Below are 56,533 nucleotides of genomic sequence, written 5' to 3'. Positions count from 1 at the left end.
GAAGAAATGGGTGAGAAGTGGTTCAGGCGTAAGCTGGAAAGCGAGTTTTTTATTGAGAGTGCTGTTTCAGCCCTTAAAAAACATCAGAACCAGAACATGTATACCGTATTTATATCGGGCTCTATGCTTCCGATTCTTTCACCCATTGCAAAATATCTTGGAGTAACGGAAGTACTCTGTGCGCCGGTGATAATAAATGACGCAGGTGAGTTGACGGGTGAAATCGGCCTGCCTCAAACAATTGGAACAGGTAAAAAAGACGCGCTTATCGCCTTTTGCGATGATAAAGAGATTAACCCCGTGGATTGTTATGCCTACGGCGACGATCTTTCGGATATTCCAATGCTGGAAGCCACTGGCCATCCCGTCTGTGTGGGAGAGCATTCCGCGCTTACCAGATATGCAACTGAAAAAAATTGGCACATTATTTAAATCCTTATTGAGGTAAGTAGTATGACTTCAGAACTCACTCCGCAGAATATGACGTTAAGGTCATGGCTAGCTTTATTCATTCTGGCTATTTCAACCTTTACTATTGTCACCACCGAACTGGCGCCAGTCGGATTATTAACGCCAATCGCAGAAGGGCTACAGTCTTCGGAATCTGCGGTGGGCATGACCGTGTCGCTTTATGCCTGGGTGGGGGCGTTGAGTGCGCTGTTTGCCTCCGTCTTTTTAGGGAATGTGTCCAGGAAGCGGCTTTTACTTGTGCTTACCGTGGTACTTCTGGTCTCTAACGTTATGGCTGCGACGGTAAACGTCTATAGCATGCTGCTTAGCGCCCGCGTACTGGGAGCGCTCGCTCACGGCGCATTCTGGGCGATGATCGGCGCAACGGCGGTGGCTATGGTCCCTGCCAGATATATAGGGGCGGCGACGTCAATCGTATTTGGTGGTGTTTCCGCAGCAAGCGTTTTTGGCGTACCGGTATCCAACTATATTGGTATTCACTTCGGCTGGCGGCAGGCATTTTGGCTGATGGCCGCGCTGAGCGTAATTGCCTTTGTGGGTATTAGCGTTCTTGTTCCCAGGATTACCAGCAAAAGCGCGCTCGGGCTGGATGCGCTTAAAGGCGTGCTGAAATCGTCAACATTATGGAAAATTTACTCAGCAACCTTGCTGGCTGTGACGGCTCACTTTGCTGCCTTTACGTACATTGAACCCTGGCTACACACGCAGAGTTTACTGTCCACCACCATTATTCCTGCTGTGCTTTTTGTTTACGGCATCGCGGGTCTGGCAGGTAATTTCCTGACCGGCGTGTTGATTGATAAGTATCTCAAGCTGACGGTCTCTTTGTCTGTACTGCTGATCTGTGCAGTGCTGCTGTTCCTGGGCCTGTCTGGTTCCTCGCTCTCTGCTGCGTTGATATTTACCAGTATGGTTGTCTGGGGTGTCGCCGTATCAGGAATATTTGTCGGTTTCCAGACGTGGGTTTTACGTATGGCAGAGGATAAAGCCTTCCCGGCCTCCGCAATCTACGTTTCATTTTTCAATACCGCCATTGGTATCGGTGCGTCAGTCGGTGCCTGGATGGTTTCATCATTTTCAATGCCGCTCCTGTATATCGTCGCCGGTACGGCCATCGGTCTGTCCGTTCTGCTTGTCGCGGTTATTCCGGCAACGTTGACCGCAAAACAATCCCGTATGGAGAAATCTTATGAGTCAAATTAATGACCGCACGCGCTATGGCAGAGAGATTATGGACCGTCTTGAAGCGGGGCTCGCGGATAAAGTCACCCGCCGCCTGAGCGAGCTGGACCCGGGGCTGCCCGCCCTGATTACCGACTATGCGTTCGGGGATGTGGTGGGTCGTCCGGGACTGGATCTCAAAACGCGTGAAATGTTGACCGTCGCCTCGCTTGTGACGCTGGGTAATGCCATGCCGCAGCTAGAACTGCATATGCGAGGCGCGCTCAATACCGGCGTGACGCCGGAAGAGCTGCTTGAAATTGTGATACAGATGGCGGTATATGCTGGCGTTCCCGCCTGCATGAATGGTCTTACTGCATACCGCGCGGCAATGGCCGCGACGGGCCATACTTTGCCAGGACTGAAGGGAAGTGACGCATGAGCGAGATTGTTATTATTGCAGCCCGCCGCACGGCGACGGGCGCATTTCAGGGCGCGCTTGCGGAGCATTCAGCCTCTGATCTGGGAAGCCGCGTCATTCAGGCGCTCCTGAAAGAATCTGGCGTAGAAGCCAGAGATATCTCTCAGGTCATTATGGGACAGGTTCTTACTGCGGGGTGCGGCCAGAACCCGGCCCGACAGTCGGCACTGAATGCTGGATTGCCCGTAGATACGCAATGTCTGACGGTAAACAAAGTGTGCGGGTCCGGGCTTAAGGCGGTCCATCTTGGCATGCAGGCGCTGCAGACGGGTGAGGCTGAGTTTGTTATCGCCGGTGGTCAGGAGAGTATGTCCAACGCGCCGCATATCGCCACGACGTCGCGTAGCGGAACGCGGCTGGGTGATATTACTCTCAAAGATAGCCTGGTTTCTGACGGGCTCTGGGATGCCTTCAACGATTATCACATGGGTATCACGGCAGAGAATGTTGCGACGGAGTTTGGTATCAGCCGCGAAATGCAGGATGAATATGCCCTTGTCTCTCACCACAATGCGCTTGAAGCGCAGGCGCGTGGCATTTTTGAGCGTGAAATTGTCCCGGTTGAGTGGCAGACGCGAAAAGGTGAAACGATCAGCGTGGAGAGGGATGAAGGACCCCGTGCAACCAGTATCGAAAAATTGACGAAACTGAAGCCTGTTTTCCGAAAAGAGGGTACGGTGACGGCGGGAAATGCTTCATCGTTGAATGACGGTGCCGCGGCGGTCCTGCTTTGTACGCGTGAGACTGCCGAAGCACGTGGCTTGCCGGTTCTGGCATCGCTGGGCGTATTTTCCAATTCCGGTATCCAGCCGGCATTAATGGGTGCAGCCCCGATTCAGGCCATTGCCGACTGTCTTTCCCGCTCGGGATGGAAGCCTGAGGATGTCGATCATCTCGAATCCAACGAAGCGTTTGCCGCCCAGGCGCTGGCCGTGATTCAGCGGGCCGGAATTTCCCCGGATCGTATCAATCCATACGGCGGGGCAATCGCGCTTGGGCATGCGATAGGTGCATCCGGCTGCCGAATTTTGGTGACGCTGGTTCATTCCCTGATCCGTAATGATGCCAGGCGTGGCGTTGCCGCACTGTGCGTTGGCGGCGGGGAAGGCGTCGCGTTGAGCGTTTATCGCTAACGGCGTATCTGTGGATATAAAAAAACCGGGGAAACCCGGTTTTTTATTTTCAAGATGCTGTATCAGGCATTCACGCCCTTCATACCCTCGGCAGAATAACGATCGCCTTTAATCGCTACCCGGCGATGAAGGTTGTTCAACGATTCGATATCGCTCTTCTCAAGCACAATATCGGCAGCGCGCGCGTTCTCGGCCAGATAGCTGACGTGCTTAGTACCCGGAATGGGAACCAGCCGATCGTATTGTGCTAACAGCCAGGCAAGCGCAATCTGACCTGCGGTACAGCCGTATTTTGTCGCCAGCGGGGTAATGATATCGAGCAACTGGCGATTATGATCGAGGCTGGACTGAACAAATCGTTCGTTATTCTTGCGGAAATCACCTTCTGCAAAATCGTTGTTGTTCAGGTATTTTCCCGTCAGGAAGCCTCTGCCAAGAGGTGAGTAGGGCACCAGGCCGATACCTAGCGCTTTCACGACCGGCAAAATGTTTTCCTCAATGTCTCGTGTCCACAGAGAATATTCTGTTTGCAATGCGGTGACCGGATGCACCGCATGAGCCCGTTGTAGCGTTGAAGCCGACACTTCGCAAAGGCCGATGTGGTTGATCTTGCCCTCTTTAACAAGGGTGCGCAGACAATCCATACTCTCTTCGATCGGGGTTGCGTTACTCACTCTGTGAAGATAAAAGAGGTCGATTCGCTCCACGCCAAGCCGCTTAAGGGATTCGTTACAGCAGCGGATGATATAGTCCGGCGTATTGTTGATGGTGCGGGCGTAGGACTCGTCAGGAGAACGATCGATGCCGCACTTCGTGGCGATTTTGAACTGGTCGCGAGTGTTTTTATCCAGCCCGGCAAGAAAGTGACCGATTAGCCTTTCATTATGGCCACGGCCATATAAATTTGCGGTATCAATAAACGTCACGTTCAGATCGATGAGGTTATGCAATACCTGCAGTGAACCTTTGTCATCAGTCTGGCCATAAAATTCACTCAGACCCATGGCACCGTAGCCGACGGCACTGACGGTAAGATTTTGAGATAAAGTACGTGTTTTCATAGTTTCTCCTTTTCAGACGCTATGATTGTTTCACCTCAATTGTGGTTACTGAATTTTCATTTTCGTTATGCTGAAAAGGTATCAGTCACCGCCGCTCTGCCTTCCGAATCATTAAAAACGACAAAAGTTGTCTAAACGTTAAATTCGTCACACTTTTGATGATAAACTGCGCGACTTTTCCGCACGTTTTTATCTTCAGGTGATGCCATGACAGAACATATCCAGCCCACAACCAGACCGCAGACCAGCGAGGTTTCACGCCCCAACTGGTCGGCGGTTTTCTCCGTGGCGTTCTGCGTCGCCTGCCTGATTACCGTTGAGTTTCTGCCGGTGAGCCTGCTGACGCCGATGGCGCAGGATCTGGGCATTTCCGAAGGCGTGGCGGGGCAGTCCGTTACCGTCACCGCCTTTGTGGCGATGTTCGCCAGCCTGTTTATCACTCAGGTGATTGGCGCGATTGATCGCCGCAAAGTGGTCATTCTGTTCAGCGTGCTGCTGACGCTCTCCTGCCTGCTGGTCTCTTTCGCGGAAAGCTTCACTCTGCTGCTGCTCGGTCGCGCCTGTTTGGGGCTGGGATTAGGCGGCTTCTGGGCGATGTCGGCCTCGCTGACCATGCGCCTGGTGCCCGCGCGCACCGTGCCAAAAGCGCTGTCCGTTATCTTCGGCGCGGTCTCTATTGCGCTGGTGATTGCCGCGCCGCTGGGCAGCTTCCTTGGTGGGATTATCGGCTGGCGTAACGTCTTTAACGCGGCGGCAGTGATGGGTGTGCTCTGCATTATCTGGGTGTGGAAGGCGCTGCCGTCCCTGCCGGGCGAAGCGGCGCACCACAAACAGAACATGTTCGCGCTGCTCAAGCGTCCGGGCGTGCTGGCGGGGATGACCGCCATCTTTATGGCCTTTGCCGGGCAGTTTGCCTTTTTCACCTACATCCGCCCGGTGTTTATGACCATGGCGGGCTTTGACGTGGACGGCCTGACGCTGGTGCTGCTGAGCTTCGGTATCGCCAGCTTTATCGGCACGTCGCTGTCGTCCCAGTTCCTGAAGCGCTCCCTGAAGGTGGCGCTGGCGGGGGCGCCGTTGCTGCTGGCGGTGAGTGCCACGGTGCTGATTCTGTGGGGTAGCGACAAATGGGTTGCCTCGGCGATTGCGATTATCTGGGGCTTTGCCTTTGCGCTGGTACCGGTGGGCTGGTCGACGTGGATCACCCGAACGCTTGCCGATCAGGCGGAAAAAGCCGGGTCGATTCAGGTGGCGGTGATCCAGCTGGCGAACACCTGCGGTGCGGCCATTGGCGGCGTGGCGCTCGACCATCTGGGGCTGACGTCACCGCTGGTGATTTCCGGCACGCTGATGCTGCTGACCGCGCTGCTGGTGGCGGGAAAGGTTAAGGCGAAGTAGTGTTTTTCTCCCTCTCCCGTGGGAGAGGGTTGGGGTGAGGGCATCAGGCTACGCCGATGCCTTAACCCTTCTACGCGAATCCATCGAAATCAGCACCACCGACGACACGATCAGCAGCGTCCCCAGCCAGTCCGGCAGCGTAAACGCCACGCCAAGCAACACCACCGACAGCAGCGCGCTGCTCAGCGGCTCGGCGCAGCTCAGAATGCTCGCCTTCGGCCCGCCAATCATCTGCGCGCCCTTCAGGTACAGGCTGAACGTCAGCGCCGTGCCGATCACCACCAGGTAGAAAAATGCCAGCAGCAGGCCGCCGTCAATCACGAAAGTGGTGCCGCGCCCGGCGTAGAACGGCGTCAGCATTAACCCGGCAATCAACATGCTCCAGCCGACAATCGGCAGCGTGCCGTAGCGGGCAATCAGCGCTGACGGATAGGTGGTGTAAAACGCGGCGGCAAACGCCGAGGCGATGCCGAAGAACAGCGCGGCAGGGGAGATGGAGAGCGAGGTTGGGTCGCCGTGGGTCACCAGCAGGAAGGTGCCGATCAACGACGTAAAAATCGCTGACAGGACAAACACGCCGGGGCGCGTTTTCCGCGCCAGGGCGAACCACGCCACAATGATGGTCGGCGACAGGAACTGGAGCACGGTCGCCGTAGCGGCGTTGGATTTTTCAATCGTCAGCAGGAAGGTGAGCTGCACGGTGAGCGCTCCGACCAGCGAGAAAAACAGCAGACTGAGGGCGTCTTTACGATGCTTGATGATCGAGAAAATCTTGTCGCCGTGAACGAAGGAGAGCGTCAGCAGGATCACGCCGGTAAACAGCAGGCGAACCATGGTCAGGTAAGGCGAAGAAATGTGGCTTTTCTCCATGATGTACTGCGCGCAAACTCCGGAACTGCCCCATAAAACGGCGGCGATCAGGACGTTCAGCATCCCTTTACGTGTGGAACCCATTTTCTCCCCTGCTATGTTGTCGTTAATTGGCCAACAGCATAGCATGGTTGTGTGCGGCCTGATGCCCTCACCCCGGCCCTCTCCCACGGGGAGAGGGGGAAAACCATAGGCCGGGTAAGCGTAGCGCCGCCCGGCATGTTGTTGACCTTAGAACCACGCCTCCCACATCGCGCCGACGTTGAAGTCGTCGAGCGTCTCGTCTTTGGTATTGTTCACGCGCGCGGTGCGTTCATTATCCACTTTGCCGCCGGTGACGTAGAAGCGCAGCATCGGACGGAACTCCGGCCCCATGGCGATAGACATGTTCTGCGACAGGGTCAGCTTCCAGCCCTTGTTGTCGCCGCCGTTGTCGTAGTCAACGTGCTGCCAGCCTGCTTCCAGCCAGGTAGAGTGAACGTCGGTCCACCAGTGCATCGGGCGCACGATGGCGTTGTAGTTCTTGCGGTTGTCGGTCTTATCGCGGCTGTTGTCGTAGTCGTGGAAGGCGAGGATGTACTCCACCTGCGTGGCCTGGGTGAATTTATACAGCCCTTCGAAGCTGGCGTAGACCGTGGTCAGATCTTCGGTTTTGTTGAACACGCTGTTGTCCGCGTTATCGGAGTAGCGGGCGATCACCTTGTTCACGCCGCTGTCGTTGGTGTGGCTTAGCACCACGCCGCCCTGCCAGGCGTTCAGGCGTTCGTCGCTTTCAACCGCTTTCGAATCAAAGCCGTAGTTGGCGTACAGCTCCATGTCGATCGGGCCGAGCTTCATGCCGTGGATTTTGGAGGTCGCGGCGTAGTTGCCCTTGTCGCCCGTGCCGGAACCGCCGGTACAGGTGATGCGCGACGGGTTCGCTTCATCTTCCATCACTTCCGGACTACAGGATTCGACTGCCGCCACGGCAGCCACGTCAAACTGCACGCCGCCGATGTCAAAGTTCTTCACCCCGGCGCCCTGGCCGTCGTGGTTCATCCAGAAGTAATCGTTGATGCCCTGCTGCGGACGCTGGTGGAAGTCACGACCGGCCCAGAAGTAGGCATTTGGGTTGGAGGCCATAATGTTGGTCACCCCCGCGTAGGCTTTTTTCAGGTTAACCTCGTCGCCCCAGTGGTCGATCATCACGTTGATGTCCCAGATGGCGCCGTTGTCCCCTTTGAAGGCCTTGGAAAGCTGGAATTCCCCGCCGTTACCTTCGTTACCCAGACGACCAATCGCGGACGCGCCGTTGTAGGAGCCGTCCACCGCCACGTATTTCTGATCGGCGGCCTGGAAGTGCGCGCCGTAGCGGGCGTAGCCGGTAAATTTAATGCCGAACGGTATCGCCATATCCGGGGATTGCGCCGCGCTTTGCGGCTCGGTCACCACGTCCGCTTTTTTCGCAACCGCCGCATCCATCTTGGCCTGACGCTCGGCCAGAGCTTTATCTACCGCTTTCGCCACAATGGCGTCGATTTGCTCCTGGGTAAATTCTTGTGCGAGTACGGAAATTGGGCAAAGCGCGGCGATAACCGCCATGGTTAATGGAAGTTTTTTAATCGTATTCATGGTTATCTCAATATAGTTTAATTTTATTCAGACAATAACCATCCCGCTCCGATCTGACAGAGTATGTCGCTATCATCAGAACAAGTGGATCTCTATTTAGGGTACAGAGGTATTACATTAACTTTATTTCGCCATAGACTATCTCTGATATAAATGAATAATTTCTTCAGACAGTTCACGCGCTAATAAGGAATTCATTAAATGATCCTGCGCGTGCACCATGATTAACGTCATCGGCTGGCGGCCTTCGCCCGCATCCTGCTCGATCAGTTTGGTCTGCATCTTGTGCGCCTGGCGCGCGTAGCCGTCGGCTTCGTGCAGCAGGCTTTTGGCCTCGTCAAAGTTGCCCTGACGCGCCGCGTGCAGCGCTTCAAAGCACAGGCTGCGGGACTGTCCGGCGTTGACGATAATTTCCATTACGGCTTCTTCTAGTGCGATCATCATTATTACTCTTTTTCAAAACTATTATTTAAGGCGGTGGCGGCAAACCACTCTCCGCTTTTCTTAATGGTGCGCATCTGCGTCTCTAAATCGAGCTGAATAAATCCGTAGCGATTTTTATAGGCATTGCACCACGACCAGTTATCAATAAATGTCCACATATGGTAGCCAAGGCAATTGCACCCTTCGCTAATCCCTTTATGCAGCCACGTTAAATGCTCAAAAATAAACTCGATGCGGTAGTGATCGTTAATCTGGCCATTTTCAATAAAGCGCTGTTCATTTTCGACGCCCATGCCGTTTTCAGAAATAAAGCAGCGAGGGTTGCCGTAATTGTCGCGCAGGTTAACCAGAATATCGTAAATACCCGGCTCGTAGATTTCCCAGCCGCGGTACGGATTCATCTTGCGGCCCGGCATCTCGTAGTTATCAAAGAACCACTCCGGCATAAACGGCGCCTGCGGGTTCACCGCGCTGTCGCGACACTTCACGCGACGCGGCTGATAGTAGTTCACGCCGAGCAGGTCGATTTTCCCTTCCGCAATCAGGAAGCCGTCTTCCGGCTTGCAGGCGGGCAACTGATCGTAGGATTTCAGCAACGCCACCAGGTCGGCCGGATACTCCCCGCGCAGTACCGGGTCAAGGAAGCTGCGGTTAAACATCAGGTCCGCGATGTGCGCCGCCTTCACGTCCGCCGGGTTCTGCGAGCGCGGGTAGGACGGCGTCAGGTTCAGCACGATGCCGATCTCACCCGCGTAATGTCCGGCGCGGTAAGCCTGAACGGCCTTCGCGTGGGCCAGCACGGTGTGATACGCCACGGTGGCCGCCCGGCGGAAATCCACCACGTTGGGATAGTGGAAGTCGTACAGATAACCGCCCTCCACCGGGACGATGGGCTCGTTGAAGGTAAACCAGTGCAGCACGCGGTCGCCAAACAGCTCGAAGCAGATCTGCGCATAGCGGGCGTAAGCGTCCACCACGTCACGGTTTTCCCAGCCGCCGAGCTCCTGCATCGCCATCGGCATGTCGAAGTGGAACAGGGTGATAAACGGCGTGATGCCCTGTTCATTCAGCTCATCAATGACCTGATTGTAAAAATCGACCGCTTCCGGGTTCACTTCACCGATACCGTCGGGGATCAGGCGCGCCCAGCTAATCGAGGTACGAAAGCTGTTGTGGTTCAGCTGCTTTAACAGCTGAATGTCCGTTTTCCAGTTTTGATAAAACGTGGAGGTATGCTGCGGCCCCACGCCGTTGTGAAAACGGTTCGGCTCGCGGGCAAACCAGTAATCCCATGTGGTTTCCCCCTCTCTTGCCCCTTCGGTCTGGAGAGCGGAGCTTGCGCTGCCCCACCAGAAGTTATCGGGAAATGCGTATTTCATGTCCTTTCCTCTTTGACTTAATTGCTTGCGGCTTCAGCGGTACCGACGGTTGCCTGGGCCTTCTGCTCTTCGTTTTTCATCAGCGTACGCTCATAGGCGCGCAGGAACGGCAGGTACATCAGCGCGGACATCACCATACAAACCAGGCACATTATCACCGGACTGAGCGCCCAGTTTGCCGCCCATGAGGCACCAATCGGCGCGGGGGTGGTCCACGGGGTTAATGACACCACCTGAGCCAGCCAGCCGAGCTTCGTTGCGCCGTACGCCAGGCAGGCATTGACCAGCGGAACAAACACGAACGGGATAAACAGCATCGGGTTCATGATGATCGGCGCACCGAACAGAATCGGCTCATTGATGTTAAAGAAGCTCGGCACAATGCCCATTTTGCCGATGGTGCGCAGGTGCGTGGCGCGGCTGCGCAGCAGCAGGAACGCCAGCGGCAGCGTGGAGCCTACGCCGCCAATCAGCAGGTAGTGATCCCAGAAGCCCTGCAGGTAAACGTGCGGCAGCGCCGCGCCTGCGGCGAGCGCCGCCTGGTTTGCGGAGAGGTTCGCCATCCAGAATGGGTTCATGATGCCGGTGACAATCAGCGAGCCGTGAATACCGGCAAACCAGAAGATCTGGCATAGCAGCACGGAGAGCAGTATCGCGGGCAGGGAGTCGGATGCGGATACCAGCGGCTCCAGCAGGTGCATGATCGCCTGCGGGATGATCATTCCGGTCTGCGCTTCAATGAACAGGTTCAGCGGGTGCAGCGTACCGATCACCACCATCACCGGGATCAGGATCTCAAACGAACGTGCCACGCCGGTGGGCACTTCCTTCGGCAGGCGGATGGTCACGTTGTTCTGCTTCAGCCACGCATAGACGCGGGTGGCGTAAATCGCGGTGATAAGCGCGGTAAAGATGCCCTGACCGGAGAGATACTGGGTCGAGATTTTACCGTCGGCATACGGCGCGGCGACCAGCAGGAAGGCCATAAAGGCCAGCAGGCCGGACATCACTGGGTCGAGGTTAAACTGACGCCCCAGGCTCGCCCCAATCCCCACCGAAATGAAGAAGGTCATCACGCCCATGCTGAGGTTAAACGGCAGCATCAATTGTTCGCGGTAGGTCTGGGAGAAATCCAGCCAGCCGCGGGCGAAGCTGTTGGTGGTATCCGCCGAGAACGGCGGGAAGATGAACACCAGCATAAACGAGCCGATGATCATGAACGGCAGCGCGGCGGTAAAGCCGTCGCGAATGGCAATCACATACTTTTGCTGGCCGAGCTTCGCGGCCAGCGGGGTAATTGACTGCTCAATCACCGCGACCATGGATTGATATAACGAACTCATGTGAACACCTTTTAGTGTGCCGCTTCGATGAGCGACAGAGCATAGTCCAGTACTTTATCGCCACGTTGCATGCCGTAGTCCATCATATCGATGGGCTGCACCGGAATGCCTTTCGTAGCCGCCTTGTCTGAGAGTGTCTGTAACATGTATTTCACTTGCGGTCCGAGAAGTACCACCTGGTATTGCGGAAACTGCGTATCAAATTCGGAAACACCGTACGCATCAATCTTCACCGGCAAACCACGTTCTTTCGCGACATCGACCATTTTGCTGACCAGCAGGCTGGTGGACATCCCGGCAGAGCAACACAGCATAATCTTGAACATCGACAACCATCCTCTAAATGTAAATAGTTATTGCGAGAATGATTGGACATGATACGGAAACCGGTTTCCATTTATAAAAAGCAGAACTGTGATAGCCATCAAGATCCAATACTTATGAGGCTAATTAACCGGATGTGTGTCACATAATTTGGCTGTTTTGACATCATTTTGAGTGGAAACGGAAAATCGGTTTCCATGAAAAACGGAAACGGATATACTCCGTTCTGGCTATAATGTGAGCCGTAGCGGTTATGGAATTTGCAGGCGCGAGGTTAGCCTGCCAGGGGAAAGAGATGTCGACAATCAATGATGTATCACGTCTGGCCGGGGTGTCTAAAGCCACGGTATCGCGAGTGTTGAGTGGGTCACGTGGCGTTAAGGAAGCCAGCCGTCAGGCCGTGCTAAAGGCGGTGGATGAGCTGAACTACCGTCCCAACGTGATTGCCCAGTCGCTGCTGAGCCAGTCGACGGGCTGCATTGGGGTGATTTGCGCGCAGGAAAACATTAACCAGACCACCGGTTATCTTTACGCGCTGGAAAAACAGCTCAGCCAGCATCAAAAACACCTGCTGCTGCGCTTCGCCCATAGCAAAGCGGAAGTGATGAATGCTCTTGAAGAACTCTCCTGCGGCCTGTGTGACGACATTCTGGTGATTGGCGCCCGTTTCCCGCTGGACGTGGATATGGAAAACGTCATCCTGGTGGACTGCATGGAAGCTGATAACTCCAACAGCATTCAGTTCGATCACGCCTTTGCCGCCGAAACCGCCTGTAACTATCTGACCAGCCAGGGGCGTCGCCAGATTGCGCTGATCCACCCGCACGGCAGCGGGTTTGCCGACCAGGTGCTGCTTGGCTATAAGCACGCGCTGGAGAAAAATTTCCTGCCCTTTAATCGCAACCTCGTCTTTATGGACGCAACCTCCTCGTCCGTTGCGCTTCAGGAATTACTCAACAACGCGTCCACGCTGAACTTCAACGCGCTGCTGGTGGCGGACGAGCAGGAGGCCCAGCGGGTGATCCCGCAGCTGCAGGCGTTTAATAAATCCGTACCGGACGACATTATGGTCTTTAGCCTGGCCGGATCGCTGCACCTGCCGGGTATTCCGGTGATCCCGGCGATTGAATATTCAATGGATGCCATGGCGGCGCGTATCGTAAGCTGGCTGACGGAGAAAACGCAGATGCTCGGGTCCTATGTTCTGCGCGGGGATCTCATCATTCCGGACGTGCGGAAGCGTTAAAACATTTTCCAGGCCGGGTAAGCGCAGCGCCACCCGGCGAGAACTCAATAATCTTCCAGACAATCCACCTGACCAACCGCAGCCCAGTAGGCGTCCAGGTTGTCGCGCTTCACGGCGGTGATGGCGTTTTTGATCAGCAGCTGATTGGCCTCGGACGACAAAATCATCTCCTGCCAGGCCTTATCGCTCTGCTTTTTCTGTGGCGTACAGGTTTTCTTAATATCTTTCAGGACCTGTTGCTTAATCTGCGCCTCTTTCGCCGGATCCTCTTTTTCCTGAGCATGGACAAACGCGGCGAAGAGCAGACAAACCAGCAGGCAGACCAGGTGCGCAGCTTTCATCAACAACCCCCTTTAGACGTCACAGGCTTCCCATGAAATATATCGTTACATTCAGTGTAGCGATTCCAGTCGAAAGTATGATTTTCTCTTTTCTGCGCATGAGAATCGCCCACCGATAAGGTTACTGGATCCCCCCGCCCAGCGACTGCCACAGCGTGATGCGGTTCTCCAGGTCGGTTTGCTGCAGCGCAATCAGCGATTCCTGCGCAGACCACAGCGACCGCTGCGCGGTCAGTACCGTCAGATAATCCCCCGCGCCCGCCTTATAGCTGCGCGTTGCCACATCCAGCGTTTTTTGCTCGGCCGCCACGTATTCTCGCTGGGCATCAAGCTGCTCGCTGAGCGTTTCACGGCGCGCCAGCGCGTCGGCCACGTCTTTAAACGCGCTCTGGATGGCTTTTTCGTAGGTCGCAATTAACCCTTTTTTCTCGGCTTCTGCATAACGCAGCTGCGCCAGATTGTTGCCACCGCTGAACAGCGGCAGGGTGATGGACGGCGCGAATGACCAGACCTTCATGCCGTGGCTGAACAGGGAGGAGAGCGAGTCGCTGCCGACGCCCGCGCTGGCGGTCAGTGAAATGGTCGGGAAGAAGTTGGCGCGCGCCGCGCCGATATTGGCGTTGGCGCTCAGCAGGTTATGTTCCGCTTCCTGAATGTCCGGGCGGCGCAGCAGCGCGCTGGAGCTGACGCCCGCCGGGATCAGCGTGATGGCGTTGTTGCTCAGGCTCTCCAGCGTACCGGGCAGCAGGTTGTCCGGCACCGTATCGCCCGCCAGCAGATTGAGGGCATTTTTATCCTGCATCACCAGCGTCCGGTAGCTCGCTACGCTGGCGCGCGCCTGCTGGTAAACCGCCATCGCTTCACTGACGTCCGTAGCCGCCGCGACGCCCACTTCCTGCTGGCGCTTCACAATCTTCAGCGAGTTTGCCGCGCTCTCCATTGTGGATTTCGCCAGCGCCAGGTTGCTGTTATCCGCCGCCAGCGTCACCCAGGCCGTGGTCAGCTCGCTAACCATCGTCAGGCGCGTGTTCTGCGCGGTGAACTCGCTGGCAAGCCAGGTTTCACGCGCGGCGCGGGAGAGGCTCTGGTTGCGACCAAACAGATCCAGCTCGAAGCTGGAGACCGCACCGTTGGCTTCGTCGCTTGTCGCAACACCGCTTGCCAGCGTGCGGCTGCGGGTGTGGCTCAGCTCGGCGTCCACCGTCGGAAACAGGGACGAGCGCGTTTCACCGTACTGTGCGCGGGCGGCGTCGATATCCGCGATCGCTTTTTGCACGTCGCGGTTGCTGTTCAGCGCCATCGTCACCACGCTTTTCAGCCTCGCGTCGTTCATCACCTGCTGCCACTGGCTCACCACGGCGGTGGCTTCGCCGTGCGCGCCGGGCAAGGTCGCCGGGACGGGAGCGTCCGGGCGTTGATAGGTAGGGTCTAACGACACACACCCTGCGCTCAGCAGGGCTAACGCTAAAACAGTGACACGAAACATTATGACCTCCGGTTCGCGTGTTTACCGGAGAACAGACGTTTCACCAGTACAAAGAATAAAGGGACGAAGAAGATCGCCAGCAGCGTCGCGGCCAGCGTTCCGCCGATAATGCCGGTACCAATTGCCACGCGGCTGTTGGCCCCTGCACCGGTTGCAACGGCCAGCGGCGTCACCCCTGCGATAAACGCCAGCGACGTCATGATGATGGGACGCAGACGCGTCTGGGCGGCACGCAGGGCGGCGCGCGTCAGGGAGTAACCTTCTGCGACTTTGGCTTCGGCAAACTCGACAATCAGGATGGCGTTCTTCGACGACAGGCCGATGGTGGTGAGCAGCGCCACCTGGAAGTAGACGTCATTACTCAGGCCGCGCAGGGAGGCGGCAAGCGCCGCACCCAGCACCCCAAGCGGGATCACCAGGATGACCGAAATCGGCACCGACCAGCTCTCATACAGCGCCGCCAGGCACAGGAACACCACGAGAATGGAAAGGGCATAAAGGCTCATTGCCTGACCGCTCGCCAGTTTTTCCTGCAACGATAAACCGCTCCACGCCCAGGTGCTGCCGGACGGCAGGCTGTTTGCCAGCTGCTCCATTTTGCTCATCGCCGTGCCGGAGCTCGCGCCGCTGGCGTTTTCGCCCTGTATCTCATACGCCGCCGAGCCGTTGTAGCGCACCAGGCTTTCCGGGCCATACTCCCAGCGAGTGGTGGCGAAGGCGGAGAACGGGGTCATGGTGCTGTCGCTGCCGCGCACATACCATTTGTTGAGATCGGACGGCACGGCGCGATAGTCGCTGTCGCCCTGGATGTAGACCTTTTTCACGCGGCCGCGATCGATAAAGTCGTTCACGTAGGTCCCGCCCCAGGCGCTGGAGAGGGTGTTGGTGACGTCGCTCAGGGACAGCCCCAGCGACACGGCCTTGTTGTTGTCGATATCCACCTGAAGCTGCGGCATCTGCGGCAGATCGTTGGCGCGCACGGCATGCAGCGAGCTGTCCTGGTTGGCTTCGCCAATCAGCTGGTTACGCAGTTTCAGCAGCGCATCGCGGTCGGTGCCGCCGCTGGCCATCAGCTCAAAGGTAAAACCGTTGCTCTGGCCCAGGCCGTCCACCGCAGGCGGCGTCATCGCAAAGATGGTCGCATCGCGGATGGTGCTCAGTTCCTGCGTGGCACGCAGGGCGATGGCCTGAGCCGTGTTTGCATCGCCTTTACGCTCTGACCAGTTCTTCAGGGAGACAAACGCCATCCCGGCGTTCTGGCCGCTGCCGCTGAAGCTGAAGCCTTCAATGGTGAAGATCACGTTGGTGTTGGCTTTCTCTTTGGTGAGGAACCATTCGCGCACCTGGCGGCTGACTTCGGCGGTACGTACCGTCGTCGCGCCGGCTGGCAGGGTGTACTGCACCATGATTTCGCCCTGGTCTTCCGTCGGCAGGAAGCTGCCCGGCAGCTTAAGCATGGCGAAGCCCATCGCGCCGCAGAGCAGGACGTAGATGACCAGCATGCCGCCGGAACGGCGCAGAGCGCGCAGCACCTTGTTCTGATAACCGCGCTCGGTCCTGCTGTAGAAGCGGTTAAACGCGCCGAAGAAGCCCTTTTTGTGCGGCGTCGTGTGGCTCAGAATCGAGCCGCAGAGCGCGGGCGTCAGGGTCAGCGCCACCACCACGGAGAGGAACATCGCCGAAATAATGGTGACCGAGAACTGACGGTAAATCACCCCGGTGGAGCCGCCGAAGAAGGCCATCGGCAGGAATACCGCAGAGAGCACCAGCGCAATGGCGACCAGCGCGCCGGAGATTTCGCCCATCGATTTCTCGGTGGCTTCCCGGGCGGGCAGCCCCTCGTCGTGCATAATACGCTCGACGTTTTCCACCACCACGATGGCGTCATCCACCAAAAGCCCTATCGCCAGCACCATCGCAAACAGCGTCAGGGTATTGATGGAGTAGCCGAACAGCGCCAGCACGCCGAAGGTACCCAGCAGAACGACAGGTACCGCCAACGCGGGGATCAGCGTCGCGCGGATGTTTTGCAGGAACAGGTACATCACCACCACTACGAGGACAATGGCTTCGAACAGGGTCTGAATCACGTCCTCAACGGAGATCTTGATGAACTCGGTGCTGTCCTTCGGGTAGGCCACGTCGTAGCCTTCCGGCATCGACTTTTTGAACTCGGCAATCTTGTCTTTCACCGCCGTCGCAGTGTTGAGCGCGTTCGCACCCGGTGAGAGCATGACTGCCATACCCGCCGCTGGGTGGCCGTTGAGCTTCGCAGTGGCGGTATAATCTTCGCTGCCCATCTCCACACGGGCGACATCGCTGATGCGCACCACCGCGCCGTTGGACTGGCTCTTCACAATGATGTTTTTAAACTGATCCACCGTCTGCAGGCGCGACTGGGCGCGGACGGTGGCGGTCAGCTGCTGGGCGTTCGACGAGGGCAGCGCGCCGATTTTACCGGCGGAGACCTGCACGTTCTGCGCTTCAATCGCGCTCTGCACGTCGGACGGCATCAGCGAGTAGGACGCCAGCTTCGCCGGGTCGAGCCAGATGCGCATCGCGTATTCCGCCCCGAACACCTGCAGGCTCCCGACGCCTTCCACGCGCGCCAGCGGATCCTGCATATTACTCACCAGCCAGTCGGCAATATCCGAGCTGCTGGCGGTGTCGGTTTTATCGTACACGCCCATGATCAGCAGGAAGTTGCTCTGGGATTTTTCGACGGTGATCCCGGACTGCTGCACCTCGGTGGGCAGGCGCGATTCCGCCTGCTGGACTTTGTTCTGCACCTGCACCTGAGCGGTGTCCGGGTCAGTGCCCTGCTCGAAGGTGACGGTAATGCTCACCGATCCGTCCGAGCTGCTGGTGGAGGTGAAGTAGAGCAGGTTATCCAGCCCGGTCAGCTGCTGCTCGATCACCTGCGTTACGCTGTTTTCCAGCGTCTGCGCGGAGGCACCGGTATAGGTGGCGGAGATTTTGATCGACGGCGGCGCAACGTCCGGGTACTGCGCGACCGGCAGCGTGCGGATGGCCAGCATCCCGGCGAGCATGATAAGAATAGCGATAACCCAGGCAAAGACCGGGCGACGCACGAAGAAACGGGAAAACATCAGGCGTTTCCTCCGTTGGCTTTCATCTCTTCGGCCTTCACTTCCTGCCCGGCGGTGACTTTGTCAGTACCTTCCACAATCAGCCTGTCGCCCGCCTTCAGCCCGCTCAGCACCAGCCATTTGTCGCCGTAGGTGTCACCCGTTTCCAGCTGACGCTGCTCGACCTTGTTGCTGGCATTGACCACCAGAGCGGTGGCGGTGCCTTTGGCGTCACGGGTGATGCCCTGCTGCGGCGCGAGGATCGCGTCGCTCATGACGCCTTCATCCACCCTGGCGCGGACAAACATGCCCGGCAGGAGCTGATGCTGCGGGTTCGGGAAGACGGCGCGCAGCGTGACCGAGCCGGTTGATTCATCCACCGCCACTTCGGTTAACGCCAGGCGGCCTTTCTCGCTGTAGGTGCTGCCGTCTTCGAGGATTAACGACACGCTTAGCGTATCGCTATTGGTGGCAAGGGTTTGCTTGCGTAAACGCAGCAGATCGGCGCTGGAACGGGTTAAGTCGACGTACATGCTGTCCAGCCCGCGAATGGTGGCGAGCGCGGTATCCTGCTGGGCGGTGACCAGCGCGCCGGGGGTGACGGAGGAGATGCCGATGCGTCCGGCAATCGGCGCGGTGACGGTGGTCCAGTTGAGGTTAATGCGCGCGCTCTCCTGTGCGGCCTTCTTTGATTCAACGCTGGCCTTGTCCTGCGCGCAGGTGGACTTCGCGTCTTCTGCGTCCTGACGCGACACGCCGTCGTCTTTCACCAGCTGCGCATAGCGCTGGGCTTTCTGGCAGTCGGCCTGCACCAGCGCCTGGGCCTGTTTCAGCGCCGCGGCGGCTTCATCAAACGCCGCGCGGTAGCTGGAAGGGTCAATTTGATACAGCGCCTGTCCGGCCTTCACGGTATCGCCTTCGGTGAACAACCTCTTCTGAATAATGCCGCCCACCTGCGGGCGCACTTCGGCGCTCATGGCGGCGGTGGTGCGGCCCGTGAGTTCGCTGACGACGGAGACCGGCTGGCTCATGAGGGTGACAATCCCCACATCCGGAAGAGGACGCTGGGGAGCAGATGTTTGCGCATTATCGCACCCGGTCAGGAGGAGTAATGCCGCGATGGAGGTTGTTATGGTTTTCATAATCTTTTTCCAGGGTGAACGATGCCTGCCCTGTTAAAGGATCAACAGGGAGGGGGGCTATTTAAAGGCACAGCGATACCGCATCTCCGGCATGGCCGGAAATGTTAAGTTGGGAAATTACTTATTCCCGCTAATTATTCACATGCGATTACTTCGCAGAGAAAAGCATATTTAAAATATTCTGATAGATAGGCTCTAATTGTTCTGACGGTACTTTTAAAGGCGCGAGTCGACGGTAAATCGTGCCTTCGATCATCACCGCGGTAATTTCCACGCAGCAGCGAATATGTTCATCGCTCAGATGGGGAAATTGTTTTTTCAGGTGCGCACAGGCATTGGTAAACATCCGGGCATCGGCTGCGATCAGCATGGCCGCCACCTGCGGGTTACGGGTCGCCTCGGCAGACATTTCGAGCATCAACGCATCGTCGTCTTCGTTGAGCGTCTGACGCCAGGCGAGCGCCTGCGGCATCCCTTCCACCACCGTTTTGTCCTGCATCCCTTCGATGCGTGAGTCGATAATGCGGCGGATCATCTCTTCAATAATCGCGTCTTTGTTACTGAAATAACGGTAAATTTGCCCGACGCTAAGCTTCGCCTCACTGGCAATTTGCGACATGCTGGCGGCGTGAAATCCGCTGGCGCGAAAGCAGCGACGCGCGGCGGTGATGATTTCGTCCTGACGTTGTTTTTGTCGTTCTTCCAGCTTTGTGCTCATCGTCGTCTACCGTGTAAAAGTGAGAATGATCGTTCTCAGTATACGTTTTGGGTGCGTATTGGAAAGGCTTTTTTTATTTAGTTATTGAGTGAATGTTTCTGTATTAAAAAAATGGAGGAAATTAGGAGTTTTTATGAAGGTTAAGCTGTGAGATATTCAAATTGCGCGGAAAATAAGGAGAGAAATATGCACCTGAGCATTACTTATAATGTAACACCCGCAGAAAAAGAAGAGCTATTTGTGGGGTTAAGAGCCTATAACGGACAGTTTATCGATCTGACAAACTTTAGCGGCGACATTGGGGTTTATGTACGAGACGATAAAGGCGTCATGCTCGGCGGGCTCATTGGGGTGCGTAAAGGTGACTGGCTGAATATCGATTTTCTCTGGGTCAGCGACACCGTGCGGGGTACCGGCGTGGGCAGCCAGCTTATCAAAACGGCGGAAGATGAAGCCAGACGCAAAGGCTGCAAGCATGCGCTGGTGGATACCGTCAGCTTCCAGGCGCGTCCGTTCTATGAAAAACAGGGGTACCAGCTGCAGATGTCTTTGCAGGATTATCCGTACCCGGGCATGCAGCGACATTACCTGGCGAAAGTCCTTTAAGCTCTGAATCCGTAGGCCGGGTAAGCGCAGCATCACCCGGCCATACCCGCATATAACTTATCCTTCTTATTGATTCTTTTTCGTTTTTTATTTCACCGCCTCGTTATCGATATAGTCACTACAACATTCAGCAAAAGGAACTTTCTCGTGAAACGTCGATTGGGTGCTCTGGTTCTCGCTGGCCTGCTGCTGGCAGGGTGCGATCAAAGTGGCAGCGATGCCAAACACATAAAAGTGGGCGTCATCAACGGCGCTGAACAGGACGTGGCGGAAGTCGCCAAAAAGGTGGCAAAAGAAAAATATGGCCTGGACGTGGAGCTGGTCGGCTTCAGCGGCTCGCTATTGCCCAACGATGCCACTAACCAGGGAGAGCTGGATGCCAACGTCTTCCAGCATCGCCCGTTCCTTGCAGAAGATAACAAGGCGCATGGCTACAAGCTGGTCGCCGTGGCGAACACCTTTGTTTTCCCGATGGCCGGCTATTCCCGCAAAATCAAATCCGTCTCTGACCTGAAGGACGGGGCGACTATCGCCATTCCAAACGATCCGACCAACCTTGGCCGCGCGCTGCTGCTGCTGCAAAAAGAGAAGCTCATCACCCTGAAGCCGGACACTGGGCTGCTGCCGACGGCGCTGGATATTACCGCCAACCCTAAGCAGCTGAAAATCATGGAACTGGAAGGGGCACAGCTGCCGCGCGTGCTGGATGACCCGAAAGTGGATGTCGCCATCATCAGCACCACCTATCTTCAGCAAACCGGGCTATCGCCGGTGCATGACAGCGTCTTTATTGAAGATAAAAACTCGCCGTACGTGAACATCGTGGTGACGCGCGAAGACAACAAAGACGCGGAGAACGTGAAGGCGTTTATCCAGTCCTATCAGTCACCGGAAGTGGCGAAAGCGGCAGAGACGATCTTCAACGGCGGGGCGGTGCCGGGCTGGTAAAGGTGCCGGCAGAAAACGCGGTGATGAAAATGGCCCGATTCCATCGGTAATCGCCCTTTAGCCCGCAGCACCAATTGTGACGGCTGGCTATCCTCCTTATCACACCAACCGGAGGATAGCCCATGAATATTACCCAAATTCGCAATGCCACCCTGCTGATTACCTACGCCGGAAAACGCCTTTTAATCGACCCGATGCTGGCCCCGAAAGGCGCTTATCCGGGCTTTCCCGGTACGGCGCATGCCGAACGCCGTAACCCGACGGTCGAACTTCCCGTCGACGTCAATACGCTGCTGAACGCCGACGCGGTGATCGTCACCCATACCCATGACGATCACTGGGATCGCACCGCGGCAGAGCTGATCGCCAAAGACAAACCGATCTACGTGCAAAACGATCGTGACGCCGCGCTGCTGCGCAGCCAGGGATTTACCAACCTGACGATCATGACCGACGAGACCACCTTCGGGGAGGTTCGGATTGCGAAAACGTACGGCGGCCAGCACGGGACCGACCGCGCTTACGCCGTGCCAGAACTGGCGGAGCGGCTGGGCGAGGCCTGTGGCGTGGTGCTGCGTCATCCTGATGAGAAGACGCTCTATCTTGCCGGGGATACCATCTGGCGCGAAGAGGTGGCAGCCGATCTGCAAAAACACCAGCCGGATGTGGTGGTACTGAACGCCGGTTATGCCCACGTCATCGGCTTTGGGCCCATTATTATGGGACAGGAAGATGTGCTTAACGTCCATTTCCTGCTGCCGCAGGCTAAAATCGTCGCGAGCCACATGGAGGCGATTAACCACTGCCTGTTGACCCGCAGCGCGCTGCGTGAGTACGTCGAAGCCAACCAGGTGAGCGAAGTGGTGAGCATTCCCCTGGATGGCGAAACCGTTATATTCTGAGTGCGTTAACGGGAAAGGAGAGACAGATGGCGCTAATCAACGTCGCGATTGTCGCGGTAGACGGGTTTAGCCCGTTCCACTACTCCGTTCCCTGCATCCTGTTTGGTGATTCGGTCTCCGGCGAAAAGCGCTTTAACGTGACGATCTGCGCCGAAACGCCGGGGTTTCTTACCTCAAAAGACGGGTTTGCCCTCAACGCTACGCAGGATTACACCGCCATCGGGCAGGCCGACATTGTTGTCGTTCCCTACTGGCAGCACGTCCTTGAACGGCCGCCTCAGGCGCTGCTCGACAGCCTGGTGTTGGCGAGAGACAACGGCGCGGAAATTGTCGGCCTGTGTCTGGGATCGTTTGTGCTGGCCTGGGCGGGGATCCTCGACGGTAAACGGGCCGCCACCCACTGGGAGTTTGAACATCACTTCCAGTCGCTCTTTCCGAACGTCCAGCTGGATATCAATGCCCTCTACGTGAATGACGGCAATATCATCAACTCTGCCGGTACCGCGGCTGCGCTGGACTGCTGTCTGTATATCATTCGCCAGCGTTTTGGCAGCGTCGTCGCCAACCAGATTGCCCGTCGGATGATTGTCCCGCCCCATCGCGAGGGCGGGCAGGCGCAGTTCATCGCCCAGCCGGTTCCGAAAGATACCCGTGACGCACGTATTAACTGCCTGATCGACTACCTGCAGCAGCGGGAGCTGCGGGGGCCGCGTCAGGGGAGCTGGCTGCGCATGCGATAGCCAGCCTGCTCTATCCGGATGTGAAAGACCTGTCGAAACTGAGTGAAGATCAAATGCAGACGGTCATTACGCTGGCTTCAGTATCGGCGGGGATGGCGGGTGGATTGGCGGGAGGGAGTACGGCTTCGGCAGCTGCTGGGGCGCAAGGTGGGAAGAACGCGGCAGAGAATAATGCTACCTCAAACTGGGGTGGATTAGTGCCTCCAGCAACGCAACAGGATGCTTCACTGGCTTTCGATCTCGGCGGTAAAGGTGTATCTCCCGACAAAATTAACAAGGCTATTAAAGACTCTCATATTGGTCCATCAGTAGGGGATACGGCAAAAATCCATGGTGATGTAAAAGGTCAGGTGGCTGTTGGTTATGTCGGCGGGGGCTATCTGGAGGGGGTCCTTTCAGAAGATAAATTCGCAATTAATGGCGGGATAACAAAGGTGTTTGGCTGGCGCGCGGATGCGTCGGCTGGATTAACTTTAGGGCCTTATCCAATTAAGGATTTCAATCCGGCTTATGATTATTCCGGTTCCATATCCGCTGGTATTTTTTCAATTGAAGGATCTGTAGGTAAAGATGGCGTTGGTGGTGCTTTCAGAATTGGCGGAGGTATTGGTGCTAGTATCCGACAAAGTGAAAATCACAACAACCTGCCGGAGATCGACGGTGCTGGCAGTACCGAACTCGTATCCTGGCCCTTCAAAAAGGATTAATTAAATGATTTATCTGCTCTTAGGAATTGCGCTGTTCGCATTTTTCGTTGGAACGGTCATGTTTTTTCGTTTTAGTAAAGTGACGGGAAGAAGCGTCCAGTCACCGTTTACCCCGATGTTTTTCTTTGACGCGCTATTTTTTGGTCTGGGTAGTAAGCGAGACATGAACATCGCGGCATGTTCATTTATCGTCTTTCTAGTCAGTATCTGGGGATTAACTTATTTAAAATTAAGCACTCATTTTTGGGGGAGTCGCGAAAGTTATTTTGGTTTTGCGATCGCCGGGATTTTATTTCTGATTATGCATTGTCGCTATTGTGCAAAAAATGTCGTTATCAAAAATGATGGCCTGGCTCCCATGAGAGAGTTGATTAATCTCCGGCGGTCCGGCCTCATCAGCCCTTTTTTATGGTTAAGCCGGGCCGGATATCTGGGGTTCTTTATTGGCATGATTCGTTGAAGCGAGATGCGGAAAAACAGTCTCCGTACTCCTGGAGGCTACCCCAGCCTCTCCACCCTCGTCTCCCCCTCCGCCATCGATAGCTGATACAGCGAAAACGATCTGTGCTTCTCAATCAACGTCGCCAGCTCCGGCGAGTGGCTGGTGAGCCAGATCTGCGAGTAGCGACTGGCCTCGGCGATTAAGCTCGCCAGGGCGGGCAGCATCTGCGGGTGCAGGCTGTTTTCCGGTTCGTTTAACGCGATAAACGCCGGCGGGCGCGGGCTTAACAGCGCCACCGCCAGGCACAGAAAGCGCAGGGTGCCGTCGGAGAACTCCGCCGGTTCCAGCGGCCTGCTCAGCCCCTCGCGCTGCATCATCATGCGAAAATGTCCGCCGCTGTTGTCGCTGTAAAACACGCAGCCGGGGAAGGCCTGGTCAAGGATGCGCATCAGCAGCAGCTCGTCGCCAATCTCCACGATGGTCTGAAACGCCGCCGCCAGGTTGGCGCCGTCGCTGGCCAGCACCGGGGAGCGGAAACCGACCTGCGGAGCGCGTATCGCCGAGCCGATTGATACAGAAAACTCATGATAAAAGCGCCAGTTACGCAGGGACTCGCGCATCTGCGACACTTCCGGGTAAAGGTGCGGTTCGCCAAGCTGCCCGAATACCGATTCGTTCTCGTACAGCGTGCCGCTGTGGGTCACTTTTTCATGATGCACGTTGTTCAGAAATACGGCCTGATTCCTGCGCTTCATCAGCTGTGACGAAGGACGACGGTGCTGGCCGCTCAGCCAGATGGACTCCTCTTTGATCACCGGGTCGAGCTGAAACTGTGAGGGATACGGCAGCTTCTCCACAAACCCGACCTGCAGCTCGTATTCGTAGGTCTCAGTTTCTACCGCCAGATTCATCCGCCGCAGCCGGTCGCTGCGGGTTTTGCCTGCCCAGAACACCTTCAGAATGCCGCCCTCGTTCGCCAGCGCCTGGGAAAACTGCCCTTGCGCGGCGCTGTGCATCAGGTGTATCGCCTTGTAAATATTGGATTTCCCGGTACCGTTCGGCCCGAAGACGATGTTGAGCTGCTCCAGCTCCAGCGACATCTCGCGGATGGAGCGGTAGTTTTGAATGTGCAGGGTGTTGATCACAGGCAGGCCCCTTTTGCAGAATAGGCCTGTATATAATCACAGTCTTTAAGATGAAATGCAAAAAAGAGACGACAGTGAGGATGTCGTCTAAACGGGGTACTGCTTTGGGCCTCTATGGGTCAATGGGGCCTTCGCATTTTTTTCATCACTTGACTGCCAGACGCAGACCCAAATCATCAGGATAGGGATCAAAGTAGTTTTGCGTCATCAGATACCGGTCGGGGTATTCGGCCAGGTAGTGCTTCAGCAGCGTGATCGGGGCGAGGATAGGCAACTGTCCGTTGCGATAATGCAGGATCACATCGCGCAGCTCGCCGCGCTGGCGGGTGTTGAGCTGGTTACGAAAATAGCCCTGAATATGCATCAGCACGTTGGTGTGATTCTTCCGCGAGGCGGGTTTTTTCAGGATGGTCATCAGCTTTTCCCGGTATGCTATGAAGAAAGCGTCCAGGTCTTCCCACTCGTGCAGCGAGGCAACGAACGGGCCGATTTCGCGGTAACCCGCCTGGTGGTGCGCCAGCAGCTGAAGCTTATAGCGGCTGTGGAAGTCCAGCAGCGCGCGGCGGGTCAGGCCATTTTTACGTAGCGTGTTGAGTTCGTGCAGCGCAAAAACGCGCTCGACGAAGTTTTCCCGCAGCACCGGGTCGTGCAGGCGTCCATCCTCTTCAACGGGCAGCCACGGCAAGGTTTCAAGGAGGGCGGCGGTGAACAGCCCGACCCCCTCCTTGCGGCCCCGGTTGCCGTTTTCATCGTACAGCCGCACGCGTTCCATGCCGCAGCTTGGGGATTTTGCACAGACAACAAAGCCTGCGAGATCGCCGATTTTCGGCAAATAATCTGCCGCAAAGTCGGCCATTTTCTGCGTAACGTCTTCGTGAGGCGCGTGGCTGAAGCGCATCTGCGTTTCACCGTCTGTCGTGACGATCAGACGCAGCGCCGGGCGGGGCGTCGGCAGGCCGATGGCCATCTCCGGGCAGACGGGCCTGAAATTCACCCACTGGGCCAGCTCATCCATGACGAAACCCATACGCTTGTGTCCGCCGTCAAAGCGAACGGCGGATCCGGTCAAACATCCGCTAATACCGAGCACAGGTTTCGTTGTCATGGTGTAGTCCTCCCGTTCATATAACTAAAACTTACACAACATGACTAATTTGTCCAAGTATTCGCGGAACTATTTTTTATAATCCTTTAAAATCAATGCGTCTTAACTGCCCTTGTAGGTTGAGTAGCCGTACTGGCTAAGCAGAAGTGGGATGTGCAGCTTCTCGTTGGTGCGGGTCACGGTAAACAGCACCGGGATCTCCGGGAAGAAGGTATCCAGCTTTTTGCCGTGGAAATACTCTGCGGTTTTAAAGGTTACTTTGTACACGCCAGGCTGCATGTCCTGATCCTGCGGATAGAGCGATTTGATACGGCCATCGTGGTCGGTTTTGCCGCTGGCAATCGGGGTCCATTTGTCCTGCTGCTGCTTCTCCAGCGTAACGGTAACGTCTGATGGCGGCATTCCGGTTTGCTGGTCAAGAATGTGGACGCTTAGCGTGCCGGCAGGGGCGCTAAAGGCGGCAGGGGCAAAGGCCATCGAGGCCAGGATCAGCAGAGGGGCAGTTTTTTTCATGGTGTTTTCCTGTTGAGTTATTCGTCACAGGAAAACGTTAGCATCTGCGGCGTGGGAAAATATTCAACTTTTCGTGAAGATTCCCGCAGGAGAAAATTATCAGAGGATAATTACTTCAAGCGATACCTGCTGCTGCCACTGCTCCACCTGCTTTTTCCGCCCGGCGGTGAGCTTGCCGCTGGTGACCAGCAGCCATTTCCGCTCCGGGAAAATCTCCGGTGCCAGCGCGTCTGGCGGAACTGGCAGAATGTCGATGCGATGGCCCTGCCCGGTGCGCGTTAGGGCTTCGAGCCAGATCTCGCACGGGTCGTTCAGGTGCCAGCCGCTGAGCAGAATATTGTCGCCCGGCGCTTTTTTATCGCCTTCGAGGCAAAACGAGGTGTAGGCGATGATGATGCCGTCGAGGATTGCGCGCAGGGTCATGGCGGCGGCGACGTTAGCCGAGACCTGGCTGCGCAGCGGACGCAGTACGTTCGCGACCAGTTCCGGCCTTGGGTACTCGCGTCCGGCGTCGTAAATCATCTGGCGCAGGGACTCGACTTTGCCGTCCTGCAGGCGTTGCAGCATGCTCTGCTGCAGCGTTTGCCAATTGTTGGTCCGCCCCGGCGCCGGGCGTTCCAGCAGCGGTTTGACCTGGCCGATCGGGACGCCTTTTTTTACCCAGTCGAGGATTTTGAGCGCCTGCTGGACGTCCTCATCGCTGTACTGGCGGTGGCCGCCTTCCGTGCGCTGTGGCTTGAGTAAACCGTAGCGACGCTGCCACGCCCGCAGGGTGGTGGCGGTGATGCCGCTGAGTCTGGCGAATTCGCCGATGGAGTAAGCCATGTCCGTGTCCAGGGTGGAGGAATACTCTCAATATACTACGAATTTTCCCGAACGGGATGAAGCGCCGAAACGGTGCACTACACTTAACTTCCAACCGTGCAAATGAAAGGAATTCTCATGAAGCTATGGCCTGTTGTGACCGGTGTTGCGATTGCCCTGACGCTGGTCGCCTGTAAATCCCCCACGCCGCCGAAAGGCGTGCAGCCTATTACCCACTTTGACGCCAGCCGCTATCTCGGCAAATGGTACGAAGTCGCCCGTCTGGAAAACCGCTTTGAACGCGGTCTGGAACAGGTGACGGCGACCTACGGCGAGCGCAGCGACGGCGGCATCAGCGTGCTTAACCGGGGTTTTGATCCGGTGAAGAACAAGTGGAACGAGAGCGAGGGCAAAGCCTACTTTACCGGCGAGCCGACCACCGCCGCGCTGAAGGTATCGTTCTTCGGCCCGTTCTACGGCGGGTATAACGTGATCAGGCTGGACGATAAGTACCAGTACGCGCTGGTGAGCGGCCCGAACCGCGACTATCTGTGGATCCTGTCACGCACGCCGACCATCCCGGATGCGGTGAAGCAGGATTACCTGAACACCGCGCGCAGTCTGGGCTTCCGGGTTGATCAGCTGGTATGGGTGAAGCAGTAAAAATCGTGCTTTCTTCCTGGGGCATTACTGGCTCGCCTGGATAGACTTCGGTTAAAAGCCTAACGGGGGGGAAGACGACATGAACTGGCAGCCTTTTCGCGGCGATGCGCCGGAAAATATGACGATTTTCAGCGCGTCATTTCCCGACGTCAGCGACCAGTGGCCGATGAGAGACGATGCTGCCCGTGAGATCGCTTCCCTCGACCGCGCGCTGAAAGCCGAGCCAGCGCTCCGGCCGCCGCGTGTGGAATACGACGAGAGCGGGCAGGCCGTGCTTGTCACGCAGAATCGCTATTCTGAACAGGCCTTCCGTAACCGTCCGGCGCTCACCGCGTGGCGCACCCGGCTGGTCCCCTCCGCGCTGGCGCTGTTCGTGGTGCAAAACCCGTTGGAAGAGCGCCTGCCTGACGGAACAAAAATGGACAGCGACAGCCGCCAGTGGTTTATCCACGCGAACGATGCGGTTGGCGTCCGTTCCCGCGCCCGGGTGCTGGCCGCGCTGGTGGATAAATACATTCGCAATGCGAGCGAGAACAACTGGGTCAGCCTCGCGAGCGGCGCTGCCATTCCGGTGCTGGAGGCGCTGCGCGAAGCAAAGCTTGACGGCCAGCAGGTCTATCTCACGCTGGTGGACAAAGACCCCGTGGCCCTCAGCTGGGCCGAAACCATGGCGGCGCAGGAAGGCATTGTGGTGGGCGAACAGCTGACGCTGCTCAGGCGCAACCTGCTCCATACGCTGGTGCGTAACGAGGACCTGCTGCTGGAGCTGGGCGAGCGGCAGGCCGAACTGGTCGACGCGCTGGGGATTTTCGAATACTTCAACGATACCGATGCGGTGATTTTCCTTCAGCGCGCGCTACGTCTGGTCAAGCCCGGCGGCGCGGTGATTGTGTCGAACATGCTGACCAGCAGCCCGCACATTGACTTTGTGCTGCGCGGTATCGGCTGGGAGGATATTCACCCGAGGACGCTGCAGCAGCTGCAGGACATCCACCTCGCGGCGGGCGTGCCGGTGGAAAACGTCACCGTGATCGTGCCGAAGGACGGGGTGTATGCGGTGATGGAGATTAGGGTTTAGCGCGAGCTGTGTGGGGGGACAAACCGCACAATCGGTTCCCTCTCGCTGAGGGAGAGGGTTAGGGTGAGGGGGAGCAGTTCACTACAATATTCACTGTTCCTCAGTTGTTCGGTTAAACCGAACAACTGCCATGAAAGATTGACTCTTTTCCTTGTTCTCATTCCCTGATGATGATTCTTGCTTGTCATGATCTATCTTCTGCCCAGTTTCCTGAACCAACTTCCGGGCCATTTCACTGATACGCTCTCGGCTTTCAGGTGTACGAGAGTTTAAAACTGCATTTAAGGTCTTCAGTTTATTACCTCCATGCTTCTGGATACTTGATTTAATCGCCACGCTCTATAATGATCCCCCCATGAAAATAGAAATCGCACTCCCCTCACACTTCGAACGTCTGGTTGCGATCTGGGAATCCTCCGTCCGCGCCACCCATCACTTTTTACAGGAAAGTGATATCGCGGCGCTGCGCCCGTTATTGCTCAACGCGTACCTGCCTAACCTCACCGTCGTGATGGCCCAGGATGACGCAGGCGTTATTTACGGCTTTTTAGGCGTGGATGAAAACCGCATTGAAATGCTGTTTGTTGACGATGCGAGTCGGGGGAAAGGTGTCGGGAAATTGCTGCTGCAACACGCCATCGCAGCGTTCGGCGCGAACGAAGTGGATGTGAATGAGCAGAACCCGCTGGGTGTGGGATTTTATCGCCATATGGGGTTTGAGTTGGTCGGGCGCTCGGAACTGGACGGGCAGGGGAATCCGTTTCCGTTGCTGCTTATGCGGTTGGGCGGGCAGGTTTAACGCCCTCTCCCTCTGGAGAGGGCGTCTGCAAGCTAGTTACTGGTAATTTGCCCGATGATTACGCCACGCACTTTTTCGCCATCGAAGTAATACGAGACCGTATTACTTTGAATGAATCCGTTCTGTACTGGCGTCTCCTGGTAAAAAAGCATCGCTTTCTTTTTGGCGATCTCTTTCTTGCCGAACAATTCGACTAAATTCCCATGCGTCGCATTTAATAATGGAACATTAGCGACTGAGACTCTGACAGGTTCCGTTGTTTTAGCACACTCGTTATGGATGCCATCTTTGGCTATAACTAGCGCAGTTAACAATCCTGCACCCATTTCGTTATCCGAGATGAACCAGTAATTTGTGCCATCGTTGTCATGAAGGCAGACCCAACGAGCGGAACTGTCTTTATTGACTGGTGTGCTGGTGATATCTGACAGGTGAGTAACCTCCATTTGCACGGTTTTCTTACCGATGGTGATGATTGGAGTAAGGGGCATCGTTGTTGAAATTTCCGTCAGCGAGCCGTCTTCATCGTAATATCGGGTCGCGAAGCCGGTCATTTCCGTTGCTGAGACGTGCGAACTGACTGCAACGAGTAATGGCAATAAACAAAATAAATGCTTCATTTGACAATCAATACCGTATCGTTGCTTTTCCAGATACTCCTTCTGGCACTCAGGGGAGCAATGATGCAGCCCTCAGAAGAGTCGTCGGGGTGCAAACTGCTTTTACCATGTATTTTAAATGAGTCCCTACCACACATATCATTTGTCGAGTAGGGCGTGAGGCTGAGAGTATATTTCCCAGTATGGGCTGAATTATGAGGGGACCCAATAGTGTAGGTACCTCGTGGCAGCGGTCCGCTGTTTTTTACACATTCTTGTGACGGATCGTTTTTGTAACCACTTGCTCCTGCGTAATCTGCATCAAATTGGTAGACACCATCCAGATAAAATTTATGCTCTTTTACATCATATTCCCAAGACATATTTTCTCCTTAAGCGCGTTCTTTCCAGGTATCAGAGTGAATGATGTTTCCATCAATGTAATGCCATGTGATTTTTTCATATGTCAGATCTACATATTCATGGTGTGTATAGTGTTCGTTTTGCGGATGTTTAATATCAAACATGACAGGTTCAATTTGAACAACTCTTGCGTTTTCTAAAGTTGTCTTAAAGTAAGCCTCTTCAAGTCCGTTATAGTTGATCCTGTAAAATATAAACTCTGCTTTTTTTAGTGTTTGTCCAGTGCACAAGGCTTTGAATAGATAAGAGGATGATGAATCAATCTCTTTCATGAATGCATAGGTACTACAAATGCGTTTTGCTGTGATTTTTCCGGAGGATTTATCTACAGGTTGTTCTATTGAATGCATAAATTCAATCACTTCTATTGAGCCTTCGCGATCTTTTATATCGACAGATCCATTAATCCTCCGGCCTGAATCATCCTCAAGCCATAAGTAAACAGGTATAGCCATCGCAATCTCCTTTTATAGACTGAGGGAAGCTACTCTTCATTATGGATTTAAATTGTGACTTTCATTTCAAAATAGAAAATAAAATATGGAAGTGGGACTTAAAATTGCTCTTTGCGACGTATAAGTTTCTCAGATGGGTTTTTAAAGATTATAACGTTGAATTATGATTTCGTTGCCATCGTAAGATAAATGCTAACTTAAAATAGCATCAGGTATTGAAATGATGAATGTCATCAAATATTGAACTTGTAAGTTAGCATTACATGTTGGGTTCGATTGCTTTTTGGAGGTTATGGAAGAAATCTGGCATTCCATATTGTTTTTTATGTTGGCTGCATACTCAGCAGCCAACTGGATAACAGCAGGAACGATTATGATAATTGCAGGCTCGCCAGTGTGCTCTCGATCTGGCATAACTTTGCTTTAGTGCGTTTGTAATCGTCCAGAATCCTTTGCTCCTGTTCGTTATACGCCACCAGAACGATGCACCCTTTCATCACCTTTACCGTGACCTGCTGTCCGGTGTCAAAACCTGCTGCGCGCAGCCACTTGCCGGAAAGAATGATTTTCGGCGTGGATTTGTCGAAAACATTCGGGCGGTATCCCACAATTAACGAACGCTCGGTTCCGGATTGGTCGGTGTCTGGGGTAGAATGCGAATCAGCCATAATCAACTCCTTGATAGTTGGTGAGGTTAGACGCCCACTAGTGCTCCAACACTTCTGGGCGTTGTCAGAATTCAAAATCCATGTGGTAGGTACCACGTGTAGATAAATTAACTGAAGTGGTACCTACCATGCAAGAGAAAAAGAAACCAAATTTTGACCGTACCAAAAGCACTATGAAGAACATCCGGTTCGAGGATGAGCTTTTGGAACAGATTGAGAAGGCGGCAGGGAAAGGGAATTTTAGTAAGTGGGTGAAGGAGGCTTGTAAATTAAGGCTCAACAAGCAATAGAGCATACATCTATAACTGGTATGAATAAGTCTTTCAGTGAAGTGCTGTTTATATAAACAGCATTGTTACTCATCTCTAATCGTTGTAGATTAATCAATTAAAAATTAATTCTTTGTTTCAGATTTATATTTATTTTCAGTTAAGCAGTTATTCAATCTTCCTAAGAATAAGGGCTGAGTTATATGAATAATAAAAACATTGTTAGAACACGGGATGATGTTGATTGGGGATGTTTCCATGATGAATTAAATAGCGCTGAAGCAATGGTGAAGATATGTGTAATAAGAATAAAAACTATAAATAAAATTGCAGAAGAATTAACGAAGATAGTTTTGGATAAATCATGGATGATGGATTTAGATAATCGTACGCAAAGATGTTATAGATATACTGTAGAGGAAACTTCGAAATTATTAGTTGATATATTTAACCAAATAAAAGCTCAATCTTCATCTGAAAAGGATATAGGTGTTGAATTTGGTGAGATAATGGTTTCAATGGGGGCTTCGAGGGCATTAAATAAGCTTTTTGATCATGTTTCTCTTCCAATTGCAGAGCTTTGGAAACCACAAAAGAAACAGAATGAAGGATTTGATTTTCATACGGTATGTCCTGAAAAAATGGTCAATTTTGGTGAGGCAAAATATTCAGGTGTTTCCAATCCTCATGGTGATGCATTAACACAAATTATTGATTTTCTAAATGTTGAAAAGCATCTAAGAGATGCAGTTCATTTGACAAATTTGGCTGGGGAAGAAGCTTGTGACAACCTTGACAACGAGTCTTTCGGTGTAGTTGCTGCATTTTCTATAAACTCTGAGAACTATGAACTTATTATTAAAAATGCTTTAGAAAGTGTTAAGCAAAAAAATCTCTTGAATAAGTGTAGTATAGTTTATCTTGTGGGGGTGATTTGTAAATGAAAGCAGCAATTCTGAAGATAAAAGAAGATGTAAATCCCAGCGAGAGTATTGAATCTTTGCTTATGCAGCTACATACAAAAGGTCCAGTAGACAACAAATTATTAGAAAAGTTGACCTATTATAAATTATTTCATCACAAAGATTTTTCTTTTTATGAAGAGAGGATAGTTTTGGAGTTAGGCTTATTTTATAAAAACACTAAGCCAGATGATTTATTTTCATTTATTTTGTCAGGGATTGGAAGAACAAATCATAGAATTTTTAAGGAATACTTAACGCCTGTCCAGGCTAGTATAAGGTTAGCAATTCAAGAAGAAAAATATGTTTCTATTTCCGCGCCAACAAGCGCAGGAAAATCATTCTCTATAAAAGACTACATTGAAAAATTAAAAGGGGATGTCGTTATAATTGTTCCTTCGAGGGCTTTGATTGCTGAATATATAAATAATCTCCGTGATAAATTTGGAAAATCAAAGAATATAATGATATCCTCTTTCGCTGACATGATATTCAACAGCAGAGAAGGCCTGCGTCACATTTTTATTTTAACCCCTGAAAGAGCCAGGGATTTATTCCCAATTCGAAATAAGTTGAAAATAGATCTATTTTTCTTTGATGAAGCACAAGTGTGTGAAGAAAAGGAAAGAGGAGTTACATTTGATGCTCTGGTAAGAAGAATAAAGTTAAATTTTGAAAACGCGAAATTGGTTTTTGCCCATCCATTTGTTGAAAATCCTAATGCACAAATGCAAAAACATGGATTGGATCTAAGTAAGTCTTATTCACACGCTTATCCGCATAATACTGTTGGGAAAGTTTTTGTTTTTAAACATTCTAATAAAAAAGATTTTTACTTCTCGCCATATATAAAAAAAGGACATTTGCTTAATAAAGTTGTTCCTTTCGATGGTTCATTTGAGGACTTTGCTTTTGATGGTTCAAAATCTGTACTCGTATATGTTTCAAAAGCTTCATTATACAATGGCCATTTCAAAAAAGATTTTGAAAAATTTATAAATCGCTTTAATGCTATATCTAATAAAACAGCTTTACGTATTATATCTAAAGTTGAAGAGTTATTGGGCGCTAATAACCACGGTCATAAATCAACCTTAGTAGATTTGCTTAAGATTGGTGTCGTGATTCATCATGGTTCAGTTCCATTGGAAGTACGATTTCTTATTGAAGATTTTATCAGGAGCGGATATGCAAAAATCTGCTTTGCTACAAGCACATTAGCTCAGGGCATAAATATGCCGTTTGATATTATTTGGCTAGTGAACATGCGAATCCAGGCTGATAATGATGAAGAGCGAGGGTTAGCATTTAAAAATCTAATAGGAAGAAGCGGGAGATTAACAAAAGAAAATGTCTTTGATTATGGTTATGTTTATACAAAAAACCCAGAATTGCTTGCTCAGAGAATAAATTCAACATTTAAAATGAGTGAGAATTCAATTTTGGAAAATGTTTTAGATGATCCCAGTCATGACATGAATGAGTTTGTTTCTTCAATTTTTGATGGTTCATTTGATGAGAATTATAATCTTCCAGTTTCTAGAATAAATAGAATATCTGGAATGAACGTTATTGTTTGCATTAAAGATGCATTAGATATCATATTTGAAAATGCCGATGGTGGTTCTCTCAAAGGTGAACGCAATAAAATAAAAAGGGATATAGTTCGTTCAAATCTAAAATTTGTTTTTGAGTCTTATATCGGCAGGGATTTATTGAAAGGAGAAAGTAACGTCTTTGATAATGCAATAACGATACTTTTTTACCTTATCCAAGGTAAATCTTTTAAGGAAATAGTTGGGATGAGATATAGCTACGCTTCTAATCGTGATGAAAATAGAAATGGTTATGCTCCATTTATACAGCCAGCGAGTAAAATACCCGATATTACTTTAGAAAATGCATTTTCAATGTTCAACAATATCAAAGCTAAGAATGTAAGTTATGATCGAATTGTATTCGACACGTATGACTATTTAGATACTGTAATATCTTTTTCCCTCACGGATGCGTTTATGGGAGCTTTCCGCGTTTATTATGAAAAGACTAAAGATAATAATGCCATGAAAATGATGGGATTGCTTAAATATGGAACATTAAATCCTATTCACACCTTATTGCTTAGATATGGTTTTTCTCCTGAAGATATTGATTTGGTTGAAGAACATATTAAATATATTAGTGAGGATGATATTGTTTTTAATAAATTAGAAACTATACCTATTGACATACAAGATAAGATTTCGTGGTATCTACCTGAATAACAGGGCGAAGTTTATGATATAAAGTTTATGAATAAAGGATAAAATTATCTGAGTAGAAATTTTTGGCGGAAGATCACAGGAGTCGAACCTGCCCGGGAACGCTGGCGCCCCCAACTGGATTTGAAGTCCAGCCACCTCACCGGAGATGACGATCTTCCGCGCCTCGATTGCTACATGGAGGCGGGGCGCATTATAGCTACTTTCAGGCATTTACCACATACCCCACACCACTTTTTTCACCTCTCTTTTGACCTGTACCCCCCTGTTTCAGCTAATTCTTAAGAAAATCCTCAGGTTAGCCTTTTGTGCTCTCCAACATTTATCGCGATCACAAAAAACAAGAAACGTAATCTGCTAACCAGAAAACGCAATACCCGCCTTTGAAACAATGGTTTAAAACCAATGCAACCGGTCTCAGCGCCTCCTACAGCGTGAAGGATAAAAAATATGAGCGAAGTATTGTCAGTAAAAGAGAAGATTGGCTACGGTATGGGTGACGCCGCCAGCCACATCATTTTTGATAACGTCATGCTTTATATGATGTTTTTCTACACCGATATTTTCGGCATTCCCGCCGGGTTTGTCGGCACCATGTTCCTGCTGGCCCGCGCGCTGGATGCAATCTCTGACCCGTGCATGGGGCTGATTGCCGACCGCACCCGCAGCCGCTGGGGCAAGTTCCGTCCGTGGATTTTGTTCGGTGCCATCCCGTTCGGCATCGTCTGCGTGCTGGCCTACACCACGCCGGACCTCAGCCTCAACGGCAAAATGGTTTACGCCGCCGTTACCTACACCCTGCTGACCCTGCTCTATACCGTGGTCAACATCCCGTACTGCGCGCTGGGCGGGGTAATCACCAGCGACCCGACGCAGCGTATCTCCCTTCAGTCCTGGCGCTTCGTGCTGGCGACGGCGGGTGGCATGCTCTCCACGGTGCTGATGATGCCGCTGGTGAAGTTGATTGGCGGCGACGATAAGGCGTTCGGCTTCCAGGGCGGGATCGCCGTGCTGTCGGTGGTCGCGTTCCTGATGCTGGCGTTCTGCTTCTTCACCACCAAAGAGCGCATCCAGGTGCCGCCGAGCACCACCTCCATGCGGGAAGATCTGCGCGATATCTGGCAAAACGACCAGTGGCGCATCGTCGGCGTGCTCACCATCCTCAATATCCTCGCCGTCTGCGTGCGCGGCGGCGCGATGATGTACTACTGCACCTGGATCATGGGCTCGCCGGAAGTATTCGTTGCGTTCCTCACCACCTACTGCGTCGGCAACCTGATTGGCTCCGCGCTGGCGAAACCGCTCACCGACTGGAAGTGCAAGGTCAGCATCTTCTGGTGGACCAACGCCGCGCTGGCGGTGGTCAGCGTGGCGATGTTCTTCGTCCCGATGCACGCCACCGTGCTGATGTTCGTCTTTATCTTCGTTATCGGCGTGCTGCACCAGCTGGTGACGCCAATCCAGTGGGTAATGATGTCCGATACCGTCGACTACGGCGAATGGACCAACGGCAAACGCCTGACCGGCATCAGCTTTGCGGGCACGCTGTTCGTGCTGAAGCTCGGCCTGGCGCTGGGCGGGGCGATGATCGGCTGGATGCTGGCAGGCGGCGGCTACGACGCGGCGGCCAAAACCCAGAACAGCGCGACCATCAGCATCATTATCGGCCTGTTTACGCTGGCACCGGCGATCTGCTATGTGCTGAGCGCCATTATCGCCAAACGCTACTACACGCTGAAAACCCCCTTCCTGACCAAAATCCTGGGTGAGCTGGCGCAGGGCGCGCGCCGCAATCAGCAGGATTTTGAAAACCTGCCGGTCAGCAAAGAATTGCAGAACTAAGAGGACGAAAGCATGAAAATCAGTGATGGAAACTGGCTTATTCAACCGGGCCTGAACGTGACCTGTCCGGTTCAGGTGTTCGACGTGGAGCAGCAGGGCAATGACCTGGTGGTGTATGTTGCGCCGCGCGACGTGCGTGAGCGCACCTGGCAGCTCGACACGTTGATGTTCACGGTGCGCCTGTTTGCTCCACAGGAAGGGATTGTCGGGGTGCGCATCGAGCACTTCCAGGGCGCGCTGAACAACGGCCCGCACTATCCGCTGAACGTTCTGAAAGACATTAAGGTCGAGATTGAAAACAACGCCGAGTTTGCCGAGCTGAAAAGCGGCAGCGTCAGCGTGCGCGTCACCAAAGGCGAGTTCTGGGCGCTGGATTTCCTGCGCAACGGCCAGCGCATTACCGGCAGCCAGCTGAAAAACAACGGCTACGTGCAGGACAGTAACGCCGACCGTAATTACGTTTTTGAGCGTCTGGATCTGGGCGTGGGGGAAACAGTCTACGGCCTGGGCGAGCGCTTTACCGCGCTGGTGCGCAACGGCCAGACGGTCGAAACCTGGAACCGCGACGGCGGCACCAGCACCGAGCAGTCCTACAAAAATATCCCGTTCTACCTGACCAACCGCGGCTACGGCGTGCTGGTGAATCATCCGGAAAACGTCTCGTTTGAAGTCGGCTCCGAGAAGGTCTCTAAAGTGCAGTTCAGCGTCGAAGGGGAATATCTCGAGTACTTCGTGATCGACGGCCCGACGCCAAAAGAGGTGCTGAACCGCTATACGCAGTTCACCGGGCGTCCGGCGCTGCCGCCTGCGTGGTCGTTCGGCCTGTGGCTGACCACGTCGTTCACCACCAACTACGATGAAGCGACGGTGAACAGCTTTATCGACGGCATGGCCGAGCGCGACCTGCCGCTGCACGTGTTCCACTTCGACTGCTTCTGGATGAAGGCCTTCCAGTGGTGCGATTTCGAGTGGGACCCGGTGACCTTCCCGGACCCGGAAGGGATGATCCGCCGCCTGAAAGAGAAAGGGCTGAAGGTCTGCGTGTGGATCAACCCGTATATCGGCCAGAAATCCCCGATTTTCCGCGAGCTGAAAGAGAAGGGCTACCTGCTCAAGCGCCCGGACGGCTCCCTGTGGCAGTGGGACAAATGGCAGCCGGGGCTGGCGATTTACGACTTCACCAATCCGGACGCATGCCAGTGGTATGCCGACAAGCTGAAAGGCCTGGTGGATATCGGCGTTGACTGCTTCAAGACCGACTTCGGCGAGCGTATCCCGACCGACGTGCAGTGGTTCGACGGGTCCGATCCGCAGAAGATGCACAACCACTACGCCTACATTTATAACGAACTGGTGTGGAACGTGCTGAAAGAGACCGTCGGCGAAGAGGAGGCGGTGCTGTTTGCCCGCTCGGCGTCCGTCGGGGCGCAACAGTTCCCGGTACACTGGGGCGGCGACTGCTACGCCAACTACGAGTCGATGGCGGAAAGCCTGCGCGGTGGGCTGTCGATTGGCCTGTCCGGCTTCGGGTTCTGGAGCCACGATATCGGCGGGTTCGAAAACACCGCTCCGGCGCACGTCTATAAACGCTGGTGCGCGTTCGGGCTGTTCTCCAGCCATAGCCGCCTGCACGGCAGCAAATCCTACCGCGTGCCGTGGGCGTACGATGACGAGTCCTGCGACGTGGTGCGTCACTTCACGCAGCTGAAGTGTCAGCTGATGCCGTACCTGTACCGTCAGGCGGCGCTGGCCCGCGAGTTCGGCACGCCGATGCTGCGTGCGATGATGCTGGAGTTCCCGGACGATCCGGCGTGCGATTACCTCGACCGTCAGTACATGCTGGGGGATTCCATGATGGTGGCGCCGGTGTTCTCCGAGGCGGGGGACGTGCAGTTCTACCTGCCGGAAGGCCGCTGGACCCACCTGTGGCACAACGACGAAATCCATGGCAGCCGCTGGCATAAGCAGCAGCACGATTTTATGAGTCTGCCGGTCTACGTGCGCGACAACACGCTGCTGGCGCTGGGTAACAATAACCAGAAGCCGGACTACGCGTGGAACGAGGGGACGGCCTTCCAGCTGTTTAACCTGGAGGATGGCGCAGCGGCGGTGAGCGAAGTGCCTGCGGCGGACGGTTCCGTGGCATTTACGCTGAAGGCATCGCGTCGGGGCGACATTGTGACCTTTACCGGTGCGGGTGACGCGAAAAACTGGTCGGTGTGCTTGCGCAACGTGCAGAAGGTGAGTGGCGTGAAAGGCGGCTCGTACGCGGGCAGCGAGTGGGGTATGGTGGTGAAAGCGGAGGGGGATGAGGTGGTGGTTCAGCTCTGAGGTGGAAAATGCCCGGTGGCGCTTCGCTTACCGGGCCTAAGGTAATTATGCGCTCTGATGCCCTCACCCTGACCCTCTCCCACAGGGAGAGGGAACAAACATCAAAAACTTTATTGCACAGGCGTTGAAACCACGCCACCCGTCATCGTCTGCTCAACCTGCTGCTTATCCATATTTACCGCGCTTAGCTTTCCATTCACCGTTGGCTTCAATGGCGCATTCGCCTGCACGCTGCCGCTGGCGGTCATCTGAATATTGCCGTCGCCCGTAATCGGTAACGCAGGCCAGCCCCACTGCTGCAGCACGTTGAGCGGTACGCCGCGCCCGTTCAGGCTCACCGTGGTCTGCCGCTGCGGGAGCTGTGAAACGGTCGCCGTGGCTTCCAGAATACCTTTCTCGGTAAAGGCACTCAGGTCGCTAATGTTCACCGTGGCGGCGTTGGCATTCAGCGCCAGCGACGGACGGCGCACGTCGACGCGGTTAAAGGTCGCCGCCGCGCCGTTTAATGTTGCGCTGCCGCCCCAGACGCCCCACTGGCGATCTTTCGCCAGCTGCAGGTTTGCGCCGTAGCCGTCCAGGGAGGTGATCTGCCACGGGAAGGCGGGATCGATGTCGATCACCAGGTTGCGGCTCAGGCCGAATTTTTGCAGCGTGACGCTGTTCATCCATTCCGGCAGCGGCTCCATCCACAGCGTTTTCCAGTTTTCAGGAAGGGTGTACTCCAGCCCGGCGATGGCAACATCGTCCAGAACCAGCGCTTTACCGTCGCGCAGCCAGTTGCCGGACGTGCGCACCATACCGCCTTCCCAGCGGGAGGTGAACTGACGCAGCGCTATGCCCTGCGGGGAAAACTCCGCATTCAGGATCGGGTCAAACAGATGCAGCGAGCCGAAGATAAACTCGCTGGCGTTCATGGACAGGCGACCTTCCTGGCTCTGCCAGTCGCCTTTGCTGAGAGTCAGGTTGCGCAGGCTTAAGTCGAGATCGGTCACCGCCCAGTCCGGGCCTTGCAGGCGGGCATCGGTGACCTCCAGACGGCCAATTTGCAGGGAGGGGATGGTAGCCAGCGGCGCGAAGAATGCTTTCAGCGTTTTGTCGCTCTGCAGGCGGATCTCGTTCAGGCGCATGGTGTCGATTATCCAGCTTCCGTCAGCGTTACGCAGGGCGGAGCCGGTGAGCGAGCCACGGGCCATATCGGCACCAATGGTGTTCAGCACCACCTCCTTGCCGTTCAACTGGCCGTCGATTAGCACGTTGGTGGCCGGTACGCCGTTCAGGGTCAGCGAGCCGGCGCTCATCTGAATCTTCGCGTTTTTACCCAGCACGTTCCCGGCTTCTGGCTGCCATGGGCTGACGCCGCCCGTGACCTTCTGTGCGCTCAGATCCCATTCAGTATTCGGGCTATTAAAGGCCATGTTGTTCAGCTGCAGACGATCGGCCTGGAAGGGCAGCGGCGCTGTTTGAGGCGAGAGATTCAGCGTGCCGTCGAACAGGGTGATAGTGCCCATGTGCAGCGGAGCAGTGATCTGACGGCTGCTCAGGCCAATATCGACTTTTTTGGCAACTAATGTGGCGGGTTTACCGTCCCGCCCAAAGGTGACATTTTCCAGAATGAGGTGGGAAGGCGATGAAAAGCGGTGATTCATCTTGTCGAAACTGAGTTCGTAGTCGGTATTCACCGTAATCCAGCTGCTGACTTGCGCCGCGCCCCAGCGGGTCTGCAGCAAAATATAGAACGCCAGCAGCACAATAAGCAGGGCTACCAGAAGATAGACGAGTAGCTTTCCAATAAATTTCATGGTCTTCCATCCCGCGAAACGAACATAAGGGAGTTATGCACGATTTATGCGCAATGCTCAAGGCGGGAATGGTGTAATTAGATGTCACGGCAGGCATTGACTGCCTGCCGTGAGGGAGATCAGTTCTTCTCAGGCGGGAAAACGAGGTTCAGTACGATAGCGGTGATACCGCCCGCGGCAATGCCGGAAGAGAGCAGGTTTTTAACCCAGTCCGGCGCAAACTGCAGGATCAGCGGCTGCTGGGAAACACCCAGACCAACGGCCAGCGACAGCGCGATAATCATGATCGCGCGACGGTTCAGCGGCTCGCGGGAGACGATACGCACGCCGGAGGCCGCGATAGTCCCAAACATCACCAGCGTTGCGCCGCCCAGCACCGGCTCAGGAATGTGCTGCACAAAGCCGCTCACCGCCGGGAACAGGCCGAGGACGATCAGCATCAGCGCCACCACGAAACCAACGTAGCGGCTGGCCACGCCAGTCAGCTGGATCACACCGTTGTTCTGGCCGAAGCAGGAGTTCGGGAAGGTATTAAATACCGCAGAGACAAACGAGTTCAGGCCGTTCGCCAGTACGCCGCCTTTCAGACGCTTCATGTACAGCGGGCCGGAAACCGGCTGCTCAGAGACGTCGGAGGTAGCGGTGATATCACCGATGGTCTCCAGAGAAGTAATCATAAAGACCAGCATCAGCGGCAGGAGCAGACCCCAGTCTATGCCCAGGCCGTAATAAAGCGGCGTTGGGACGGTGATTAGCGCGCTGTTGGTCGGCGCGGTGTTCTCCGGCAGCATCCCCAGCGCCCACGCCAGCAGATAGCCCGCCGCCATGGCGATCACCAGCGAGGCCACGCGCAGGTAAGGGTTACGCTGACGGTTAAGCAAAATAATGATCGCCAGCACCACGCCCGCCAGCAGCAGGTTTTTCGGCGCGCCGAAGGTGTGGTCGCTCATTGCCGCGTAGCCGCCACCGATGGAGGTGAGGCCCACCTGAATCAGCGACAGGCCGATAATCATCACCACCACGCCGGAAACCAGCGGGGTGATCACACGGCGAGCCAGGTGCAGAACGCGGGAGATGACCATCTCCGTGCAGCTTGCAAGCATCAGGGTGCCGAACAGCGCCGCCATCATGGTCGGAACATCCGCACCGCCGGTTTTCAGCGCCGTACCGCCCATGATCAGCGGCGCCACGAAGTTAAAGCTGGTGCCCTGAATCGACAGTAGCCCAGACCCCACCGGACCCCAGGCTTTAATTTGAATAATGGAGGCCACGCCGGAGGCGAACAGAGACATACTGATAATGTGCTGCGTGTCCTGCGCCGGTAAACCGAGTGCCTGGCAAATCAGCAGCGCCGGGGTGATCACCGCAACAAACATCGCCAGAAGATGCTGGCAGGCGGCAAAAATCGTCTGCGGCAGCGGCGGTCGGTCTTCAAGGCGGTAAATCAGTTCGCTATTTTGCTTCTGCGCAATCGGTTGCGCATCTGGCGATTCTATGGTGTTAACGGACATCGGCGACAATCCCACGGTGGAAAAGCGGGCATTTTATCTGACCACCTGGTAAAAGCAAACGATTGCCAGCAAAAAAAAGGAAGAAAATCTGCCGCTGTGAGCAGGTTTTTTACAACCTATCGGAAAAAAAAATTACACTTTTTGCGCCGGGGGCTCATGACGAGCGCAAACCGGCCCAGGATAACGCCGCGTGTGTATGGAATACGCGCATAACAGGAGCCTTTTATGATTCATCTCGATACGTTGTCGACCCTTGTTGCCGCAACGCTGGTTCTTCTGCTTGGTCGCAAGCTGGTCCACAGCGTTTCCTTTCTGAAAAAATACACTATTCCTGAACCTGTCGCCGGCGGTCTGCTGGTGGCGCTGGCCTTGCTGATACTGAAAAAAAGCATGGGCTGGGAAATTGATTTTGATATGTCCCTGAAAGACCCGCTGATGCTGGCTTTCTTTGCCACTATCGGCCTGAACGCCAACCTGGCGAGCCTGCGCTCGGGCGGTAAGGTGCTCGGCGTATTCCTGATTGTGGTGGTGGGGCTGCTGCTGATGCAGAACGCCATTGGCATCGGTATGGCAACGCTGCTGGGGCTGGATCCGCTGATGGGGCTGCTGGCGGGGTCGATTACCCTTTCGGGCGGTCACGGCACCGGCGCGGCGTGGAGCAAGCTGTTCATCGAACGCTACGGTTTTGAAAACGCGACGGAAGTGGCGATGGCCTGCGCGACCTTTGGCCTGGTACTGGGTGGCCTGATTGGCGGCCCGGTAGCGCGTTATCTGGTGAAGCACTCCACCACGCCGAATGGCAGACCGGACGATGAAATGGTGCCGACCGCGTTTGAAAAACCGGACGTTGGCCGCAGCATCACCTCGCTGGTGATGATTGAAACCATCGCGATGATTGCCATCTGCCTGACCGTGGGCAAAGTGGTTGCGCAATGGCTGGCGGGTACCGCGTTTGAACTGCCGACCTTTGTCTGCGTGCTGTTTATCGGGGTGATCCTGAGCAACGGTCTGGCGCTGATGGGCTTCTATCGCGTGTTTGAACGTGCGGTATCGGTGCTTGGCAACGTCTGTCTGTCGCTGTTCCTGGCGATGGCGCTGATGAGCCTTAAGCTGTGGGAGCTGGCCTCGCTGGCGCTGCCGATGGTGGCGATTCTGGCGGTGCAGGCGCTGTTTATGGCGCTGTATGCCATGTTCGTGACCTGGCGCATGATGGGGAAAAACTATGATGCGGCGGTGCTGGCGGCCGGTCACTGCGGGTTTGGTCTGGGGGCTACCCCAACGGCTATCGCCAACATGCAGGCGATCACCGAACGGTTCGGGCCATCGCATATGGCGTTTCTGGTGGTCCCGATGGTCGGCGCATTCTTCATTGATATCGTCAACGCGCTGGTGATCAAGCTGTACCTGATGCTGCCGATATTTGCCTGAGATCAGGCGTTGGAATACCGTTCGGTTTCCGGCATCCAGCGTTCAATTAACGCTGCCGCCTGTTCGGGGTAGCGTTCATGAATATGGCGCGCAAGGCGCTGAACTTCCGGGATCATGGCCTGATCGCGCAGTAAATCCGCCACTTTGAATTCAGCATTTCCCGTCTGGCGCGTGCCCAGTAGTTCGCCCGGGCCGCGTATCTCCAGATCTTTTTGCGCAATCACAAAACCGTCGTTGCTGTCGCGCAGCACCTGCAGTCGCATCTGGGCGGTTTTTGAAAGCGGTGCTTTGTAAAGCAGCACGCAGTGAGACGCTACCGCGCCGCGGCCAACGCGCCCACGCAGCTGGTGGAGCTGGGCAAGCCCCAGACGTTCCGGGTTTTCGATAATCATCAGGCTGGAGTTCGGGACGTCCACCCCCACTTCAATGACCGTCGTGGCGACCAGTAAATGCAGTTCACCCTGCTTAAACGACTGCATCACCGCCTGCTTTTCGGCTGGCTTCATGCGTCCGTGAACCAGGCCAACGTTCAGCTCGGGCAGTGCCAGCTTGAGCTCTTCCCACGTCGCTTCGGCGGCCTGGGCCTCCAGCAGTTCAGACTCTTCAATCAGGGTACAGACCCAGTAGGCCTGTCGCCCTTCATGGGTGCAGGCGTTGCGCACGCGGTCAATGATGTCGCTGCGGCGCGTATCCGGTATGGCGACCGTCGTCACCGGCGTTCGGCCCGGCGGCAGTTCGTCGATGGTAGAGGTATCCAGATCGGCGTAGGCGGTCATCGCCAGGGTACGCGGGATCGGCGTGGCGGTCATGATCAGCTGGTGCGGGTGGAAGCCCTGCTGCAGCCCTTTTTCCCACAGCGCCAGACGCTGATGCACGCCGAAGCGGTGCTGCTCGTCGATAATCACCAGCGCGAGGCCGTTAAACTGCACCTGCTCCTGAAAGATAGCGTGTGTGCCGACAATCATCTGCACCTGGCCGCTGGCGATGGATTCCTGCTGCGCAAGACGCGCTTTGCCTTTTTGCTTTCCGGCGAGCCAGCCCACCTCAATCCCGAGCGGTGCGAACCAGGCGCGGAAATTATTGGCGTGCTGCTCGGCCAGCAGCTCTGTCGGTGCCATCAGGGCGACCTGTTTGCCGTGGGCGATGGCGCGTAACGCGGCCAGGGCGGCAACCAGCGTTTTACCTGAACCTACGTCGCCCTGCACCAGGCGCATCATCGGCACGTCGAGCGCCATATCGCGCTCAATCTCGGCGGTGACGCGCGCCTGCGCGCCGGTGGGCTTAAAGGGCAGCGAGGCCAGCAGCTTATCTTTGAGCACATCATTCGGGCTTAACGGCTGAGCGTGGAAACGCTGCGCGCCGGCGCGCAACGCCAGCATGCTCAGGTTATGCGCCAGTAATTCCTCAAGGATAAGACGCCGTTGAGCGGGGTGTTTACCGCTTTCTAAATCGCTGAGCTGCAGCGTTGGCGGCGGGCGGTGCAGGGTGCGCAGCGCCTCGGGCAGGCTCATCATCCCCTGAGCCAGTTCTGGCGGCAGCAGTTCGGTAATGGCGCAGGTATCCAGCAGTTCCAGCGCCTGATCGGTGAGCTTACGCAGCGTCGCCTGCTTAACGCCTTCGGTCGTCGGGTAAACCGGGGTGAGCGTCTCCTGCAGTTCCGGCGTGCTGAGATCGCCCTGTACGCGGTACTCCGGGTGGATCATTTCTGCGCCGTATTTCCCGCGTTTAGCTTCGCCATAGGCCAGCACCCTACGGCCGGTCGCCAGGCTGTTCTTCATCGCCGCGCTGAAGTTGAAGAAACGCATGGTGAGGATGCCGGTGCCGTCGCTGATCTGACAGGTCATCATCCGGCGTCCGCCGAACGTGATATTGCAGTTCAGGACTTCGCCTTCAACGGTGGCGTAAATGGCGGGAAGCAGATCGCCAATCTTGTAGAGCTGAGTGCGGTCTTCGTAACGCAGGGGGAGGTGAAGCAGGAGATCCTGCACGGTGTGCAGGCCAATTTTTGCCAGCTTATTGCTTTGCGCCGCGCCCACGCCCGTCAGGCTGTTGAGCGGGATAGCATCCAGCAGGCGGCCTTTCATCGGTTACCCGGCGTACTGCATAGTGGCCCACCACTCGGCATCGGCTTCAATTTCGCCCTGCGCGTTGACGTGGGGGTAAGGCAATTTTTTCTGCTTCGCAACGCGAGCCAGCACCGGATAGCCACCTTCAAACAGCAGGCGCTGCTGTTCTTCTTCCGGCAGCATGCTGTTGCTGCGCTCGTACATCCCGGCGTTCTGACGCTGGCGCTGCGCTTCATACAGAATGAGCGCGGACGCCACGGAGACGTTAAGGGACTGGACCATGCCGATCATCGGAATGATGATGTCCCGATCCGCCAGATCCAGCGCTTCCTGGGAGATCCCGGTTTTCTCCTGACCCATCAAAATGCAGGTCGGGCGGGTATAGTCGATCTCGCGGAAATCCACGGCCTTATCGGACAGGTTTGTCGCCAAGATCTGCATCCCGCGTCCTTTCAGATGCGATACGGCATCGCCAATCGTCTGGTGAGATTTGACGGATACCCAGCTGTTACTGCCTGCCGCAGCAGAGACCATGGTTCGCATCCGGTGACCCGGCCAGACGGCGTGCACTTCATGCACGCCGACGGCATCTGCGGTACGGACGATGGCAGAGACGTTATGAGGTTTATGCACCTGCTCCATGCAGACCGTCAGGTCAGGCTGGCGTCTGGCGAGCATTTCGCAGATACGGGCATAACGTTGTGAATTCATAAACCTAGTTTCGGTTTCGGGTGACTTTAATCACGTCCGGCATGACGCGGATCTTGCGCATAATGTTCGCCAGATGCACGCGGTCGCGAGCGGTCAGACGAATAAAGGCGCTATAGACGCGGCCGTCTTTTTCTTCCGTATTCAGGCTCTGAATGTTGGACGAGGCCGTGTTGATGGCTGCCGTCAGGTTCGCCAGGGCACCCTGGTGGTTGAACATATCCACCTTAATTTCGGTGATAAATTCCTGCGCCGTCTCTTTATCCCACTCGACCGCCATAAACTTCTCGGCTTCTTTCTGGTAGCCGCGAATGTTACGACAGGATTCATGGTGGATAACCAGCCCTTTGCCCGGACTGACGTGCGCAATAATCGGGTCGCCAGGGATTGGACGGCAACATTTTGCGAAGGTGATCAGCACCCCGTCCGCGCCTTTGATCGGCAGATGAGCATGGCCGGATGCGCCTGGAGCAGATGGCGTCGCTTCGCCCTGCTGCAGGTTTTTCGCCACCACGACGCTCATCGCGTTACCCAGACCAATTTCCGCCAGCAGATCGTCCAGAGACGTGAGCTTCATACGGTCGAGTTCACGCTGAATATGCTCCGGTGGGATCTCAGCCAGCTTGCGGCTGCCGCCCAACGCGTGGTTGAGCAGACGACGCCCCAGGCTGACGGAGTCATCGCGCTTGAGGTTTTTCAACAGCTGACGAATTTTGGCACGCGCTTTGGAACTCACGACAAAGTTCAGCCAGGCCGCGTTCGGACGTGCACCCGGCGCGGTAATAATTTCTACCGTCTGTCCGCTGGAGAGCGGCTGAGACAGCGGGTAAGGCTGTCTGTCGACGCGCGCGCCCACGCAGGCGTGCCCGATATCGGTATGCACGGCGTAGGCGAAGTCGACCGGCGTTGCGCCCGCAGGCAGTTCGACAATGCGGCCTTCTGGGGTGAAAACGTAAATCTCATCCGGGAAGAGATCGGATTTAACGCTCTCGATAAATTCGAACGAGCTACCCGCACTCTGCTGAAGCTCCAGCAGGCTCTGCATCCAGCGCTGGGCGCGGATTTGCGCGGTGGTGCTGCTTTCGCCACCGTGCTCTTTGTAAGCCCAGTGCGCGGCTACACCCATCTCTGCCATCTGGTCCATGTCTTCGGTGCGGATCTGCACTTCAACAGGCACGCCGTGCGGACCGATCATCGAGGTATGCAAAGATTGATAGCCGTTCGCTTTCGGAATAGCGATGTAATCTTTCATGCGCCCCGGGCGCGGTTTATAGAGGCTGTGCATCTGCCCCAGCACGCGGTAGCAGGTGTCAGAGTCGTGGACGATTACGCGGAACGCGTAGATATCCATGATCGAGTGAAAACGCTGCTCTTTGAGCACCATTTTGCAGTAGATGGAGTAAAGATGTTTTTCGCGACCGCTGACGCGGCACGGGATTCCCGCTTCCTGCAAACGCCCTTCAATTTCAGAGAGGATCTTTTGAATCATCTCTTTACGGTTACCGCGTGCGGCTTTCACCACCTCTTTAATCACGCGATAGCGGTTCGGGTACAACGCTTCAAAGCCCAGCTCTTCCAGCTCGGTTTTGATGTGGTGGATACCTAAACGGTGCGCCAGCGGACTGTAAATTTCGAGGGTTTCACGGGCAATGCGGCGACGTTTATCCGGGCGAAGTGAGCCCAGCGTGCGCATGTTGTGGGTACGGTCAGCGAGTTTGATGAGAATGACGCGGATATCCTGCACCATCGCCATAATCATCTTGCGGAAGTTTTCGGCTTGCGCCTCTTTCTTGTCGCGGAATTTCAGCTTATCAAGCTTAGAGACCCCTTCCACCAGCTCGGCAACGCTTTTGCCAAACAGCTGTTCCATATCCTGGTAGGTGGCAGGGGTATCTTCGATCACGTCGTGCAGCAGGGCGGCCATCAGCGTTTCGTAGTCGAGTTTCATCTCGGCCAGAATACAGGCTACCGCAACCGGGTGCGTGATGTAGGGTTCACCGCTTGAACGTGTCTGGCCCTCGTGAGCGTCACGTGCAACGAGATACGCCTGCTGAAGACGCTTAATCTGGTCTTCAGGCAGGTAGGTTTGAATCAGTTGATTCAGGCTTTCAAACAGATACAAGGGCGACCCGCAGGTTTAATTAACGACGACCTTCAGCAATGGCGGTTACGGCCTGCAGTTCTGCGGCTTCCTGCTCTTGCTGCTCCTGGCGCTCACGCACGTCGAGGATCTGGTTGTTGATCAGACCTTCTTCGATTTCGCGAAGTGCAATAACGGTGGTTTTATCGTTTTCTTCCGGTACCAGCGGATCTTTGCCGCCCACCTGCATCTGACGAGCGCGACGCGCGGCGACCAGCACCAGGTCAAAACGGTTACCAATTTTCTCTACAGCGTCCTGAACAGTTACGCGTGCCATACTTAAAATGCTCCACAGGTGAAGAAATGACTGGGCATGATACTGAAAGTGGGTTCAGTCTGCCAACAGTTTGGTGATTAATGCGTCATGTCGCTGCTTCTGGCGGCTCATACGCAGTCGTTCTGCGCGAAGAATGGTTTTGAGATCGCTCAGCGCGGCATCAAAATCATCATTCACAATAAGGTAATCATATTCCGCGTAATGGCTCATTTCTGCAACTGCCTGTTCCATACGCTTTGCGATGACTTCTTCACTGTCCTGACCGCGGCCACGCAGGCGGCGATCCAGCTCATCCTTCGACGGCGGTAAAATAAAGATACTGCGCGAGTCAGGCATTTTCTTGCGAATTTGCTGTGCGCCCTGCCAGTCGATGTCGAGGAACACATTCACGCCCGTCGCCAGAACCTGCTCAATGGTTTCACGCGAGGTGCCGTAGTAGTTACCAAACACTTCTGCGTGTTCAAGAAACGCATCTCTGCCGATCATCGCTCTGAACTCGTCGTGATCCACAAAGAAATAGTGTTCACCGTGCACTTCACCCGGACGCGGCGCTCGCGTGGTGTGAGAAACAGAAACCTGTGTGTCGTACAACGGTTGGGTTTTTAACAGTGCCTGAATAAGGCTGGATTTACCCGCGCCGCTAGGGGCAGAAACAATATAAAGCGTGCCTTGAGCCATGAGAGTCTTTTGTATGTGTTAACGAAGAAGTCCTACATACGGGCTTATTATACACGTCGCCGCTGTGTGACGTAGCCTTTGTCACACTTTTTCCCCTGGATTATTGAATTTTGCGTACCGTTTTCAGGTTTTACCTGCGGTTTGCCGCAATAAAAATTAACGCTGGATAGCGCCTCGCAACGTGAAAGGTTGCTATTAGCGTCGTTTCTCACGTCAGGTTATACCTCCTGCATTGCAGAGGAGGGATAGCGATGTGGCGGTGGATAAGCGGGTTAATGCTGTTGTGGTGTGGTTACGGGGCGGCGGTGTGCCCGGTGTGGTCACAGGCAAAAGCCGAAAAAGAGATTGCGTCATTAAGTGCACAAATCAAACGCTGGGATGAGGCTTACTGGAAGCTGGGGGTGAGCGAGGTCAGTGACGAAGTGTATGACCAGCTCAATGGCCGTTTAACCCAGTGGCAGCGCTGTTTCGGCAACGATTTTGCTGAGAGCGCCCTTCCTGCGCTGGAGGGAAACGTAAAACATCCTGTTGCCCATACGGGGGTACGTAAAGCAGCCAGCAAAGAAGCGCTGGGTCACTGGATGCACGGCCGGAAAAATCTCTGGATGCAGCCAAAAGTCGATGGCGTGGCGGTGACGCTGGTGTATCGCAACGGAAAGCTAGCGCGGGCCATCAGCCGTGGTAATGGGTTAAAAGGCGAGGACTGGACCGCCCGCGTGCGTTTGATCCCGTCCGTACCCAAGGAGGTATCCGGCGCGCTTGCAAACAGCGTCTTACAGGGGGAGCTTTTCTGGTTACGCGAAAACCACGTCCAGCGGCAGATGGGCGGAATGAATGCTCGCGCAAAAGTGGCGGGTGCGATGATGCGACAAAAGGACAACGCGCTTCTGAGCCAGACAGGAATATTTATCTGGGCCTGGCCGGATGGACCGAAGGGAATGGAAAACAGGCTTTCTGAGCTGTCCAGCGCAGGCTTTTCCCTGACGGCGCGCTATACGTTGCCCGTACAAGCGGTTGATGCTGTTGAAAAACAGCGTTTGGCCTGGCAAAACACGGCATTGCCCTTTGCCACGGATGGCATAGTGGTTCGGTCTGCGGAGCCACCTACAGGGGAGAGTTGGCTGCCCGGCGAAGGCAACTGGATTATCGCGTGGAAATATTCGCCTGCGGCACAGGTCGCAGAGGTCAGGAATATTCTTTTTTCCGTGGGGCGCACGGGCAAAATTTCTGTCGTGGCGGCACTTGAGCCTGTGCAGTTGGACGATAAACGGGTGCAGCGAGTGAGTCTCGGTTCGGTTGGGCGCTGGCAGAGGCTGGATATTGCCCCGGGCGATCAGATCCAGGTCAGCCTGGCAGGGCAGGGTATCCCCCGGTTTGATAAGGTGGTCTGGCGAGGGGCGGACAGACAAAAACCTGAGCCTCCGGCCTCGCGTTATCACTCCCTGAGTTGCTTTTATGCCTCGCCGGAGTGTATGGAACAGTTCTTTGCCCGGCTGACGTGGCTCAGTTCAAAGCAGGTATTCAACATTGAAGGATTAGGTGAGTCAGGCTGGCGCACACTCTGGCAGGCGCATCATTTTGAACATCTCTTTTCGTGGCTGCTATTAACGCAGGAGCAGCTGCAGTCGACGCCGGGATTCTCTGCCGCACGCGGGCTGGCGCTCTGGCATCGCTTTAATCAGGTGCATGAGCAGCCTTTTATCCGCTGGATTTTGGCGCTGGGTGTTCCGCTGCCACAGGCCTCGCTGAAGGCGTTGGAAGATGTGTCGTGGCAAAAGATGAGTGAACGCAGTGAAAAGGCCTGGCAGGCCTTGCCGGGTACGGGTGCGGAGAAGGCGCGGCAAATCGTTGCCTGGCTGCACGCGCCAGAGATCGATGTGTTGATCAGATGGCTTGCTCAGCAGCACATCAATGGGTTCTGAGATCAGTGGGCGCTGTGCTTATAGTGAAACACGGGCAATCCGAGCTTCAGACGCAGCGCCAGCATGCGGGCCGTAAAGCCAAACAGCAGCGTGGAGATGACCACCACGTCGTGGTTTGAAACGTAATGCTGCAGGGCAATGTAGAGCACCGCTGCGGCGAAGGAGATGCCGGCATACAGCTCTTTTTGAAAGACCAGAGGAATGCGCTTGCAGAACATATCGCGCAGCACGCCGCCGAATACGCCCGTCACCACGGCGGCAATGGTAGCGATAACCGGACCTTCCCCCATATCGAGCGCGATTTGTGCACCGATGATAGAAAAGACGATCAGCCCCAGTGCATCAAGCACCAGGAACAGGCGGCGAAGGTGCGGCATAACGGGTGCCACGATGGTGGTTAATACGGCGGCCGTTGCGACGATAATCACATACTCAGGATGTTTCACCCAGCCGAGCGGGTAATGGCCAAGCAGGATATCGCGCACGGAACCGCCGCCCAGCGCGGTTGCAGTGGCAATAATGATCACGCCGAAGGTGTCCATCCGGCGACGCCCGGCGGCGAGAGCGCCAGTCATGGCTTCAGCGGTGATACCAATAAGATAAAGAATGTGAAGCAGCATATACCCTCCGGTGTGAACGCGGAAAGGTTAGCGATTTGTGCGCAAGATCACGATTGAGATTTTCTAAGGCGATTGGGTTTCACCTATAAAATTTAATCAATACATGTTGAATATCTTTGATACTTGGCTGCTGAATTTGAAAAGAGGCGGGAATTCGGATTAGAAATAATAATGGATGGCGTCAGCCGACGCCATCCAAAAAGCGATTACTCAATATTCTGGATCTGCTCGCGCATCTGCTCAATCAGAACCTTGAGTTCAATCGCTGAGTTGGTCACTTCAGCGTTGATAGACTTAGACGCCAAAGTGTTCGACTCGCGGTTGAACTCCTGCATCATAAAGTCCAGACGGCGGCCTACAGCTTCCTTCTTCTTCAGGATGTTGTAGGTCTCTTTAACGTGCGCTTCCAGACGGTCCAGCTCTTCAGCAACATCGATACGCTGCGCCATCAGCACCAGCTCTTGTTCCAGACGGGTGTTTTCCAGCTGAACTTCCGCTTCTTCCAGCTTGGCGACCAGACGCTCGCGCTGCCATTGCAGTACTTCCGGCATATGGGCGCGAACCTTCGCCACTTCAGCGCTGACGCCTTCAAGGCGCTGCTCAATCATCGCTTTCAGTGCCTGGCCTTCGGTTTCGCGGGCAACGATAAAGTCATCCAGCGTGCCGTCGAGGGCTGCCAGAATTTCTGCGGCAATCGCGTCCAGATCCTGCTCGCCGGCGGCCATGACGCCAGGCCAGCGCAGAATATCAACCGGGTTGATTTCGCCTTCATCGCTCTGCATTTTGACCCAGTTCGCCGCATTCACGAGCTGTTTCGCCAGTTTTTCGTTGAGGATCAGCTCGCCCTGTGCGCTGGCATCTGGCTCAAAGCGCAGGTTGCATTCCACTTTCCCGCGGGTCAGACGCGTACGGATACGCTCGCGCACCACAGGTTCAAGGCTGCGGAACTGTTCCGGCATACGGAAATATGTTTCCAGATAGCGCTGGTTTACCGAACGCATTTCCCAGGTAGCGCTACCCCAGCTACCCTTGATTTCACGCCGGGCGTAGGCGGTCATACTGCGGATCATAGACATTCCCGTTTTTAAAGGAGAGATGGGGGGATTATAGCTTTCGGGGGCTTCTCAGGATAGGAATAAGCGTCCTTTATCCGTATAATGCGCAGCCACATTCGTTTCAAGCCGGAGAATCCATCATGCGTCCATCAGGTCGTAGCGCCAATCAGGTGCGTCCCGTCACCCTGACCCGTAACTATACAAAACACGCTGAAGGCTCCGTGCTGGTTGAGTTTGGTGACACCAAAGTGCTTTGCACCGCGTCCATCGAAGAGGGCGTTCCGCGCTTTCTGAAAGGGCAGGGCCAGGGTTGGATCACCGCCGAGTACGGCATGCTGCCACGCGCGACCCATACCCGTAACGCCCGTGAAGCGGCAAAGGGTAAGCAGGGTGGACGTACCATGGAAATCCAGCGCCTGATCGCACGTGCGCTGCGCGCCGCCGTTGACCTGAAAATCCTCGGTGAATTCACTATTACCCTGGATTGCGACGTGATTCAGGCAGATGGCGGCACGCGTACCGCGTCCATTACCGGTGCCTGTGTGGCGCTGGCCGATGCCCTGAACAAGCTGGTTGCAGCCGGTAAGCTGAAAACCAACCCTATGAAAGGGATGGTCGCGGCGGTTTCCGTGGGGATCGTTAATGGTGAAGCGCTTTGCGATCTGGAATATGTTGAAGATTCTGCCGCCGAGACCGACATGAACGTGGTGATGACCGAAGATGGTCGTATCATTGAGGTGCAGGGAACGGCGGAAGGTGAGCCGTTCACCCATGAAGAACTTCTCTCTCTGCTGGCGTTGGCCCGAGGGGGAATCGAATCCATTGTAACGACGCAAAAAGCGGCGTTAGAAAATTGATTTTAAAGGCGACCAATGAGTCGCCTTTTTTTTGCCTGCAAGACAGAAAAAACCAAAGGAGCGAATCCATGAAATCGTATCAGCGCCAGTTTATTGAGTTTGCGATTAATAAACAGGTACTTAAGTTTGGCGAATTTACGCTGAAATCCGGGCGTAAGAGCCCATATTTCTTCAACGCCGGGCTGTTTAATACCGGGCGCGATCTGGCACTGTTAGGCCGCTTCTATGCCGAAGCGCTGGTGGATTCCGGGATTGATTACGACCTGCTGTTTGGCCCTGCGTACAAGGGCATTCCGATTGCAACTACCACGGCGGTGGCGCTGGCGGAGCACCATGACCGTGATGTGCCGTACTGCTTTAACCGCAAAGAGGCCAAAACCCACGGTGAAGGCGGTAATCTTGTGGGCAGCGCGCTGCAGGGCCGCGTGATGCTGGTCGACGACGTGATTACCGCAGGCACCGCGATCCGTGAATCTATGGAGATTATCCAGGCCAACGGTGCGACGCTGGCTGGCGTGCTGATTTCTCTTGATCGTCAGGAGCGCGGTCGCGGCGATATCTCTGCTATCCAGGAAGTAGAGCGTGATTACAGCTGCAAAGTGACCTCTATCATCACCCTGAAAGACCTGATTGCGTATCTGGAAGAGAAGCCAGAGATGGCGGATCACCTGGCGGCGGTGCGGGCGTATCGCGAAGAGTTTGGTGTGTAATTGAATTGCCCGGCGGCGCTACGCTTACCGGGCCTGCGGTGCTACTGCAGCTGCGCTGCCACTAACGGCCAGCGGGCGTCAAAATCGTCCGTTGGTCGGTATTTGAATTCGCTGCGCACAAAGCGGGAGAGCATGCCTTCACAAAACGCCAGAATCTGGCTTGCCAGCAATGTCTCATCCGTATTGTATCCTTCGCCTTCACGCATTTTCTTCTCGCGCAGCACCTGGCGCAGCTGCGCTTCAATACGCTCAAAAAGCTGATTGATGCGGCCCTGCAGCCTGTCCTGCTCAAACATCAGCGCGTGGCCGGTCAGGATACGGGTTAAACCCGGATTGCGCTCCCCAAAGCCCAGAATTAACAGCACAATCAGACGAAGACGCGCGGTGGTATCTTTTTCATCTTTCAGAATCAGGTTAATGCGCGTGATCAGACTGTCTTCAATAAACTCGATCAGGCTGTCGAACATTTTTGTTTTGCTGGGGAAATGACGATACAGCGCCGCCTCAGACACGCCCACAGAGGCGGCCAGTTTGGCGGTGGTGATGCGTTGACTGCCATCGCTGGATTCAAGCATCAGAGCCAGAGATTGAAGTATTTCTTCGCGACGATTCCTTTTCGCGGTTTGTTTTTCTGCCATGTTACAAAATACCCCTGAAAATAAGCACTTGCCAGGCTGGCATCCACACAGCGACCGCAAACTGACGTTTGCGGTTTGTTATTGCGTTATGGCGCTGCGAGATACGTGTGTCGGGCGGTTATTTGCGCCCGGAATGGCCGAAGCCGCCTTCGCCACGGTCGGTG

The 56,533-nt window shown here is 54.9% G+C and carries 54 protein-coding genes, 1 tRNA gene and 2 pseudogenes (2 of these 57 running past the window's edge); 25 read left to right on the top strand and 32 right to left on the bottom strand.

Going from position 1 to position 56,533, the window contains the following annotated elements; all coding sequences use genetic code 11:
* The 4 genes in view from A6013_RS15485 to A6013_RS15470 are tightly spaced (at most 21 nt apart) and all read left to right on the top strand, a layout consistent with a single transcriptional unit that may run on beyond the window.
* Window positions 1-432: the 3' portion of an HAD family phosphatase gene (locus A6013_RS15485; RefSeq protein WP_045260826.1), read on the top strand. The gene continues 219 nt to the left of window position 1, outside the view; the window shows 432 of its 651 coding nt (coding positions 220-651); its start codon lies beyond the left edge, outside the window; its stop codon occupies window positions 430-432.
* 21 nt (window positions 433-453) lie between these two features.
* Window positions 454-1,674 carry an MFS transporter gene (locus tag A6013_RS15480; RefSeq protein ID WP_049137111.1) on the top strand — a complete coding sequence of 407 codons (1,221 nt, stop codon included), beginning with the start codon at window positions 454-456 and terminating at the stop codon, window positions 1,672-1,674.
* Window positions 1,661-2,074: a carboxymuconolactone decarboxylase family protein gene (locus A6013_RS15475; RefSeq protein WP_028014973.1), complete on the top strand. Its 414-nt coding sequence runs from the start codon at window positions 1,661-1,663 to the stop codon at window positions 2,072-2,074. The genes A6013_RS15480 and A6013_RS15475 overlap by 14 nt, the downstream gene beginning before the upstream one ends.
* Window positions 2,071-3,246, top strand: a complete 1,176-nt coding sequence (locus A6013_RS15470) for an acetyl-CoA C-acetyltransferase (protein WP_069733383.1) — start codon at window positions 2,071-2,073, stop codon at window positions 3,244-3,246. Before A6013_RS15475 ends, A6013_RS15470 begins: the two co-directional genes overlap by 4 nt.
* Window positions 3,247-3,308: 62 nt before the next feature.
* On the opposite strand, the gene A6013_RS15465 is transcribed toward A6013_RS15470, so the two are convergent.
* Entirely contained in the window at window positions 3,309-4,307 is a 999-nt protein-coding gene (locus A6013_RS15465) for an aldo/keto reductase (protein ID WP_047366712.1), read from the bottom strand.
* 207 nt (window positions 4,308-4,514) lie between these two features.
* Here A6013_RS15465 and nepI point away from each other — a divergent pair, with 207 nt between their 5' ends.
* Window positions 4,515-5,705: a purine ribonucleoside efflux pump NepI gene (gene nepI / locus A6013_RS15460; RefSeq protein WP_048959932.1), complete on the top strand. Its 1,191-nt coding sequence runs from the start codon at window positions 4,515-4,517 to the stop codon at window positions 5,703-5,705.
* Window positions 5,706-5,753: 48 nt separating this feature from the next.
* On the opposite strand, the gene A6013_RS15455 is transcribed toward nepI, so the two are convergent.
* From A6013_RS15455 to A6013_RS15430, 6 genes are all read right to left on the bottom strand, one after another.
* A complete protein-coding gene (locus tag A6013_RS15455) occupies window positions 5,754-6,659 on the bottom strand; it encodes an EamA family transporter (protein ID WP_028014977.1) in 906 nt (301 codons plus the stop codon).
* A 147-nt stretch (window positions 6,660-6,806) separates the two neighbouring features.
* The gene (locus A6013_RS15450) at window positions 6,807-8,186 is read right to left on the bottom strand and encodes a carbohydrate porin (protein WP_069733382.1); all 1,380 of its coding nucleotides are present in this window, start codon (window positions 8,184-8,186) and stop codon (window positions 6,807-6,809) included.
* Window positions 8,187-8,324: 138 nt separating this feature from the next.
* Window positions 8,325-8,627 carry a PTS lactose/cellobiose transporter subunit IIA gene (locus A6013_RS15445; RefSeq protein WP_028014979.1) on the bottom strand — a complete coding sequence of 101 codons (303 nt, stop codon included), beginning with the start codon at window positions 8,625-8,627 and terminating at the stop codon, window positions 8,325-8,327.
* 5 nt (window positions 8,628-8,632) lie between these two features.
* Window positions 8,633-10,009: a glycoside hydrolase family 1 protein gene (locus tag A6013_RS15440; RefSeq protein WP_069733381.1), complete on the bottom strand. Its 1,377-nt coding sequence runs from the start codon at window positions 10,007-10,009 to the stop codon at window positions 8,633-8,635.
* A gap of 17 nt (window positions 10,010-10,026) precedes the next feature.
* The gene (locus tag A6013_RS15435; RefSeq protein WP_028014981.1) at window positions 10,027-11,352 is read right to left on the bottom strand and encodes a PTS sugar transporter subunit IIC; all 1,326 of its coding nucleotides are present in this window, start codon (window positions 11,350-11,352) and stop codon (window positions 10,027-10,029) included.
* Between the two features lie 11 nt (window positions 11,353-11,363).
* Entirely contained in the window at window positions 11,364-11,678 is a 315-nt protein-coding gene (locus A6013_RS15430) for a PTS sugar transporter subunit IIB (RefSeq protein ID WP_014830072.1), read from the bottom strand.
* A 293-nt stretch (window positions 11,679-11,971) separates the two neighbouring features.
* Between A6013_RS15430 and A6013_RS15425 the strand changes: the two genes are divergently transcribed.
* Window positions 11,972-12,922 (top strand): LacI family DNA-binding transcriptional regulator, encoded by a 951-nt coding sequence (locus A6013_RS15425; RefSeq protein ID WP_028014982.1) that lies wholly within the window; start codon window positions 11,972-11,974, stop codon window positions 12,920-12,922.
* 44 nt (window positions 12,923-12,966) lie between these two features.
* Here the strand turns inward: A6013_RS15425 and A6013_RS15420 are convergent, their stop codons facing one another.
* The 5 genes from A6013_RS15420 to A6013_RS15400 form a co-directional block, all read right to left on the bottom strand.
* A complete protein-coding gene (locus A6013_RS15420; protein WP_032661999.1) occupies window positions 12,967-13,263 on the bottom strand; it encodes a YicS family protein in 297 nt (98 codons plus the stop codon).
* A 121-nt stretch (window positions 13,264-13,384) separates the two neighbouring features.
* Complete coding sequence (locus A6013_RS15415; RefSeq protein WP_069733380.1) at window positions 13,385-14,749, bottom strand: efflux transporter outer membrane subunit; 1,365 nt, start codon at window positions 14,747-14,749, stop codon at window positions 13,385-13,387.
* Window positions 14,749-17,859 carry an efflux RND transporter permease subunit gene (locus A6013_RS15410; protein ID WP_069733379.1) on the bottom strand — a complete coding sequence of 1,037 codons (3,111 nt, stop codon included), beginning with the start codon at window positions 17,857-17,859 and terminating at the stop codon, window positions 14,749-14,751. The genes A6013_RS15415 and A6013_RS15410 overlap by 1 nt, the downstream gene beginning before the upstream one ends.
* A complete protein-coding gene (locus A6013_RS15405; protein WP_048959755.1) occupies window positions 17,859-18,980 on the bottom strand; it encodes an efflux RND transporter periplasmic adaptor subunit in 1,122 nt (373 codons plus the stop codon). The genes A6013_RS15410 and A6013_RS15405 overlap by 1 nt, the downstream gene beginning before the upstream one ends.
* Window positions 18,981-19,128: 148 nt before the next feature.
* Complete coding sequence (locus tag A6013_RS15400) at window positions 19,129-19,698, bottom strand: TetR/AcrR family transcriptional regulator (protein WP_028014987.1); 570 nt, start codon at window positions 19,696-19,698, stop codon at window positions 19,129-19,131.
* 186 nt (window positions 19,699-19,884) lie between these two features.
* On the opposite strand from A6013_RS15400, the gene A6013_RS15395 reads away from it, so the two are divergent.
* The 7 genes and pseudogenes from A6013_RS15395 (at window position 19,885) to A6013_RS15370 (ending at window position 24,061) form a co-directional block, all read left to right on the top strand.
* The gene (locus tag A6013_RS15395) at window positions 19,885-20,304 is read left to right on the top strand and encodes a GNAT family N-acetyltransferase (RefSeq protein ID WP_063155222.1); all 420 of its coding nucleotides are present in this window, start codon (window positions 19,885-19,887) and stop codon (window positions 20,302-20,304) included.
* A gap of 147 nt (window positions 20,305-20,451) precedes the next feature.
* On the top strand, window positions 20,452-21,252 hold the full coding sequence (nlpA, locus tag A6013_RS15390) for a lipoprotein NlpA (protein ID WP_069733378.1): 801 nt from the start codon (window positions 20,452-20,454) through the stop codon (window positions 21,250-21,252).
* A gap of 122 nt (window positions 21,253-21,374) precedes the next feature.
* The gene (locus A6013_RS15385) at window positions 21,375-22,154 is read left to right on the top strand and encodes an MBL fold metallo-hydrolase (protein WP_069733377.1); all 780 of its coding nucleotides are present in this window, start codon (window positions 21,375-21,377) and stop codon (window positions 22,152-22,154) included.
* 26 nt (window positions 22,155-22,180) lie between these two features.
* A pseudogene (locus tag A6013_RS15380) lies at window positions 22,181-22,846 on the top strand (GlxA family transcriptional regulator); the annotation flags it as partial.
* Window positions 22,843-23,076, top strand: a pseudogene (locus A6013_RS27885) (VENN motif pre-toxin domain-containing protein); the annotation flags it as partial. The pseudogenes A6013_RS15380 and A6013_RS27885, both read left to right, overlap by 4 nt.
* Before the next feature lie 15 nt (window positions 23,077-23,091).
* Window positions 23,092-23,601: a polymorphic toxin type 25 domain-containing protein gene (locus A6013_RS15375; RefSeq protein ID WP_028014991.1), complete on the top strand. Its 510-nt coding sequence runs from the start codon at window positions 23,092-23,094 to the stop codon at window positions 23,599-23,601.
* 4 nt (window positions 23,602-23,605) lie between these two features.
* Window positions 23,606-24,061 (top strand): hypothetical protein, encoded by a 456-nt coding sequence (locus A6013_RS15370; RefSeq protein ID WP_063437879.1) that lies wholly within the window; start codon window positions 23,606-23,608, stop codon window positions 24,059-24,061.
* Window positions 24,062-24,099: 38 nt separating this feature from the next.
* Here A6013_RS15370 and A6013_RS15365 read toward each other — a convergent pair whose 3' ends face one another.
* From A6013_RS15365 to A6013_RS15350, 4 genes are all read right to left on the bottom strand, one after another.
* Window positions 24,100-25,188: an AAA family ATPase gene (locus A6013_RS15365; protein WP_069733376.1), complete on the bottom strand. Its 1,089-nt coding sequence runs from the start codon at window positions 25,186-25,188 to the stop codon at window positions 24,100-24,102.
* 145 nt (window positions 25,189-25,333) lie between these two features.
* Window positions 25,334-26,293 (bottom strand): DUF523 and DUF1722 domain-containing protein, encoded by a 960-nt coding sequence (locus A6013_RS15360; protein ID WP_069733375.1) that lies wholly within the window; start codon window positions 26,291-26,293, stop codon window positions 25,334-25,336.
* Window positions 26,294-26,395: 102 nt separating this feature from the next.
* Window positions 26,396-26,806 (bottom strand): hydroxyisourate hydrolase, encoded by a 411-nt coding sequence (gene uraH / locus A6013_RS15355; RefSeq protein ID WP_069733374.1) that lies wholly within the window; start codon window positions 26,804-26,806, stop codon window positions 26,396-26,398.
* A gap of 99 nt (window positions 26,807-26,905) precedes the next feature.
* Window positions 26,906-27,631, bottom strand: coding sequence for a MerR family transcriptional regulator (locus A6013_RS15350; RefSeq protein WP_047366897.1), 726 nt, complete (start codon window positions 27,629-27,631; stop codon window positions 26,906-26,908).
* Between the two features lie 117 nt (window positions 27,632-27,748).
* Here A6013_RS15350 and A6013_RS15345 point away from each other — a divergent pair, with 117 nt between their 5' ends.
* The 3 genes from A6013_RS15345 (at window position 27,749) to A6013_RS15335 (ending at window position 30,150) form a co-directional block, all read left to right on the top strand.
* Window positions 27,749-28,273 (top strand): lipocalin family protein, encoded by a 525-nt coding sequence (locus A6013_RS15345; protein ID WP_028014997.1) that lies wholly within the window; start codon window positions 27,749-27,751, stop codon window positions 28,271-28,273.
* A 79-nt stretch (window positions 28,274-28,352) separates the two neighbouring features.
* Window positions 28,353-29,351 (top strand): class I SAM-dependent methyltransferase, encoded by a 999-nt coding sequence (locus A6013_RS15340; protein ID WP_069733373.1) that lies wholly within the window; start codon window positions 28,353-28,355, stop codon window positions 29,349-29,351.
* A 355-nt stretch (window positions 29,352-29,706) separates the two neighbouring features.
* Window positions 29,707-30,150, top strand: a complete 444-nt coding sequence (locus A6013_RS15335; protein WP_069733372.1) for an acetyltransferase — start codon at window positions 29,707-29,709, stop codon at window positions 30,148-30,150.
* Window positions 30,151-30,182: 32 nt separating this feature from the next.
* Here the strand turns inward: A6013_RS15335 and A6013_RS15330 are convergent, their stop codons facing one another.
* The 4 genes from A6013_RS15330 to A6013_RS15320 form a co-directional block, all read right to left on the bottom strand.
* Window positions 30,183-30,770, bottom strand: coding sequence for a hypothetical protein (locus A6013_RS15330; RefSeq protein ID WP_226858982.1), 588 nt, complete (start codon window positions 30,768-30,770; stop codon window positions 30,183-30,185).
* A complete protein-coding gene (locus tag A6013_RS25310) occupies window positions 30,767-31,132 on the bottom strand; it encodes a tlde1 domain-containing protein (RefSeq protein ID WP_072051083.1) in 366 nt (121 codons plus the stop codon). Before A6013_RS25310 ends, A6013_RS15330 begins: the two co-directional genes overlap by 4 nt.
* 9 nt (window positions 31,133-31,141) lie before the next feature.
* Window positions 31,142-31,627: a type VI secretion system tube protein TssD gene (locus tag A6013_RS15325; RefSeq protein WP_069733370.1), complete on the bottom strand. Its 486-nt coding sequence runs from the start codon at window positions 31,625-31,627 to the stop codon at window positions 31,142-31,144.
* A 371-nt stretch (window positions 31,628-31,998) separates the two neighbouring features.
* Window positions 31,999-32,295, bottom strand: a complete 297-nt coding sequence (locus tag A6013_RS15320; RefSeq protein WP_069733369.1) for a SymE family type I addiction module toxin — start codon at window positions 32,293-32,295, stop codon at window positions 31,999-32,001.
* Between the two features lie 128 nt (window positions 32,296-32,423).
* On the opposite strand from A6013_RS15320, the gene A6013_RS15315 reads away from it, so the two are divergent.
* From A6013_RS15315 to A6013_RS15305, 3 genes are all read left to right on the top strand, one after another.
* Window positions 32,424-32,585: a YlcI/YnfO family protein gene (locus A6013_RS15315; protein WP_065419814.1), complete on the top strand. Its 162-nt coding sequence runs from the start codon at window positions 32,424-32,426 to the stop codon at window positions 32,583-32,585.
* Window positions 32,586-32,767: 182 nt separating this feature from the next.
* Window positions 32,768-33,508 carry a hypothetical protein gene (locus tag A6013_RS15310; protein ID WP_069733368.1) on the top strand — a complete coding sequence of 247 codons (741 nt, stop codon included), beginning with the start codon at window positions 32,768-32,770 and terminating at the stop codon, window positions 33,506-33,508.
* Window positions 33,505-35,790, top strand: coding sequence for a DEAD/DEAH box helicase (locus A6013_RS15305; protein ID WP_069733367.1), 2,286 nt, complete (start codon window positions 33,505-33,507; stop codon window positions 35,788-35,790). Before A6013_RS15310 ends, A6013_RS15305 begins: the two co-directional genes overlap by 4 nt.
* Window positions 35,791-35,853: 63 nt before the next feature.
* Here the strand turns inward: A6013_RS15305 and A6013_RS15300 are convergent.
* Window positions 35,854-35,948: transfer RNA gene (locus A6013_RS15300), tRNA-Sec, on the bottom strand.
* 289 nt (window positions 35,949-36,237) lie between these two features.
* Between A6013_RS15300 and A6013_RS15295 the strand changes: the two genes are divergently transcribed.
* Window positions 36,238-37,629 carry a glycoside-pentoside-hexuronide family transporter gene (locus A6013_RS15295; protein WP_063437862.1) on the top strand — a complete coding sequence of 464 codons (1,392 nt, stop codon included), beginning with the start codon at window positions 36,238-36,240 and terminating at the stop codon, window positions 37,627-37,629.
* Between the two features lie 12 nt (window positions 37,630-37,641).
* Window positions 37,642-39,960, top strand: a complete 2,319-nt coding sequence (gene yicI, locus A6013_RS15290; RefSeq protein ID WP_069733366.1) for an alpha-xylosidase — start codon at window positions 37,642-37,644, stop codon at window positions 39,958-39,960.
* A 110-nt stretch (window positions 39,961-40,070) separates the two neighbouring features.
* Here the strand turns inward: yicI and A6013_RS15285 are convergent, their stop codons facing one another.
* Window positions 40,071-41,759, bottom strand: a complete 1,689-nt coding sequence (locus tag A6013_RS15285) for an AsmA family protein (protein WP_069733365.1) — start codon at window positions 41,757-41,759, stop codon at window positions 40,071-40,073.
* 119 nt (window positions 41,760-41,878) lie between these two features.
* Window positions 41,879-43,270: a xanthine/proton symporter XanP gene (gene xanP, locus A6013_RS15280; RefSeq protein ID WP_069733364.1), complete on the bottom strand. Its 1,392-nt coding sequence runs from the start codon at window positions 43,268-43,270 to the stop codon at window positions 41,879-41,881.
* A gap of 225 nt (window positions 43,271-43,495) precedes the next feature.
* On the opposite strand from xanP, the gene gltS reads away from it, so the two are divergent.
* The gene (gene gltS / locus A6013_RS15275) at window positions 43,496-44,698 is read left to right on the top strand and encodes a sodium/glutamate symporter (RefSeq protein ID WP_047366905.1); all 1,203 of its coding nucleotides are present in this window, start codon (window positions 43,496-43,498) and stop codon (window positions 44,696-44,698) included.
* A gap of 2 nt (window positions 44,699-44,700) precedes the next feature.
* On the opposite strand, the gene recG is transcribed toward gltS, so the two are convergent.
* From recG to gmk, 5 genes are read right to left on the bottom strand one after another with little or no spacing between them, the layout of a single operon-like run.
* On the bottom strand, window positions 44,701-46,782 hold the full coding sequence (recG, locus tag A6013_RS15270; RefSeq protein ID WP_069733363.1) for an ATP-dependent DNA helicase RecG: 2,082 nt from the start codon (window positions 46,780-46,782) through the stop codon (window positions 44,701-44,703).
* Window positions 46,783-46,785: 3 nt separating this feature from the next.
* Window positions 46,786-47,475, bottom strand: coding sequence for a tRNA (guanosine(18)-2'-O)-methyltransferase TrmH (gene trmH, locus A6013_RS15265; protein ID WP_028015010.1), 690 nt, complete (start codon window positions 47,473-47,475; stop codon window positions 46,786-46,788).
* Between the two features lie 4 nt (window positions 47,476-47,479).
* Window positions 47,480-49,594 carry a bifunctional GTP diphosphokinase/guanosine-3',5'-bis pyrophosphate 3'-pyrophosphohydrolase gene (spoT, locus tag A6013_RS15260; RefSeq protein ID WP_028015011.1) on the bottom strand — a complete coding sequence of 705 codons (2,115 nt, stop codon included), beginning with the start codon at window positions 49,592-49,594 and terminating at the stop codon, window positions 47,480-47,482.
* 19 nt (window positions 49,595-49,613) lie between these two features.
* A complete protein-coding gene (gene rpoZ, locus A6013_RS15255) occupies window positions 49,614-49,889 on the bottom strand; it encodes a DNA-directed RNA polymerase subunit omega (protein ID WP_000135058.1) in 276 nt (91 codons plus the stop codon).
* 54 nt (window positions 49,890-49,943) lie between these two features.
* Complete coding sequence (gmk, locus tag A6013_RS15250) at window positions 49,944-50,567, bottom strand: guanylate kinase (protein ID WP_010426438.1); 624 nt, start codon at window positions 50,565-50,567, stop codon at window positions 49,944-49,946.
* A 251-nt stretch (window positions 50,568-50,818) separates the two neighbouring features.
* Between gmk and ligB the strand changes: the two genes are divergently transcribed.
* Window positions 50,819-52,489, top strand: coding sequence for an NAD-dependent DNA ligase LigB (ligB, locus tag A6013_RS15245; protein WP_069733362.1), 1,671 nt, complete (start codon window positions 50,819-50,821; stop codon window positions 52,487-52,489).
* 2 nt (window positions 52,490-52,491) lie between these two features.
* Here the strand turns inward: ligB and A6013_RS15240 are convergent, their stop codons facing one another.
* Together A6013_RS15240 and A6013_RS15235 are read right to left on the bottom strand one after the other, a co-directional pair.
* Window positions 52,492-53,109, bottom strand: a complete 618-nt coding sequence (locus A6013_RS15240; RefSeq protein WP_023334014.1) for a trimeric intracellular cation channel family protein — start codon at window positions 53,107-53,109, stop codon at window positions 52,492-52,494.
* A 206-nt stretch (window positions 53,110-53,315) separates the two neighbouring features.
* Window positions 53,316-54,179, bottom strand: a complete 864-nt coding sequence (locus A6013_RS15235; protein ID WP_028015013.1) for a YicC/YloC family endoribonuclease — start codon at window positions 54,177-54,179, stop codon at window positions 53,316-53,318.
* A 125-nt stretch (window positions 54,180-54,304) separates the two neighbouring features.
* Between A6013_RS15235 and rph the strand changes: the two genes are divergently transcribed.
* Together rph and pyrE are read left to right on the top strand one after the other, a co-directional pair.
* Entirely contained in the window at window positions 54,305-55,021 is a 717-nt protein-coding gene (gene rph, locus A6013_RS15230; RefSeq protein WP_010426431.1) for a ribonuclease PH, read from the top strand.
* A 68-nt stretch (window positions 55,022-55,089) separates the two neighbouring features.
* The gene (gene pyrE, locus A6013_RS15225; protein ID WP_069733361.1) at window positions 55,090-55,731 is read left to right on the top strand and encodes an orotate phosphoribosyltransferase; all 642 of its coding nucleotides are present in this window, start codon (window positions 55,090-55,092) and stop codon (window positions 55,729-55,731) included.
* A gap of 41 nt (window positions 55,732-55,772) precedes the next feature.
* On the opposite strand, the gene slmA is transcribed toward pyrE, so the two are convergent.
* Together slmA and dut are read right to left on the bottom strand one after the other, a co-directional pair.
* Window positions 55,773-56,369 carry a nucleoid occlusion factor SlmA gene (gene slmA / locus A6013_RS15220; protein WP_028015015.1) on the bottom strand — a complete coding sequence of 199 codons (597 nt, stop codon included), beginning with the start codon at window positions 56,367-56,369 and terminating at the stop codon, window positions 55,773-55,775.
* Window positions 56,370-56,487: 118 nt separating this feature from the next.
* Window positions 56,488-56,533: the end of a dUTP diphosphatase gene (gene dut / locus A6013_RS15215; RefSeq protein WP_015570042.1), read on the bottom strand. Its footprint extends 413 nt past the window's final position; only the last 46 of its 459 coding nucleotides appear in the window; its start codon lies beyond the right edge, outside the window — the gene reads right to left on this strand; the stop codon is at window positions 56,488-56,490.

The sequence above is a fragment of the Enterobacter sp. IF2SW-B1 genome (assembly GCF_001743375.1).
GTDB lineage: Bacteria > Pseudomonadota > Gammaproteobacteria > Enterobacterales > Enterobacteriaceae > Enterobacter > Enterobacter bugandensis.
Note: the sequence above shows the minus strand (reverse complement) of the source record. Positions and strands in the feature narration are given on the sequence as shown.

Coding starts and splice junctions, on each gene's coding strand:
- A6013_RS15480 (WP_049137111.1), top strand. CDS start 454: ATGACTTCAGAACTCACTCCGCAGAATATGACGTTAAGGTCATGGCTA.
- A6013_RS15475 (WP_028014973.1), top strand. CDS start 1,661: ATGAGTCAAATTAATGACCGCACGCGCTATGGCAGAGAGATTATGGAC.
- A6013_RS15470 (WP_069733383.1), top strand. CDS start 2,071: ATGAGCGAGATTGTTATTATTGCAGCCCGCCGCACGGCGACGGGCGCA.
- A6013_RS15465 (WP_047366712.1), bottom strand. CDS start 4,307: ATGAAAACACGTACTTTATCTCAAAATCTTACCGTCAGTGCCGTCGGC.
- nepI (WP_048959932.1), top strand. CDS start 4,515: ATGACAGAACATATCCAGCCCACAACCAGACCGCAGACCAGCGAGGTT.
- A6013_RS15455 (WP_028014977.1), bottom strand. CDS start 6,659: ATGGGTTCCACACGTAAAGGGATGCTGAACGTCCTGATCGCCGCCGTT.
- A6013_RS15450 (WP_069733382.1), bottom strand. CDS start 8,186: ATGAATACGATTAAAAAACTTCCATTAACCATGGCGGTTATCGCCGCG.
- A6013_RS15445 (WP_028014979.1), bottom strand. CDS start 8,627: ATGATCGCACTAGAAGAAGCCGTAATGGAAATTATCGTCAACGCCGGA.
- A6013_RS15440 (WP_069733381.1), bottom strand. CDS start 10,009: ATGAAATACGCATTTCCCGATAACTTCTGGTGGGGCAGCGCAAGCTCC.
- A6013_RS15435 (WP_028014981.1), bottom strand. CDS start 11,352: ATGAGTTCGTTATATCAATCCATGGTCGCGGTGATTGAGCAGTCAATT.
- A6013_RS15430 (WP_014830072.1), bottom strand. CDS start 11,678: ATGTTCAAGATTATGCTGTGTTGCTCTGCCGGGATGTCCACCAGCCTG.
- A6013_RS15425 (WP_028014982.1), top strand. CDS start 11,972: ATGTCGACAATCAATGATGTATCACGTCTGGCCGGGGTGTCTAAAGCC.
- A6013_RS15420 (WP_032661999.1), bottom strand. CDS start 13,263: ATGAAAGCTGCGCACCTGGTCTGCCTGCTGGTTTGTCTGCTCTTCGCC.
- A6013_RS15415 (WP_069733380.1), bottom strand. CDS start 14,749: ATGTTTCGTGTCACTGTTTTAGCGTTAGCCCTGCTGAGCGCAGGGTGT.
- A6013_RS15410 (WP_069733379.1), bottom strand. CDS start 17,859: ATGTTTTCCCGTTTCTTCGTGCGTCGCCCGGTCTTTGCCTGGGTTATC.
- A6013_RS15405 (WP_048959755.1), bottom strand. CDS start 18,980: ATGAAAACCATAACAACCTCCATCGCGGCATTACTCCTCCTGACCGGG.
- A6013_RS15400 (WP_028014987.1), bottom strand. CDS start 19,698: ATGAGCACAAAGCTGGAAGAACGACAAAAACAACGTCAGGACGAAATC.
- A6013_RS15395 (WP_063155222.1), top strand. CDS start 19,885: ATGCACCTGAGCATTACTTATAATGTAACACCCGCAGAAAAAGAAGAG.
- A6013_RS15385 (WP_069733377.1), top strand. CDS start 21,375: ATGAATATTACCCAAATTCGCAATGCCACCCTGCTGATTACCTACGCC.
- A6013_RS15370 (WP_063437879.1), top strand. CDS start 23,606: ATGATTTATCTGCTCTTAGGAATTGCGCTGTTCGCATTTTTCGTTGGA.
- A6013_RS15360 (WP_069733375.1), bottom strand. CDS start 26,293: ATGACAACGAAACCTGTGCTCGGTATTAGCGGATGTTTGACCGGATCC.
- uraH (WP_069733374.1), bottom strand. CDS start 26,806: ATGAAAAAAACTGCCCCTCTGCTGATCCTGGCCTCGATGGCCTTTGCC.
- A6013_RS15350 (WP_047366897.1), bottom strand. CDS start 27,631: ATGGCTTACTCCATCGGCGAATTCGCCAGACTCAGCGGCATCACCGCC.
- A6013_RS15345 (WP_028014997.1), top strand. CDS start 27,749: ATGAAGCTATGGCCTGTTGTGACCGGTGTTGCGATTGCCCTGACGCTG.
- A6013_RS15340 (WP_069733373.1), top strand. CDS start 28,353: ATGAACTGGCAGCCTTTTCGCGGCGATGCGCCGGAAAATATGACGATT.
- A6013_RS15335 (WP_069733372.1), top strand. CDS start 29,707: ATGAAAATAGAAATCGCACTCCCCTCACACTTCGAACGTCTGGTTGCG.
- A6013_RS15330 (WP_226858982.1), bottom strand. CDS start 30,770: ATGAAGCATTTATTTTGTTTATTGCCATTACTCGTTGCAGTCAGTTCG.
- A6013_RS25310 (WP_072051083.1), bottom strand. CDS start 31,132: ATGTCTTGGGAATATGATGTAAAAGAGCATAAATTTTATCTGGATGGT.
- A6013_RS15325 (WP_069733370.1), bottom strand. CDS start 31,627: ATGGCTATACCTGTTTACTTATGGCTTGAGGATGATTCAGGCCGGAGG.
- A6013_RS15320 (WP_069733369.1), bottom strand. CDS start 32,295: ATGGCTGATTCGCATTCTACCCCAGACACCGACCAATCCGGAACCGAG.
- A6013_RS15315 (WP_065419814.1), top strand. CDS start 32,424: ATGCAAGAGAAAAAGAAACCAAATTTTGACCGTACCAAAAGCACTATG.
- A6013_RS15310 (WP_069733368.1), top strand. CDS start 32,768: ATGAATAATAAAAACATTGTTAGAACACGGGATGATGTTGATTGGGGA.
- A6013_RS15305 (WP_069733367.1), top strand. CDS start 33,505: ATGAAAGCAGCAATTCTGAAGATAAAAGAAGATGTAAATCCCAGCGAG.
- A6013_RS15295 (WP_063437862.1), top strand. CDS start 36,238: ATGAGCGAAGTATTGTCAGTAAAAGAGAAGATTGGCTACGGTATGGGT.
- yicI (WP_069733366.1), top strand. CDS start 37,642: ATGAAAATCAGTGATGGAAACTGGCTTATTCAACCGGGCCTGAACGTG.
- A6013_RS15285 (WP_069733365.1), bottom strand. CDS start 41,759: ATGAAATTTATTGGAAAGCTACTCGTCTATCTTCTGGTAGCCCTGCTT.
- xanP (WP_069733364.1), bottom strand. CDS start 43,270: ATGTCCGTTAACACCATAGAATCGCCAGATGCGCAACCGATTGCGCAG.
- gltS (WP_047366905.1), top strand. CDS start 43,496: ATGATTCATCTCGATACGTTGTCGACCCTTGTTGCCGCAACGCTGGTT.
- recG (WP_069733363.1), bottom strand. CDS start 46,782: ATGAAAGGCCGCCTGCTGGATGCTATCCCGCTCAACAGCCTGACGGGC.
- trmH (WP_028015010.1), bottom strand. CDS start 47,475: ATGAATTCACAACGTTATGCCCGTATCTGCGAAATGCTCGCCAGACGC.
- rpoZ (WP_000135058.1), bottom strand. CDS start 49,889: ATGGCACGCGTAACTGTTCAGGACGCTGTAGAGAAAATTGGTAACCGT.
- gmk (WP_010426438.1), bottom strand. CDS start 50,567: ATGGCTCAAGGCACGCTTTATATTGTTTCTGCCCCTAGCGGCGCGGGT.
- ligB (WP_069733362.1), top strand. CDS start 50,819: ATGTGGCGGTGGATAAGCGGGTTAATGCTGTTGTGGTGTGGTTACGGG.
- A6013_RS15240 (WP_023334014.1), bottom strand. CDS start 53,109: ATGCTGCTTCACATTCTTTATCTTATTGGTATCACCGCTGAAGCCATG.
- A6013_RS15235 (WP_028015013.1), bottom strand. CDS start 54,179: ATGATCCGCAGTATGACCGCCTACGCCCGGCGTGAAATCAAGGGTAGC.
- rph (WP_010426431.1), top strand. CDS start 54,305: ATGCGTCCATCAGGTCGTAGCGCCAATCAGGTGCGTCCCGTCACCCTG.
- pyrE (WP_069733361.1), top strand. CDS start 55,090: ATGAAATCGTATCAGCGCCAGTTTATTGAGTTTGCGATTAATAAACAG.
- slmA (WP_028015015.1), bottom strand. CDS start 56,369: ATGGCAGAAAAACAAACCGCGAAAAGGAATCGTCGCGAAGAAATACTT.